Genomic DNA, 48,433 nt, shown 5'->3' with positions numbered 1-48,433 from the left:
AACTCCCTTTGGGAGTGTCCAGAAGTACTTGACCACCACAGATTCACGGCGTCCCCCGCGAACCCAACCCGCCCGGCCAACCACGGCTGTTGCCTTCAGCGGCCACCCACGAGGGGCTGTGCCGTTCGCCGACCTTCGCCGCCGATGCACGCATGAATCTGCGCAAGCGCATTTCTGTAATCGTTCCCACAACGCCGCACAGCAGCATGCCCGCTGACGAAGTTCCATTAAAAGTGGGCGCCAATTCACATTTTGACGCCGCGTTGATCCTGATCAATGGACTTGTCGCAATCGGCCTGCACAATGGCGGCCCGTTCGGCATGGCGCGCCGTCTTTGATGCAGCGCGAGGGGCGTCGGATGGGAAAGCAGTACTGATCCAACAGGTACAAGGAGCGCGGAGCACTGCCACTGGGGAGCGGCAGCCGCGCAGGTACCGACCGGGTCCGGCGGCCGGTTGCGTCTGCGGGGATGGGGACGCAACCGGCAACCTCTGCCTGAATGGGGCAGGTCAATCACGACGTCTTCACATTTCTCGCTGAACGCGAGCAAATCGTTGTGATTCATGGTCTTAGGGGTTTTAATTCATCCATGACCTGCTAACCTGCGGTGATGATTCGACGTTCTCTGGCCTGCATGCTCACCCTCGGCCTGGTCGCCTGTGCGACCCAGCCGACGTCCCCTCCGACTTCGCCCCAGGCCAGCAGTACGCCGCGCCACCCGGCGGCCAAGCCTCAGGGCCCGGCCGAAGCCGCGCCGGAAGCGGCAGCCGCTACGGCTGCGCCGGTCGATCTCACCCCGGTGCCGTTCGAAACCGCGCGCGCCAGGTTCATTGCCGAAACCGCCAAGCGCTACGGCCTGAAGCCCGACGAGATCCGCAACGTGCTCGACCAGGCGCAGGTGCGCCAGCCGATCATCGCCGCCATGTCGCGCCCGGCCGAACGGGTCAAGCCGTGGAACGAATACCGGCCGATGTTCATCAGCAAGGCGCGCATCGATGGCGGCAAGGCGTTCCTTGCCCAGCATCGCGCTGAACTGGACCGCGTACAGCAGCGCACCGGTGTGCCGGCTGAAGTGATCGTGGCGATCATCGGCGTGGAAACCAGCTACGGCAAGAATGCCGGCAGCCATCGCGTGCTCGACGCGCTGTATACGCTGGCCTTCTATTACCCGCGCAGTGGCGACCCGGCCAAGCTGGAACGCGAAGTTCGCCGCGAGCTGTTCTTCCGCGATGAGCTGGCCAAGCTGTTCGAGCTCGGCCGCGAGGAAAAGCTGGACATCACCACGCTCAAGGGCAGCTATGCCGGCGCGATGGGCATGGGCCAGTTCATGCCCTCCAGCTATCTGGATTACGCGGTGGACGGCAACGGCGATGGTCGCCGTGACCTGTTCACCAGCTACGACGACGTGTTCTCGTCCATCGCCAACTACTTCGTGAAGAAGGGCGGTTGGGTGCGCGGCGGCCAGGTTGCCGTGCCGGCCACGCTCGCTGCCGGCCGCGAAGAGTTCAACCCGACCGAGTGGATGCCCACCTGGTCGCTGGCCGATCTGGCCCAGCGTGGTTACCAGCCGAGCGCACCGGTGCAGCCGGGCGCCACCGCTACCCCCATCACGCTTGAAGGCAGCACCGGCAAGCAGTACTGGCTGGGCTTCCAGAACTACTACGCGATCACCCGTTACAACCTCTCGAAGATGTACGCGATGGCCGTGTTCCAGTTGTCGCAGGCCATTGCCGGACAGGAGCTGCCCCCGGCATGAACATCAGATGGCTGGTCCCTGGATTGATCGTCCTCGCGCTGGCCGCCTGCAGCAGCGCGCCGAAAAAGCCGGCGACCGCCGGCCACGGTGGCAAGCCGTCCGGCACGGTGGTGCAGGGCAAGGGCGGGCGTCCGGCGCATTGTCCGGAGGGCTCGCCGTATGCGGCCGCCACCGAGGACCTGTCCACCCGTGGCAACTACACCGCTGGCGGCCTGTACAAGCCCGGCGTGAAAGACACCACGCCCAGTTACGTGCCCAACGTAGCCTGCATTCCCGAGCCGCTGGTCACCAATGAAGACCGCTCGGCGATCGGCAACAAATCGCCCTACGTGGTGCTGGGCAAGCAGTACAAGGTGCTCGACGACACCCGCAACTACGTTGAACGTGGCACCGCTTCGTATTACGGCGCCAAGTTCCACGGCCGCCTGACCTCCAACCGCGAGGTCTACGACATGTACCAGTTCACCGCCGCGCACAAGACCTTGCCGCTGCCCAGCTTCGCCCGCGTGACCAACCTGGACAATGGCGAATCGGTGATCGTGCGCGTCAATGATCGTGGTCCTTTCCACGATGGCCGCGTGGTCGATCTCAGCTATGCCGCCGCTGTGCGCCTGGGCATCACCCAGCGCGGTACCGGCAACGTGGAAGTGCGCGCGGTGCAGCCGGGTGAAACCAACCTGATGGCGCAGAAGCCGTCGCGCCGCGAACGCCGTGCTGCTGAAGCGGCGGCGGCCACTGCTGCCGTCGCCAGCGCACGCCCCGCACCTGCCGCACGCGCGGTTGCCGACAGCGACATCGATCGCCTGGTCAACCGCCTGCCTGCCGATGGGGCGCCGGCGCGTGGCCAGCCGGCCACCACCCAGGCCGCCGTCAGCACGATGCCGGAGGTGGCGGTCAGCAGCCTGCCGCCCAGCGCACCCGCGCCGCGTCCCGCCGCGCCGGTCGTGGCCACCGCCATGCCGCGCAGCCCGGCCCCGGCCAGCCTGTCGCAGAAGGTAGTGGGCGCGGTGATGCTGCAGGTCGCCAGTTTCTCCAGCCGCGACAACGCCAACCGGGCGATGGGCCAGCTCAACGCTGCCGGCATCGTCGGTGCCACCATCAGCGACATTGCTGCCGGTGGTCGTACCCTGTGGCGCCTGCGGGTACCTGCCAGCGACCACGCCAGCGCGGCGGAACTTGCCGGGCGCATCTCGGGTCTGGGCCTTGGCTCGCCACAGATCGTCAAGGACTGATTCCGCCCGGGCCGGTGCTGCCGGCCCTTGCCACCCCGGCCTTACAATGGCCACCTTGTCCCATCCTTCATTTTCCGGCCGTCCCCTGGAGCCTGCTGTCCCATGAATTTCCGTTCCGCCGCCACTGCCCTGGCCGCCACCCTGGTGGTCGGTCTGGCCTCCGCCCAGACGCCGCTGCCGACCCCGGCCACCCCGACGCCTGCCGCCGCCGCTGCCCCCGCTACCGTGGCCACGCCGCCGGCGCCGGCACCCAGCGTGTCCAAGGCCTGGGTGCTGATGGACTACGCCACCGGCCAGGTGCTGGCAGGCGAGAACATCAACGAACAGCTGGCCCCGGCCAGCATCACCAAGGTGATGACGTCCTACGTGATCGCCGCCGAGGTCAAGAACGGCAAGGTCCGTCCCGACGACCAGGTGATGATGAGCGAACGCGCCTGGCGCGAAGGTGGCGCCGGCACCGACGGCAGCTACAGCGGCTTCCCGGTCAACCAGACCGCACGCCTGGAAGACATGGAAAAGGGCATGGCGATCCAGTCCGGCAATGACGCCGCGATCGCCCTGGCCGAGCACGTGGCCGGCAGCGAAGAAGCCTTCGCTTCGCTGATGAACAGCTACGCCGCCAAGATCGGCATGAAGAACTCGCACTTCGTGAACGCCCACGGCCTGACCGCCCCGGGCCATCACAGCAGCGCCTACGACCTGGCCCTGCTGGGCCGCGCGATGGTGCGCGATTACCCGGAAACCTACGCGTACAACAAGATCAAGGAATTCCAGGTCGGCACCATCAAGCAGCCGAACCGCAACCTGCTGTTGTGGCGCGATGGCAGCGTGGACGGCATCAAGACCGGCCACACCTCCGAAGCCGGCTACTGCCTGATGAGCTCGGCCCAGCGCGGTGACCAGCGTCTGGTCGCCGTGGTGCTGGGCGGCGCGTCGGAAAAGCAGCGCGCCGATGACAGCCTTGCCCTGTTGAACTGGGGCTTCCGCTTCTTCGAAACCCACCGCCTGTACGAGCCGGGCAAGGCCGTGGCCGAGCACAAGGTCTGGAAGGGCACCACCGACAAGGTGCAGCTGGGCGTGGCCCAGCCGATGCTGGTCAGCGTGCCGCGCGGTCGCTACAACGACCTGAAGCCGAGCATCGACGTGCCCAAGACCCTGGAAGCGCCGTTCACCGCTGGCCAGCAGATCGGCACCGTCAAGGTCACCCTGGATGGCAAGCTGGTGGCCGAAGCGCCGCTGGTGGCGGTGGCTGCGGTCGAGCAGGCTGGCTTCTTCAAGCGCCTGTGGGACAGCTTCTGGATGTGGTGGGAATCGGAATGATCCGCAGCGTGCTGCGGTGAACGGAAAAGGCCGGCGAATGCCGGCCCTTTCTGTTTCGGGAGCCGGCTCCGCATGAATCCCGCCGGCACTACCAGCCCGATCGCTTACAGCGAGCGGCTGACGGTGAAACTGCCGAACACCGGTGACTGGCGCTGGCCATCGAATTCGCGGGTGCTGTGGTAGCGCGCCATCGCGAACTTCCAGCGGCCGCGCATCACCGCGATGCCATAACCGCCTTGGGCGACCACATGACGCTTGTCCACGCTGTGGCTGTTGCGGAACGTGTTGCCGTCCAGGGTGATGTCGCGGATCACCCACGCCGCATCGGTGGTGGCAAACAGGTGCCACGACCAGCCGGACGGCTTGCCACCCCGGGTCGGCGCGGTGTTCTCGCCTGCCGGGCGCAGCGGGGTGCTACCGAAATCGTCGGGCAGCTTCCAGCCGAAGCGCACTTCGCCACCGAGGTTCGCCTTGGTTTCCAGGTTGCCGATCGAACCGCCGTAGTGGCTGATCGCATCCCAGCCCCAGCCGTCGGCATTGATGCTGGCATCGCCCGGCCAGCGGCGCATGCGCTCGTGGGTCAGCATGAACACCGGTTCGTTGTGCAGCTGGTTGTCCCAGCCCTTGAACTTCTCATCGCCCAGCACGCTGTGCACGGCGTCCTGCACCTGCTTGCCCTGCGCCCACGGCCCGACCACGCCCAGCGACAGCTGGGTGGTCTGCAGGCGATCGCCGCTGCGCGCGTTGAAGCCGAAGCTGACCAGCAGCACGCCGGCATACGGCCGGTCATCCTTGATCAGGTCGCTGCGGGTCGGGTCGGTGGGGGTGAAGATGCCCTGGGCCAGGCTGAAGATCATGTTCTGCTGTTCGAACTTGCCCGGGTGCAGCGCTTCCAGGTGGCTGTTCACCCAGCGCGCCAGACGCGGCAGGCAGGGGTCATCGGTGTAGTCGACCAGGTTGGGCGAGACCAGGGTCAGCTGGGCGCCATTGGTATAGCCCTGGTCCTGGTGGCGGCCGCCGAACAGGTCGTTGTCGACGCGGAAATTGACCTGCGGCGGATGCTCGCGCATCGCGTCCGGGCCGCATTGCTCGGCTGCGTGGACGGAAAGGGGGAGGGCGGTGGCCAGCAGGCCGGACAATCCAAAGGATGCGAGGTAGCGCATGGATGGGATGATCATCGGGAAGGGGGCTTTTGTCTGTCGTTTTATGCAACGACACGTTACTCCCGGCGATGTGATGGAACGAGCGCGCTGGGATCACTTGTCTGTTCCGAAAACAACATTGTCTGATCGACACAATTGGTTACCGCAGGGGCAGCTGCGCGGATGGGCGCGGGGGCCCTGAGACCCGGGTCCGGGCCTGAATGGATGTTCAGCTGCAACGCAGCGGCCCGCCTGCGGTGCCGCCGGGCTTTATGAATACTCTTGGGTTTGTTGCCCTGCGGCCCGATAATGGGCGCATGGAAATCAAGTCCGACAATCCCGAACACGGCTTCCAGTTCCCCGGTCAGTTCGAGCTCAGCGCGATGGGCCCGGCCAACCGCGGCCTGGAGCATGAACTCCCCCGCCTGCTGCTGGCTGCTGGCGTTGACGTGGTGAACGAGCGCATCAGCTGGAAGCATTCGTCCAACGGCAAGTACGTCTCGGTGCGCCTGGTCTTCCGGGCCGAGAACCGCGAACAGTACGACGTGGCCCACCAGGCCCTGCGCGACCACCCGGAAGTGAAGTGGACGGTGTAGCCGTCAGCTGCCCTGCCGAAGTGGCGGCCCCCGAGGCGCGTCCACCGCGCCCGGCGGTGGTCCGTGACCTGGGGCGCCAGCCCTACGAACCGGTCTGGCACGCCATGCAGCGTTTCACCGACCAGCGCGACGACGACACGCTCGACGAGCTGTGGGTGGTCGAGCATGACCCGGTGTTCACCCTGGGCCAGGCCGGCAAGGTCGAACACGTGCTGGCGCCGGGCGAGATCCCGGTCGTCCACGTCGATCGCGGCGGCCAGGTGACCTACCACGGCCCCGGCCAGATCGTGATCTACCCGCTGCTGCGCCTGCCGCGGCTGGGCATCGGCGTGCGCGACTACGTGTGCCGCATCGAACAGGCCATCATCGACACGCTGGCCGAGTGGAACATCGGTGCCGAACGGCTCGACGGCGCCCCGGGCGTCTATGTCGGCGGCGCCAAGATCGCCGCGCTCGGCATCCGCGTTCGCCGCGGCTGCACCTTCCATGGCCTGGCCTTCAACGTGGCCATGGACCTGGATCCTTTCCACCGCATCAACCCCTGTGGTTACGAGGGGTTGCAGGTGACCACGGTGCTAGACTTGGGCGGACCGTCCGGGATGGACGCCGTCAAGCCGGTGCTGCTGGACCACCTGGCCCGCCAGTTCGGCCTGCTGCTGCAGCCCGTGCCTGAACTGCCTGATCTCTCTGCGGCCGCCTGACCGCCCCCGGAAACGCCATGACTGAAACCACTGCCCGCACCATTCCCCTGCAGATCGTGCAGGCCGAGCTTCCGTCCACCGCGCCGTTGCAGGCCGGGGTCAAGCAGATGGGTGGGGACAAGATCAACCGCTCGCCGGTGCAGTTCGCCGACGTGCCGGTGCTGCGCAAGCCCTCCTGGATCCGCGTGCGCATTCCTTCGGGCAATGCCGTGCAGAACCTGAAAGCCAAGCTGCGTGAGAACCGTCTGGTGACCGTGTGCGAAGAGGCCAGCTGCCCGAACATCCACGAATGCTTCGGCCACGGCACCGCCACCTTCATGATCCTGGGCGAGGTCTGCACCCGTCGCTGCTCGTTCTGCGACGTGGCCCACGGCCGGCCGAAGCCGCCCGATGCCAACGAACCGGCCAGCCTCGGCCAGACCGTGGCCGACATGGGCCTGAAGTACGTGGTGGTGACCAGCGTCGACCGTGATGACCTGCGCGATGGTGGTGCCCAGCACTTCGTCGACTGCATCACCGCCATCCGCGAGAAGTCGCCGGGCACCCGCATCGAAGTGCTGACCCCGGACTTCCGCGGCAAGGGCCGCATGGAGCGCGCGCTGGAGATCCTGGCGCAGAACCCGCCGGACGTGTTCAACCACAACATCGAAACCGTCCCGGACCTGTATCGCAACGTGCGCCCGGGCGCCGACTACCAGTGGTCGTTGAACCTGCTGAAGAACTTCAAGGCGCAGCACCCTGACGTGCCGACCAAGTCGGGCATCATGCTGGGCCTGGGCGAAGACTTCGAACAGATCAAGGCCACCATGCGCGACCTGCGTGCGCACAACGTGGACATGATCACCATCGGCCAGTACCTGCAGCCGACCGCGCATCACCACCCGGTGCTGAAGTACTGGACGCCGGAAGACTACAAGACGCTGGAAGTCTACGGTTACGAGCTGGGCTTCAGCCACGTGGCCTCCGGCCCGATGGTGCGCTCGTCGTACCACGCCGACGTGCAGGCCAAGGGCGCCGGCGTCCAGTAAACGCTTGCCGCCGGGCATGGCCCGGCGCTACCGATGGGTGTCACCACCACCATGGTGGGTGTCGCCGCCACCGTGGTGGGTGCGGACCGTTGGTCCGCACGCCTTTGCCTGCATTCACAATTTGCTACACCGGCCCCGCTAGGCTGGTTTTCCACCGAACGTGGGCGGGTGACAAACCCGGCAACTTTCGGCACTGTCGCGGTGTCTGAACACCCTGCAGTCTCCCCCTTGGCAAGGCGCCTTCGAGCACGTCAATGAAATTCAAAGCCCCCGCATTCCTGATGGCCCTGGCGCTGGTCGCGCCGCTGGCGCTCGCGGCCAAGGCCGATTCGCCGGCGTTGCCGGCTGCCGCCACCGCCGATCAGGTGACCACCTCCAAGCTGGTGTACGGCCTGTTGTCCGACAGCCGCTACGCGTACCGCCCGCGTGCGCTTGATGAAGCCACCTCCAAGGATGTGTTCAAGCGCTACCTGGAGACGCTGGACGGCGGCAAGCAGTACTTCACCCAGGCCGACATCACCCGCTTCGCACCGTTCCAGGCCGGCATTGCCAATGCCATCCGCGGCGGCGAACTGGAGCCGGCGTTCCAGGTGTTCGCGGTCTACAAGCAGCGCGTCGGCGAGCGTGTGGCCTATGCGCGCAAGCTGCTCAAGCAGGAACCGGATTTCACCACCGATGAGCGCTTCGAGTACGACCGCAAGGAGGTGCCGTGGGCCGCTTCCAATGCCGAACTCGACGAGCTGTGGCGCAAGTCGGTGAAGAACGACTGGCTGCGCCTGAAGCTGGCCGGCAAGAAGTCCGATGACATCCGCAAGACGCTGGACAAGCGTTACGCCACCCTGGAAAAGTCGGTCAACGAACTGAAGGGCGAAGACACCTTCCAGTTTTTCATGAACGCCTATACCAGCGCGGTTGATCCGCACACCGATTACTTCACCCCGCGTACCGCCGAGAACTTCAACCAGGCGATGTCGCTGTCGCTGGAAGGCATCGGTGCGCAGCTGCAGCGCCAGGACGATGTGGTGGTGATCCGCGAGATCATCGCCGGTGGCCCGGCGGCTGTGGACGGCACGCTGAAGCCGGGTGACCGCATCGTCGGTGTCGGCCAGGGCAAGTCCGGGCTGGTGGAAGATGTGATCGGCTGGCGCATCGATGATGTGGTGGCCAAGATCCGTGGCGCCAAGGACACCGACGTCAAGCTGGAATTCATTCCTGCCGAAGCCGGCGTCGACGGCAAGCACCACACCCTGGTGCTGACCCGGCAGAAGGTGCGCCTGGCCGAACAGGCGGCCAAGGGCGAGACCATGACCATCCCGGCCGCCAATGGCGAGCCGGCGCGCAAGGTCGGCGTGATCAAGCTGCCGACCTTCTACCAGGACTTCGAAGGCCGTCGTCGCAACGCCGCCGACTATGCATCGGCCACCCGCGACGTGGCCAAGCTGCTGGCTGGTTTCAAGACCGACAAGCTGGACGGCGTGGTGCTGGACCTGCGCAACAACGGTGGTGGTTCGCTGGATGAAGCGATCGAGCTGACCGGTCTGTTCATCGAACAGGGTCCGGTGGTGCAGGTGCGCGAATCCGGTGGCCGTGTCACCGTCAACAGCGACCGCAACCAGGGCGTGGCATGGGACGGCCCGCTGGCCGTGCTGATCAACCGTGGTTCGGCGTCGGCGTCGGAGATCTTCGCCGGTGCCATCCAGGACTACGGCCGCGGCCTGGTCATCGGTGAAACCAGCTTCGGCAAGGGCACCGTGCAGAACATCGTCGACCTGGACCGTTGGCCGAGTGGCGAAGCCCAGCGCTTTGGCCAGGTGAAGCTGACCATCGCCCAGTTCTTCCGCATCAGTGGCAGCAGCACCCAGCACAAGGGTGTGGTGCCGGACCTGGCGTTCCCGGCCAGCGTCGATGCCACCGAGTTCGGCGAGAGCACCTACGACAACGCACTGCCGTGGACCCGCATCGCCGCAGTGCCGCATACCCAGTACGGCAACTTCGCGCCGCTGCTGCCGAAGCTGGAAACGCGCCACGACTCGCGTATCGCCACCGACAAGGAGTTCCAGTGGTGGAACGAGGACGTGGAGCAGTTCCGTACCGAAGCCGCGAAGAAGTACGTCTCGCTGAATGAAGCAACCCGTCGTGCCGAGCGCGAGCGCCAGGACACCCAGCGCAAGCAGCGCCAGATCGTGCGCAAGGAACTGGGCCTGGCCCTGGACCCGCTGGCCGATGACAGCAGCGATGATGGCCTGACCGGCAACGAGCGCGACATCGTCAAGGATGCCGCCCGCGAGAAGGCCGCCGAGAAGCGCCCGGACCCGCTGCTGCGTGAATCGGCCTCGATCCTGGCCGACGCAGTGAACCTGCTGGAGGCCGACCGTCCGCTGTCGGCACAGGTGCTGCCGCAGTCCACCGCCGCAGGCCGCTGGGCCGACTGATTGACTGAGGAGGGGGCGGAGGGGTTTAAGTCGTTGGTGCCACAAGCGACTTAAACCCCTCCGTCCCCTTTTTGCATGAACCGGGAGCAACGGTGGCGGCCGGGCCAAGCAGTATCGACCCGGCGCACACGGGCAGGGGGCTACCCTCGGGGCTACCGTCTTTGCAGGAGTACCCATGCGGGCCTCCCTCCTCTCCGCTTCCCTGTTGGCCGCCACCAGTGCCCTGGCATTGACCGCGTGCGGTGGCCGTGCTGCCGACAGCAGTCTGCTGCGGGAGTCCTTCGACTCCGGCGACACCTTCTCGCGCACCGTCGATGGGCGCCCGGCCGACGCCTGCGAGGCGGCACGGCGCACGTTGCTCAGCCAGGGCTATGCCATTGCACGGTCGGACGACGCACAGGTGGAAGGCAACAAGAATTTCCAGCCGCGCGAGGATGACCACGAACAACTGGTGCTGCGTATCTCGTGCGCGCCGCGTGGCAGCCAGGCGCTGGTGTTCGTCAGCGCCGTACAGGACCGCTATGCGCTGAAGAAGAGCCCGACCTCGGCCAGTGTCGGCGTGGGCGCATTGGGCTCGGTGTCGTTGCCATTCGGCAGCAATGACGACTCGCTGGTGAAAGTGGCCAGCAGCACGATCACCGATGCCGAGTTCTATCGGCGCTTCTTCCAGCGCCTGCAGCAGTACCTGCCAGCGGCAACGAAAGCAGAGCCGCAACCGCAACCGGCCGCGTCGCCGCAGCCTGCGGCCGGGCCCGAACCAGTGCCCGCAGCAACGGACCAGGGCTGAACGTGCGCGGCAGGGTGATGGCATGGGCCCTGCTGCTGGGCTGGCCTCTGAGCGCGCTGGCCGCTACGGCCGAGTGCACCCAGGCCCTGCTGCAGCGGCTGGGGTGGCGTTTTGAAACCGCAGCGATCACCGCGCCACAGGTACAGGGTGGGCCGGTGTGCACGCGTGCCTCGCTGGCCGAGGCGCAGGCAGCCGGTGATCTGAGCGTGCGTTGGCCGGGAACGCTGGCCGAGGCCGACCGGCAGGCCCTGTTGCAGCAGTTGTTGGATGACCCGGCCACGGTCTGCGCCTACGCCTTTGAACTGGGCGCGGCCGTGCAGCGTGCCACGCAGGCACTGCAGGACAATGAGAGCTTCCGCTTCACCGGTGTGCAGCTGGGCTGGATCGGCTTTGGCGCACGCGGCGCCCCGGCACAGGGTTGGCAGCGGGTGCGCAGCTTCGGCCGCGGCTATGTACCGGCCGCCAGCAACAGCCGCGCACTGGATGCGTTCTACACCGGGCACGTGCGCGCCGAGTGCGGTGTCGGCCGTCAGGTCGCGCAGCTGGCTACGCAGCGCGAGCTGTACGGCGATGCGGCCTTCGATGCGGAGTTCACTGCGGACGAACTGTCCATCGGCACCTTCCTTGGCCTGCACGACACCGACAGCATCCTGCTGGGCGCGCAGGCCGGCCAGTTCCTGGCCGACGGCAAGGCCGTGCGCACCTCGGCGATGGGGCGGCAGGCATTCGTAGGGCTGCCGGGCTTCATCGAACACGTATTCGACAAAGGCACGCTGGACGACCTCAGCAACCAGGCGGAAAACTTCGTCGTGGTGGAGGTGGGCGAGGGGGCCGCGCGGGCCCTGGCAGAACACGGCGGCCTGGCCTGGTACGACCAGCGCAATCGTGCCCTGTGGCAGTTGGCGCAGGGCATTCCGCGTGTCGGCCAACGCTATTTCGAGCGGCTGCTGTACGAGCGCGATCCGGTCCTGCGTGCGCAGCTGGCCCCGCGCTATCGCGACGTCGTGCAGCAGATGGACCAGTTGCTGGACGATGCGTTCTACCAGCGGTTCGTGATCTACGTGCACCCACGCGGTATACGTCCTGTCGGCTATCACATCATCCGCCTGCTCGACCGCAATCCGCGCACGCCGTTTTCCATCGACCTGGCGTTGCACAATCTGCATACCACGCTCTACCGGCGTTGGCGCGAGGCGCAGCTGCGCCACTGCGCGACGACCGGCCGGCCAGGCAGCCTGACTTCCGACAACAACTGAAGGTGAAACAATGGATATTGCAATGATCGGCCTCGGCCGCATGGGCGCCAACATGGCCCAGCGCCTGCACCGCGGTGGCCACCGCGTGGTCGGCTACGACCCGGGCGAGGGCGCCCGCCAGCGCGCCGCCGAGGCCGGCCTGGAGGTGGTGGATTCGCTGGCCGCCGCAGTGGCCGCGCTGCCGGTGCCGCGCGTGGTGTGGCTGATGGTGCCGGCCGGCGAGACCGTGGACCAGACGCTGGGCCAGTTGACCCCGCACCTGGCCGAAGGAGACGTCGTCATCGACGGTGGCAACTCCAACTACCAGGACTCGATCCGTCGCGCCAAGGCGCTGGCCGAAGATGACCTGGGCTACGTGGACTGTGGCACCAGTGGCGGCGTGTGGGGCCTGCAGGAAGGCTACAGCCTGATGGTGGGTGGCGATGCAGCAGTGGTCGAACAGATCGCACCGCTGCTGCGCACGCTGGCACCGGCCGAGGACCGCGGATGGGCGCGCGTCGGCCCGTCCGGCGCAGGCCACTTCACCAAGATGGTCCACAACGGCATCGAGTACGGAATGATGCAGGCCTACGCCGAAGGCTTCGCGTTGATGGAGCGCAAGCAGGAGATGGAACTGGACCTGGCGCAGGTGGCCGAGGTTTGGCGCCACGGCAGCGTGGTGCGTTCGTGGCTGCTGGACCTGAGCACCGAAGCCCTCAAGCGCAACCCCTCGCTGGATGGCATCGCACCGTACGTGGAGGATTCCGGCGAAGGCCGCTGGACCGTCGCCGAAGCGATTGCGCTGGACGTGCCGGCACCGGTGATCACCCTGTCGCTGCTCGAACGCCTGCGTTCGCGTGAGTCGAACTCGTTCACCGACCGCCTGCTGTCAGCGATGCGCAACGAATTCGGCGGCCACGCCATCAAGAAGTCGTAAGCACCGGTTTGACGTAGATCCACGCATGGCGTGGATCTGCCGTGTCGACCAAGGTCGACACCCACCAACAGCCGCATGAACCTGTCGAAGGCGGGGTGGGTCCGGTTGCGGGGGCGTGAGCCGCATGGATGCGGCGACCGAGCTTACATGGACGTACTTGCAGCGTCCCCCGCAACCGGACCCACCCCGCCATCCCTCAGCAGCCCAGCTTTTGCCGTTGCCGTTGCCGTTGCCGTTGCCGTCGATTCGGCGGGTGCAGGGCGCAGCCCTGCCGATCACCCCACTTGCACCCGCCGCCCTTCGCGCGCGCTGTCCATCCCCGCCTGCAGCAACCGCATCACCTGCAGCGCCTGCTGTGTGCTGACCGTCGGCTCACCCTCGCCCTGCATCGCCGCTGCGAAGTCGGCATACAGGCGCCGGTAGTCACCCGGCAGGTTGTCCACGGTGCTGCGCTGCACGTTGTCCTCCGCATCGCAGTGCAGCAGTTCGCCGTGGTGCGGATCGATGCCCCATCCCGGCGCGCCTGGCGCAACGCCGCGACGCAGCTGCGCCTCCTGCACGTCCAGCCCATGCTTGATCCAACTGGCGGAGGTTCCATGCACGGCGAAACGGGGTGCAGGCGCAGCGACCAGTGAACCGGCATGCACGATCGCGCGATGGCGCGGGTAATGCAGTACCGCGTGGAAATAGTCGACGCCGCTGCCGCCTTCGCGCTGCACGGCAAGGTCCGCATCGATCGCCTGCGGACAGCCGAACAGCACCAGCATCTGGTCCAGCAGGTGCGGCCCCAGGTCGTACCACAGGCCGCTGCCCGGCCCCTCCTGCTCGCGCCAGCGTTCGCGCACCTGCGGGCGGTAGCGGTCGAAATGGGCGTGGCATTCGGCGATGTCACCCAGCATGCCGTCGGCAAGCAGTGCCTGCAGGGTCAGGAAATCCGCATCGAAGCGCCGGTTCTGGAACACGGTGGCAATGCGTCCGGCACTGCGCGCTGCAGCCAGCACCTGCTCGGCTTCGTCCACGTTCACCGCGAACGGTTTGTCCACCATTACGTGCTTGCCGGCAGCCAGCGCGGCGATGGCCAACGGCGCGTGCTGTTCGTTCGGCGTGGCGATGACCACCGCATCCACCGCAGGGTCATCGAAGACCTCCTGCGCGGTAGCGCGTATGTGGACGTCGCTGAAGGTGCGCAGCAGCGTATCGCGCTGCGAACTGACGACGCTGTGCAGGGCCAACCCCGGCGTGTGCTGGATCAGCGGGGCGTGGAAGACGCGGCCGGCCAGGCCGTAGCCGATCAGGGCCAGTTGCAGCTCGGGGCGCATGGGAAGACTCCGCGCGGATCGGGAAGTGCAGGACAGGAACCTCAGGGTAAACGAGATGACTACGCGCCCGAAAGCTGAACGATTCCCGCTGCAGGTGTGCCCATTCACGTGAGCATGACCGCAGCGCCACGCCTGCACTACAAGCAGTTGGCGACACTGGGCCCACCAACCAGTAGGAGAACCACACGATGAGCACCACGACCCGTACGCTGTTGGCTTCCGCCCTCACCCTGGGCCTGGCGCTGTCCTCCTCGGCCGCTTTCGCCCAGGACGCCGCAGCGAAGAGCCCGCCGAAAACCGATCATTCGGCGATGACCCATGCCGACCGCCATGATTCCAACGAGCCGGTCACCGACAGCTGGATCACCACCAAGGTCAAGGCCGATCTGCTCGCCAGCAGCAATGTGCCGGGTACCGAAGTGAAGGTGGAGACGGTCAATGGCGTGGTCAGCCTGAGTGGCACCGTTGCCACCAAGGCCGAGCATGACAAGGCCATCGCCACCGCCAAGGGCATCAAGGGCGTGACCCGCGTTGATGCCGCCGCGCTGAAGGTCAGTGCCGCCAAGAAGCGCTGATCGACACCGCAGGTTGCCAGCAGGGGCGCTCCCACGGGGGCGCCCCTGTTTTTGTAACGTCGGGCCTGCGCGATGCCTGCTGATGGGCGCCCCGCCGAACGACCCATTACCCCAGAGATGTGACCGGCTGCGCTATATTGCCGGTTCCGCCGTGGCTGATCCTGCCCGGATCGCTCTCCCCGGCTGAGCTGACGAGGAACTATGGCGCTGGTTTTCAGTGATGACATCTGGGATCGCTGGCGACTGCCTGCTTTGGCGCTGGCAGCGGCAGCCATCATCGTGGTCCCGTGGTTGACCCTGCGCAAACTGCAGCAGGACAACGAGCTGGCCATGGGCTGGGTGACCCATACCCAGCAGGTGACTGTGGCCCTGCAGCAGCTGCAGACCGACGTGCGTGACATCGAATCGGCTGCGTTGACGCTGTCCAAGGGCGTGGATGCGCCAGGCCTGCGCGAGCGCATGGCCAAGGCCAACGACATCCCCGAGCGCCTGGCCGAACTGGGCCGGATGACCCGCGACAATCCCGAGCAGCTGATCCGCATCGGCCGCATCCAGTCGATGCTGGAAGGCCGTATGGGGGTTGCGCGTGAGCTGGCGAAGTCCGAGCCCAACAGTGACCAGCGCGAGCTGGTGCAGGACCTGAGCACGCGCTATCCGATCCGCGGCCTGGTGGAAGAACTGCAGGCCAGCGAGGAAGCGCTGCTGGCCCAGCGCGCCGCCCAGGCGGAGCGACAGAAGCGGCAGACCAACTTCGTCTCGTGGAGCTCGCTGCTGGTACAGCTGGCGCTGCTCGGCCTGGTGCTGTGGCTGCTGCAACGACAGATTGGCCGCCGCCTGCAGGCTGAACGACAGTCGCAGCGTGCGGCTGCGCGCGCGGCGTCGGTGCTGCAGACCGTGCGCGAACCGATCGTGCTGTTGGATCGCGAGCTGCGCGTGCAGCTGCACAATCCCGCGTTCTCCGAGTTGTACGGGCTGCAGGATGAGCGCGCCGACGGCCTGCTGCTGGAAAACGTAGGCGAGGGCGCATGGCGTGACCCGGTGGTTCGCCAGCGTCTGGCCGACGTATTGCTGCGCGGCCGTGAACTGTGGGATTTCGAACACGAACAACGCACCGTCGACGGCATGTCCCGCTACATGCTGCTCAACGCGCGGCGCATGCCGCTGCCTGACACCGACGATGAAGTGGTGCTGCTGACCGTCAGCGACGTGACCGTGCAGCGTGCGGTGCAGACACGTGTTGAAGAATTGAACCGGCAGCTGGAAGGCAAGGTTGCCCAGGTCTCGGAGGTCAACCGCGAGCTGGAAGCGTTCAGCTACTCGGTGTCGCACGACCTGCGCGCGCCGCTGCGCCATGTTGCCGGTTTCTCGGACAAGCTGTCGCGCCATCTGGGCGAGGCCGCCGACGAGAAGAGCCAGCACTACTTGGGGGTGATCTCCGGTTCAGCGCGGCGCATGGCCACGTTGATCGACGACCTGCTGGTCTATTCGCGCCTGGGCCGCGCAGCGATGCGCCAACAGACCGTGGACATGCAGTCGCTGGTGGCCGATACGCGCGCGATGCTCGACGCGAACGTGCAGAGCGAAGCCGAGAGCAGCGGTCATGCGCATCAGGTGGAGTGGAGCATCGCGCCGCTGCCGATCGTGGTGGGCGACGAGAACATGCTGCGCCAGGTCTGGCTGAACCTGCTGGGCAACGCGGTGAAATACTCGGCCAACCGCGAGCCGGCGAAGGTCCGCGTGGACTACCAGCAGCAGCCTGATGGCGGTCATCAGTTCACGGTCAGCGACAATGGTGCAGGCTTTGACATGGCCTACGCCGGCAAGTTGTTCGGCGTATTCCAGCGCCTGCACAAGGCCAGCGACTATCCGGGCACCGGTATCGGCCTGGCCAGCGTACGCAGGGTGCTGACCCGCCACGGCGGCCGCATCTGGGCCGAAGCCGCACCGGATGCCGGCGCCACCTTCCACTTCTATCTTCCCCCCGTGCTCGACGCGGACAAACAGGGCCCCATCGCATGACGACGCTGCGCACCATCCTCCTTGCCGAAGACAGCCCGGCCGACGCCGAAATGGCGATCGATGCGCTGCAGGAAGCGCGGCTGGCCAATCCCATCGTGCACGTCGAAGACGGCGTGGAAGTGATGGATTACCTGCTGCGCCGTGGCGCCTTCGCCAGCCGCGAAGAAGGCCTGCCAGCGGTCCTGCTGCTGGACATCAAGATGCCGCGCATGGATGGCCTGGAAGTGCTGCGGCAGATCCGCGAACACGACGAGCTGAAGCGGTTGCCGGTGGTGATCCTGTCTTCCTCACGCGAGGAAAGCGACCTGGCCCGCAGCTGGGACATGGGCGTGAACGCATACGTGGTCAAGCCGGTGGACGTGGACCAGTTCTTCGGCGCCGTGCAGACCCTGGGCAAGTTCTGGGCACTGATCAACCAGGCTCCGGAGATCGAGTAGGCCCATGCCCCTGACCGGTCCCGCACTCGGCGCATTGCGCATCCTGCTGGTGGAAGATTCCCCCGAGGATGCCGAGCTGATGTCCGAACAGATGCTCGATGCAGGCCTTGAGGCCACGTTCGAGCGTGTCGAGAGTGCGGACGACCTGCGCCATGCGCTGGCGCGCTTCCAGCCGGACATCGTGCTGTCCGACCTGAGCATGCCTGGCTTCTCCGGCGACGACGCGCTGCGCATCGTGCGCGACGCGTTGCCGGAGGTGCCCTTCATCTTCGTCTCCGGCACCATGGGTGAGGAGAACGCGGTGGCCGCCCTGCAGAAGGGCGCCAACGATTACATCATCAAGCACCAGCCGGCACGCCTGCCGTCGGCCGTGGCGCGCGCGGTGCGTGAGGCACGCAGTGCCATCGAGCGCTCGCGGGTGGAAACCGAGCTGATGCGCGCGCAGCGGCTGGAAAGCCTGTCGTTGCTGGCCGCAGGCCTGAGCCACGATCTGCGCAACATCCTGCAGCCGCTGCTGATCATGCCGGACCTGCTGAAGGCGCGTACCCAGGATCCGCAACTGCACCACCTGGCCGATGTGATCGCCGAGTGCGGTCGCCGTGGCCATGAGATGGCCGAATCGATGCTGTCGTTCGTGCGTGGGTCGCGCAAGGCCAGCGAGCGCATCCACATCGATGACCTGTTCCAGGCCGTGGCGCTGCTGTTGCGCAGCAACGTGCCCGATGGCGTCCGCCTGGACCTTGTGGTCGAGGATGAGGGGCTGGTGGTCGATGCCAACTACACCGAATTGCAGCAGGTGCTGTTGAACCTGGCGCTCAACGCGATCCAGGCGATGCCTGATGGCGGCAACCTGAGTCTGACCGCCAGCCATGGCGGCCAGCGCGATGGCGAGGACTGGCTGCGCATCGCGGTGGTCGATGAAGGCACCGGCATGGATGCGGACACGCTGTCGCATCTGTTCAATCCGTTCTTCACCACCAAGGCCGATGGCACCGGGCTGGGCCTGATTTCCTGCAAGCGCATCGTTGAAGGCGCCGGTGGCAGCATCCACGTCAACAGCCAGCTGGGGCAGGGCACCTGCTTCGAGCTGCGCTTGCCGATGCATGCCAGCGCCGAGGGCGGCGAACCGATCGAACAACTGGTGGCGCTGGGCAGTGGCCAGTCGATCCTGGTGGTCGATGGTGAAGCCACGCGCCTGTCGCTGCTGGGCAATGCGCTGTCCAGCCAGGGCTATCAGCTGCAGCTGGCCTCCGATGGCCCGGCGGCGCTGCGCTGGATGCAGCAGGAGGCGATGCCGGCGCTGGTGATTGCCGATGCCGGCTCCAAGCTGTTGTCGGCCAGCCAGCTGCTGGGCGAGATGGCCACGCTCGGATACCGGGGCCCGGCACTGGTGCTGGAAGATGCTGCCGGGGAAATGCCGGCAGATGTGTTCCCCGCCGGCATCGAGGTGCACCTGCTGCGCAAGCCGCTGCAGATGCAGCAGGTGTTCCGCGCGGTGGCCGACGCGCTGGGCTGACGTCGAGGGAACGCCGTAGAGCCGAGCCCATGCTCGGCTGCTGTCTGCATCGGCTGCCTAAGCCGAGCATGGGCTCGGCTCTACAGGCGTGCAGCGGCGGCGTTTCAGTCCGGGCGATCCGTCGTTTCCCACGGAAACCGTGGCAGGCTTTCCACCGCCTGTTCCAGCCGCCGCGACCAGTTCTGATGGATGTCGGCGTATAGCGCTGAATCGGCGCCCAGCCGCAGCTGCTGGCTGATCCGCAGTTCGCCGGCCCGCAGCAGCGCCATATCCACCGGCAGGCCCACCGACAGGTTGGACCGGATGGTCGAATCGAGCGAAACGATTGCCGTGCGTGCGGCGTCTTCCAGATGCGTGGATGGGGTCAGGATGCGGTCCAGGATCGGCTTGCCGTACTTGGATTCACCGATCTGCAGATAGGGCGTTTCCGGCGAGGCAGCGATGGCGTTGCCCAGCGGGTAGACCATGTACAGGCCAGGCTGTTCGCCGGCAATCTGCCCGCCGAAGATCAGCGTCGCCTGGGTGTTCACCCCGTCATGGCCGTGTTCGGTGTGCTGGTTCTGCACCTGGCTGTCCACCAGCAGGGAGCCGACGTAGGCCGCAGCCTCGAACAGATGGGCCATGTCGCGCAGGTTCGGTGTGCGCCGCTCGTCGGCATCGCGCTTCAGCCGTGACACCAGCAACTGCGTCGTGGCCAGGTTGCCGGCCGCCATCACCACGTAGGCGGCCTGGCCGGGGTATTCGAACACGTGCAGTTTGCGGTGCACGCGGACATCGTCCAACGCGGCATTGGTGCGGGTGTCGGCGGCGAAGACCAGGCCCTCGTCCACCTCGATTCCAACGCAATAGGTCATGTCGGTGCCCTATCATATGCGTCCCGGATTGTAGGCAGGCCGTTGTGACGATGGCATGCCCGCGCTCCACCTGATTGCCGTCACCGGAACCGCATGACCACCGTGCTCCTGAGCCTGGGCAGCAACGTCCACCCCCGCCGCTACCTCCACGCTGCGGTGGCGGCCCTGCGCGAGCGCTTTGGTGCGCTGCAGGTGTCTGCCGCCTACCGTACCGCCGCCGTCGGTTTCGAGGGTCCGGCCTTCCTCAACAATGGCGTTGCCATCGAGACCGAGCTGCCGCTGCAGGAACTGGATGACTGGCTGCATGCGCTGGAAGATGCGCACGGTCGTGATCGCAGCGGTCCGCGTTTCTCCGACCGGACCCTGGATGTCGACGTGGTGTTCTATGGCGACCTGGTGGTGGAAGGCCCCGGCCATCTGCGCATTCCGCGCCCGGAACTGAAACATGCCTTCGTGCTGAAGCCGCTGGCTGATATCGCCCCGGATTTCATCGATCCGGTCAGCGGCCTGGACCTGGCCACGTTGTGGCGCGCACACAAGCAGTATGGCGAAGCGTTCGAGACGGTCGAGCTGGACCCCGACGCGCTGGATTGACCCGACGCAGCCACCCCATGGGTGGCTGAACGATCAACTCACCGTACGCCCACCATCCACACGCAGGGTGTGACCGGTGACGAAGCTGGCCTCGGCCGCCAGCCAGTACACCGCTTCGGCGATTTCCTCGACCGTGCCGATCCGCGCCAGCGGCGTGCGTGCCAGCAGCGCCTCGCGGGCGAAATCGTCCTTGCCCTGTTCCGGCCACAGGATCGCACCGGGCGCCACTGCATTCACCCGCACCTTCGGCGCCAGTTCCAGCGCCAGCGAGCGGGTCGCCATCTCCAGCGCCGCCTTGGCCATCGTGTAGGCGATGTGGTTGGGCATCGGGTCGGTGCCGTGCAGGTCGGTCAGGTTGACGATGCAGCCGTGCTGGCGGCGCAGGTACGGCGCGGCGGCCTGGGCCAGCAGCAGCGGCGCGCGCGCGTTGACCGCGTACAGCTCGTCCATCGCCTCGGCGGTGACCTGGCCGAGCGGGGTGGGGAAGAAGTTGGAGGCGTTGTTGACCAGCGCATCGAGGCGGCCGAAGTGGGTCACCGCCTGCTCGACCAGATCGGCCAGGGCGTCGGCGTCGCGCAGGTCGGCCTGCAACGCCAGCACGCTGCCGGGGCGCTCGTTGTCCAGGTTGAAGGCGGCCTGCTGCAGTTCGGCGCTGGAGGTATGGGCATGCAGCACCACCGACCAGCCACAGGCGTGGAACTGGCGGGCGATGGCCGCGCCGATCCGGCGCGCGCTGCCGGTGATCAGGGCCACGGGGGCGGTGTCACTCATCGAGGGTCCTCCAAGGCTCGGCTATCCTGTGCACCATTGTCACCGCATTCGAAGACGCCATGCAGCCTACCTTCCCCCTGCCCGAAGCCGATGCCCTGGCCCACAGCGATCAACTGGCCGCCGCACTGCGCGCCGAGATCCTCGCACAGGGCGGGGCGATGCCGTTCTCCCGCTTCATGGAGCTGTGCCTGTACACGCCGGGCTGGGGTTACTACAGCGCCGGCGCCAGCAAATTCGGCGGCAGCGGCGATTTCACCACCGCACCCGAGCTGGGCAGCCTGTTCGCCGGCAGCGTAGCCAATGCGCTGGCGCCGGTGTTCGGCCAGCTCGATGCGCAGGCGCGGATGCTGGAACTGGGCGGCGGCACGGGTGCCTTCGCCGAGGCGGTGCTGCTGCGCCTGGCCGAGCTGGACGCACTGCCTGCCCGTTACGCGATTCTCGAACCCAGCGCGGACCTGCGCCAGCGCCAGCAGGAGCGCCTGCAGCAGAACCTGCTGCCTGAGCTGGCCAGCCGGGTGGAGTGGCTTGATCGCCCGTTCGAGGACGACTGGGACGGCGTGGTGTTCGCCAACGAGGTGATCGATGCGCTGCCGACACCGCGCTTCCTGATCAAGGACGGCGAGGTGTACGAGGAAACGGTCGAGCTGGACGGGCAGGGCAACTTCATCCGTGGCGCGCAGCCGGCCGACCTGCTGCTCAACGGCGCGGTGCGCCACCTCGAACGCTACCTGGAAAAGCCCTTTGCCGATGGCTACCGTTCCGAGGTGCTGCCGCAGCTGCCGTACTGGCTGCAGGCGGTGGCCGGTGGCCTGCGCCGCGGCGCGATGCTGTTCGTGGATTACGGCTACAACCGGGGCGAGTTCTACCAGGAAGAGCGCGATGATGGCACCGTACGCGCGTTCTACCGCCACCACGTGCACAACGAGATCCATCGTTGGCCGGGCCTGCAGGACATCACCGCATCGGTCGATTTCACCGCCATGGCCGAGGCCGGCCTGCACGGCGGTTTTGAGTTGGCCGGTTACTGCAGCCAGGCCAGTTTCCTGCTCGGCAACGGCCTGGACCAGGTACTGACCCTGGCCGAGGAGCGCACCGATGAAGTGGGCCGCATCCAGCTGCGTGACCAGGTGAAGAAGCTGACCCTGCCAACGGAGATGGGCGAGCGTTTCCAGGCCATTGGCCTGCAGCGCGACGTTGATTTCGAACCGGCGTTCGAACTGGGCGACCTGAGCTGGCGCCTGTGAGTGCAGCATTGCCGGTGATCAAGCCGCTGCAGCGGCCACGCCTGTGGAGCGCGTTGTGGGTGTTGGCGGTGCTGACGGTGATCGTGGTCTGCCTGATTCCGCCGCCGCCGATCCCGCTGCCGGAAAACAGCGACAAGGGCGAGCATTTCCTGGCCTATTTCATCCTGGCCGGCAGCGCGGTGCAGTTGTTCCGGCGTGGCCGCCCACTGCTGTGGGTGGCGGCTGGCCTGGTGCTGATGGGCGTCGGCATCGAGTTCGCGCAGGGCGCGTTGACCAGCAACCGCATGGCCGATCCGATGGATGCGGTGGCCAACACCATCGGCGTGTTGGTGGGGATGGCCACCGCATTGACCCCGCTGCGCGACATCCTGCTGCGCTGGCGGGGGTAAGGCGTGCCAACCAAGGTTGGCACCTACCAGTAGATCCACGCCACGCGTGGATGAATCTTCCCGGCGCCAACCAAGGTTGGCAGCTACCAGTAGATCCACGCCATGCGTGGATGAATCTTCCCGGCGCCAACCAAGGTTGGCAGCTACCAGTAGATCCACGCCATGCGTGGATGAATCTCCCTGGCGCCAACCAGGGTTGGCAGCTACCGGAGCGTCACCTCATCCAGCACCCACATCGCCGGGCGCGTGTCGCCGGTGAAGTTGATGCACAGATCACCCGTGCCCGAGGTGCCCTTCGGCAGCGCTGCGCGCAGGCTGACGAAGCCATCGGCATCGGTCTGCGCCGGCAGCGGCACCTGTGCCAGCACCTTGCCCGTGCAGTCACCGCGGCGGATCAGCATTTCGCCGTGCGCGCTCCGGGCCTTTTCGAAGCGACGCTTCGGCTCGTCGTGGGCCAGCTGGAAGTAGTACGGAATGCGGCCCGCACGCACTTCCACGCTGCTGATGCCATCGAGCTGTGCCTGCGGCCAACGCCAGCACGGCTGGAAGATGTCGACGGTGAACACCGCACGCGCACCTTCGCGCGGACCATCATCTTCCAGGCGCAGTACCAGGCCCTTCTCGCCCACGCAGCTGCGCAGTTCTTCGCTGTGCCGCGACAGCAGCGACTGCGCGGTGTACGACGTCACCGTCGGCGTAGCGGCCAGCGGCTGGTCCTGGTAGAACGCAGCCGCCTGCACCGTCGCCGGCAGCGAGGACGTCAGCGGCTGCTGGTACAGCGGCGACTGCGCGGTCACCGGCTTTCCGTCTTTGCTGTAGCGCACTTCATAGCCCAGCGGATTGGCCAGCGACACGGTCACCGTGTTCGCCGCGCGGTCATCGGTGTAGGCCACGCCCACTTCAAACGGCGTCTGTGCATACGCCAGTCCCCAGGCCCGATAGCGCTGCAGCTGCGAGGGCAGACGGGCCAGGAAGTCGCGGAAATCACGATGCTCCGGCGTGCTCCAGCCGGTCTCGGCCACGGCGGCCAGTCGCGGGAACAGGTTGTGCTGCAGACGCGCGTAGGTGCGCGTGTGCTCGGTGAACATGTTCGCCTGCAGGCCGAGGATGTGACCGCGCTTGTCGGCTGCCAGTTCGGCCGGCACCGGTTCGTAGTTGTAGAGCTTGGCCAGGTTCACCTGCGTCGGCCGGCCCGGCGGCTCGTTCGGCGAGGCGGTCTGCAGGTAATCCAGGTACAGGTGGCTGACAGGCGACATCACCACATCGTGGCCCGCGCTGGCCGCGGCCAGCCCACCCTCGGTACCGCGCCAGGACATCACCGTGGCCTGCGGCGGCAGGCCGCCTTCAAGGATTTCGTCCCAGCCGATGAGGCGACGGTCGTGTTCTTCCAGGAAGGTTTCCAGGCGCTTGATGATGTGGCTCTGCATGGCCATCTCATCCTTGATGCCGAGCGCGCGCATACGCTGCTGCACCTGCTTTGAGGCCTCCCACTGGTCCTTCACTGCCTCGTCGCCACCTACGTGCACGTACTTGGCAGGGAACAGGGCGATGACTTCTTCCAGCACGTTTTCCAGGAAGGTGACGGTGCCGTCCTCGACGTTGAACAGGTTCGGGAACACGCCCCATTCGCTCAACGGCTTCAGTGGCACGTCGATCGTGCCCAGTTCCGGATAAGCGGCGATCGCCGCCGTGGCGTGGCCGGGGACATCGATCTCCGGAATCACCTGGATGTGCAGCTTGGCGGCGTAGGCGATCACTTCGCGGATCTGATCCTGCGTGTAGAAGCCGCAGTACGGATGCTCCTTGCCGCTGACCGGATCGATGCCGCCGTCACCGGCCGGCAGGCGGCAGCTGCCGACGCCGGTCAGCTTCGGGTAGCGCTTGATCTCCATGCGCCAGCCCTGGTCGTCGGTCAGGTGCCAATGGAACGTGTTGAGCTTGTGCGCGGCCATCGCATCGAGCACGCGCTTGATCTCGTCCAGGCTCTGGAAGTGCCGCGCCGAGTCGAGCATGAAGCCACGCCAGCTGAAACGCGGCGCATCCTGGATCTGCACAGCCGGCAGCACGCCGTTGCTGCCGCCGGTGGCGAGCTGGGCCAAGGTGGTGGCGCCGTAGAACAGGCCGGTCTCGTTGCCGGCCTGCACCAGCACGCCCTGCGCGGTGCTTTCCAGCGTGTAGCCTTCGCCACTGTCGCGGAAGGTCGGCACGATCTGGAAGCGGATGCCGCCGCCCTTGGCGGCGGCCTTGCCGTTGGCCACTGCCAGGCGCGGCCCACCACTGCGTGCCAGCAGGTCGGCGAACTGTGCAGCGACGCGCTGTGCGGCTTCGCCATCGGCCTGCAGCACGGTGCCCGCGCCGACGGTGATGCCCGCACCGTTGCCGCGCTGCACGTTGGCCGGTGCGGGAATCAGCATCAGGCTGCCGGCGCGCAGCTGCGGGCCGGGGCCGGTATCGAGTGCCGGGGCATCGGCGGCCAGTGCCGGCAGCACGGGCAGGGCGGCCAGCAGGCTGCCCAGCAGCAGAAGGCTGCGCATGCTGGCGCGGGTGGGCTTCGTCATCGGAAGGACTCCTTGGATCGGGTGCGATGTTCGCTATACATGAAAAACGCCGGGCCCGGAATGACCCAGGCCCGGCGTGCGTGCACGACTCGGCGATGAAGCTGCCGCTGGATCAGTACTTGAAGCGGAAGTTCAGGTAGTACTGGCGACCGTTGCTGTAGAACGAGGTCGGAATGGCCGCGGTCTGGTAGTACTTGTAGGTCGGGTTGTTGAGGTTCAGGCCATCCAGGCTGATGCTCAGCCAGTCGGTGGCCTTGAAGCTCAGCGACGCCGACAGCGTGCCGAAGTCATCCTGGTAGTACGGGTTGGTGCCCGACAGGCTGATCAGGAACGACGAACGGTGGGTGTAGCTGACCCGTGCACCGAAGCGCTCGTTCTCGAAGTATGCGCCCACGTTGTAGGTGTTCTTCGAGGTGCCCAGCAGGTTGTGCGAACCATCGGACCAGGTGTGCGCGGTCGTGCCGTTGGCGTAGGTGTAGTTGGCGTTGACGCCGAAGTACTCGCCGATCGGCTGCTCGTAGGCCACTTCCACGCCGGTGACCTTGCCGTCGGCATTGATCGGGGTGGAGATCTGGTAGGTCTCAAGCTGGTTGGTCAGTTCGCTGTACAGCTGGCGCGAGACCACGTCGAAGGCGATGTAGTCCTTCAGGTCCATGTGGTAAGCGCCGACCGACAGCAGGCCGCGCGGCATGAAGTACCACTCCAGGTTCGCATCCAGGTTGGTGGACAGGGTCGGCTTGAGGTTCGGATTGCCGCCACCGCCGGTCCGGTTCAGGTCCGAACCGTAGGACGATGCGCCCAGCGCCGAGTAGTCCGGCAGGGTCTGGGTCTGCGAAGCAGCCACGCGCAGCACGAGGTTGTCGTCCAGGTCGAACTTGATGTTGGCGCTGGGCAGCACGCGGTTGCGCTTGTTCTGGAAGGCCACGCTCTCCCACATGCCGAACAGGCTGCTGACATCTGCGTCGGCGGCCTTGCTTACGGCGTTGTAGGTGTTGATGTCCTGCTTGATGTTGACGTAGCGCAGGCCGACGTTGCCGCTCCACCAGTCGCCGCGGAAGTTGGCCTGCACGTAACCGGCGAAGTTCTTTTCCTTCACCTGCCACTCGGCACCGTAGTTGTGGCGACCGGTCGGGCCGTCGTTGCCGGCAAGCCAGGTGGAGTTGTTGGTCACCGCGTCCTTCAGCGCACCCGGGGTGAAGTACCAGATGTTGCGCGGGAAGTTGCCGCCGATATCGCCAGCGAATCCGTTCGGATAGTTGGAGGTGGCACCGTTCTTCAGCGCGCTCCAGATGTCACCCGGGGTTGCACCCTCCGGCGACAGCGCTTCGCGCTTGTGGTCGGCGAAGCGCAGACCGAAGTCGATGGAGCTCAGCACGCCGCCATCGTTGAAGTACTGGTTGAAGTCGAGCGTGGCCCACTTCTCCTTGTCTTCGGCGGTGACCTGCTGGTTGCCCCAGGTGCCGAAGCTGGTGACGCCATTGGGCGAGAGGTCGCCGCCGACGTTCCAGTCGATCGGCGAGCCGCTGCCGTGCGTGGCCCAACTGGCGCCACCGCCGCTGCCCACGGTGACCTCGGCGATGTACTGGCGCGGGGTTTCGCCGGTGCCCTTGGTGCTGCCGGCCTGGAACTTGGCGGTCAGGCTGTCGCTGATCTGCCAGTCGGCATCGAAGGTGACGTAGCTCGACTTGGCCGTCGACTCGCGGTAGATCATGTCGTACACCGCGTAATTGGTGCCCGGCACGCCCGCGTAGGTGGCGTTGGTCAGCACGCCGTCCTTGACCACATAGCCCGGATTCGGCGCCTGCGACTTGGCGAAGCTGTTGCCGAACATCATGAAGTTGCGGTTGTAGTTGTTGGCTTCCAGCTTGGAGCTGAAACCATTCAGGCCCAGGGTGAGGGTGTCGGTCGGCTTGAACTGCAGCGAGACCAGGCCACCCTTGCGCTCACGGGTCTGTTCGAACAGGGTCGAACCCAGCAGGCCGGGAACGTTGACGCCGATCAGGTCCGGGTTGGTCTTGGCGACGGGATCGTCGGCGCCGATCTTGAAGAAGCCACCCGGAATTTCCTGCGCTTCACGGCGCAGTTCGCGCTTCTGGCTGAAGCCCTGCACCATCACGCCGAAGGTGCCTTCGTCGTTCTTGTAGTTGAACAATGCGGAGTACTGCGGGTCGTTCGACTTGGCCTGGTCCGAACGCACCATGCCGATCGAGCCTTCCGCAGTGAACTGCTTGGAGAATTCCAGCGGCTTGCGGGTGATGATGTTGACGGTACCGGTGGTACCACCGTCCTGCAGCTTGGCCTGCGAGGACTTGTTCACTTCCACCGAGCTGACCAGTTCCGACGGCAGCAGCGAGTAGCTGACGCTGCGACCGACGTTGTTGCCCTGGCTGAGCACGAACCAGTCGGCCGAACCGACGGTGTGGCCGTTGATCAGGGTCTGGGTGAGGCTGGGGCTGGTGCCGCGCAGGCTGACACGGTCGGCTTCGTCGAAGCCGCCTTCATCGGCGCTGGACGAGCTGATGTTGACGCCCGGCAGGCGCTGCAGGGTGTCGGCAACGTTGTGCGCCGGCAGCTTGCCCACGTCTTCGGCGGTGACCACTTCCACGCGCGCATTGGCTTCGCGCTTGGTGTCCAGCGACTTTTCCATCGAACCGCGGATACCGGTAACGGTGACGGTGTCCAGATCGGTGGCGGTCGGGGCGGCCTGCTGCGCGTGCGCACTGAAGGCGATGCAGCTGACGATGGCGGCCGAAAGCAAGGTCTTGCGGGTATTCATGATGTCTCTCCTCATCACTCGATTGGATGCCGGCGGCGATATGGGATTGCGGTTGCGATGACGTGCGCGGGGCGGCGGCGATGTCCCGGGCATTGGCGTGCCACGTACTGCGTGCTGCGATTGCGTTGAAGCCGTTTGCAGGTTCAGGCGTCGGCGTGGAGCAGGTACCAGCTGGCAGCGCCGATCACGCCCAGCTGTCCGTGTTCGACCACCTTCACCGGGATGCGTGCCAGCGCCTCGCCCATCGGCCCCTTCTGCAGGTAGCGTTCGACGAAGGTGCTGGTACGCAGGTACTCGCGGATCTGCGGCAGGATTCCACCGGCCAGGTAGACCCCGCCGTGGGCGCCATAGAACAGGGCCATGTCGCCGATGGTGCTGCCGAGCAGGCCGCAGAACACATCCAGCGCCTGCCGTGCCAGCGGATCGCTACCGGCCATTGCCGCAGCGGTGACCGCATCGGGGCTGGCCAGCGCCGGCGCCTGGTCCTGCAGCGCGCAGATCGCGCGGTACAGGTTCATCAGGCCGGGGCCGGAGATCGCATGTTCGATCGACACATGCGCGCGGTCGCGCTGCATGTGGCGGACGATCGCCATTTCCAGTTCGGTGCTGGCGGCCAGGGTCGGCTGGCCAGCTTCGGTGGCCAGCACCACCGGGCCGTTGGCCGTGGGAATCCACAACGCTGCACCCAGGCCGGTGCCGGGGCCGACCACCAGGGTCGGGCCGCGCGGTGCACTGTCCGGGCCACACAGGTGCAGCACGCCACTGGCATCGACCTGCGCGGCTGCATAGGCCACCGCTTCGAAGTCATTGACGATGTGCACCCGCTGCAGGCCGACGTCGGCCTCGATCTGCCGCGCCGACAACGGCCATGGCACGTTGGCGGTGATCACCGTGCCGTCTTCGCGGGCATAGCCGGCGGTGGCGACCACGCAGTGCGACGGGCGCGGGCCTTCGGCCAGGAAGTCGGCGAGGATCGCGCTGAGCCCGGCATGGTCGGCGTTGCGGTACTTGCGGTAATCGAGCACCTGCACCGGATGGGCATCGTCGCCGCTGGCCTGGACCCGGGCGACACGCACATGGGTGCCGCCAACGTCGGCAGCCAGGAACGAGGGCGCGACGCGGGACAGGACATGGGCCGGGGCGGGATGGCTGGCGGTCACGCGGGCTCCTGCAGCAGGTGGGGCCGGCCCCGGGAAGGGCAACGATGAAGCCGGCGATTGGGGCGGAGTCTGTAACCGCGTTGACAACGATGTCAACGAGTTCGTGACACTTTCGTTGCTGCGCCGCAGCGAATGCAGATCGCCGTAAACGTTTACATGGCGTGAGTGCGGCGACCATGGCAGAACCGTTGCAGCAAGGGGCTTCAAGGGCGAAGCGCATTCAGCGGATGGCCGTGCAGCGGGCTTGCGCAGTGCAGCATCCGATGTGGTGGCCCGTGCATGGAAGTTGACAAACGGTCCTCGTCCACCGAAAGAATGTGACAACGTTGTTCCCAGCCACTCTCCGACGCCGTGTTCTGCGGCCGTCGCCGCAGGAGCCTTCCTGATGTCAGCCGTCCCCGCTGCAAGCGCACGCCCGAACGTGGCCTCGTCCATCGCCATCGTCGGCGTGCTGTTTTTCCTGATCGGCTTCTTCACCTGGCTCAACGGCCCGTTGATCACCTTCGTCAAACTCGCCTTCGAGCTCAGCGAGGTCGGCGCCTTCCTGGTGCTGATGGTGTTCTACCTGTCCTACTTCTTCCTGGCCCTGCCGGCGTCGTGGATCCTGCGCCGCACGGGCATGAAGAAGGGGCTGAGCCTGAGCCTGCTGGTGATGGCCGGTGGTGCGGCGTTGTTCGGCGAATTCGCCACCCAGCGCTGGTACCCCGGCGCGCTCGGCGGCCTGTTCGTGATCGGTAGTGGACTTGCCTTGCTGCAGACCGCGATCAACCCGTACATCTCCATCCTCGGCCCGATTGAAACCGCCGCACGGCGCATCGCGATGATGGGCATCTGCAACAAGATCGCCGGCATGCTGGCGCCGGTGCTGATCGGCACGGTGGTGCTGCATGGCATCGGCGATCTGTCGGCCACGGTGGCCGCTGCCGATGAAGCGACCAAGGCGCAGCTGCTGAACGAATTCGCCGCCAAGATCCACGCGCCGTACCTGGCCATGGCCGGCTTGCTGGTGGTGCTGGCGGTGGCGGTACTGTTCTCGCCGCTGCCTGAAATCAAGGCCTCCGAGGCCAATGCCACCCCGGCCGGCGCACCGGGCAAGGCCGAGCGCAGCAGCATCTTCCAGTTCCCGCATCTGTGGCTGGGCGTGCTGTGCCTGTTCGTCTATGTCGGCGTGGAAGTGATGGCCGGTGATGCCATCGGTACCTACGGTCATGGCTTCGACCTGCCGCTGGACCAGACCAAGATGTTCACCTCGCTCACCCTGGGCGCGATGCTGGTGGGCTACGTGGTGGGCCTGCTGCTGATCCCGAAGGTGGTCTCGCAGTCGCGCTACCTGACCGTCTCGGCGGTACTGGGCGTGGTGTTCTGCCTGGGCGCCTTCTTCACCCACGGCTATGTGTCGGTCGCCTTCGTGGCGCTGCTGGGCTTTGCCAACGCGATGATGTGGCCGGCGATCTTCCCGCTGGCGATCCGTGGCCTGGGCCGCTTCACCGAAACCGGTTCGGCGCTGCTGGTGATGGGCATCGCCGGCGGCGCGATCATTCCGCAGCTGTTCGCCGTGCTCAAGCAGCACATCGACTTCCAGCTGGTATTCCTGCTGCTGATGGTGCCGTGCTACCTGTACATCCTGTTCTACTCGGTGGTCGGCCATCGCGTCGGCCTGCCGCAGGACAAGGGCTGATCGGCGATGATGGACGGCAGCCAACCCCAGGAAAAGCCGATGCGCAGAGCGACCATCAAGGACGTTGCCGAAAAGGCCAAGGTCTCGCTGAAGACGGTGTCGCGGGTGATCAACAACGAGCCCTCGGTGATGCAGGCCACCCGTGCGCGGGTGCTGCGTGCCATCGCCGAGCTCGACTACGAACCCGACCCCTCCGCGCGCAACCTGCGCAGCGGCACCACCTTCGTGATCGGGCTGGTGTACGACAACCCGAACCCGTACCACATCATCGGCGTGCAGAACGGCGTGCTCGCCGCCTGCCGCGAAACCGGCTTCGGCCTGCAGATCCATCCGTGCGATTCCAGTTCGCCGCTGCTGGCCGATGAACTGGCCGACTGGGTGCAGCGCTCACGCCTGGCCGGGCTGGTGCTGACCGCACCGATGTCCGAACGTCGCGATCTGATCCAGGCGCTCACTGCGCGGGGCATCAAGCTGGTGCGGATCATCGCGGCCACTGAAGATCCGGCCGATGGCGCCTGCGTGTTCGTCGACGACCGCGAAGCCGCCTACGAAATCACCGAACACCTGATCCAGCTGGGCCACCAGCGCATCGGCTTCCTTTGGGGTGGCACCTCGCACCGGTCGTCGGGCGAGCGCTACGCCGGTTACGAGGCCGCGCTGAAGGACTACGGCATGACCGTGGACAAGCATCTGGTGGTGCAGGGCGACTACACCTTCGATGACGGCTTCCGTGGTGCGCGGCGCCTGCTGGCACTGCGCGAACCGCCCACCGCCATCTTCGGTTCCAACGATGAAATCGCCGCCGGTGTGCTGGCGGCAGCGAAGTCGGCCGGCATGAACGTGCCCTACGACCTGTCCATCGCCGGCTTCGAGGACAGCCCGTTCTCGCGCCAGTCGTGGCCGCCGCTGACCACCGCCAAGCAGGCCACCGAGGACATCGCCCGCCATGCCGCGCGCCTGCTGATCGCGCAGCTGCGCAGTGATGCCTACGACGATGCGCCGGCGCCGCTGCACAACCAGGGCTTCGTGCCGCAGCTGGTGGTGCGCGGCTCGACCGCACCGATGCGGCCTGCCGCCGCCCGTCCCCTTCCTTCCGATCCTTCCTGAGCCTGCCATGTCGCTGTCCGACCCCACCGCCACCCTGATGTTCGCCGAGGCCGCCGAAGCGGCTGACGTCGTTGCCCGTCAGTTCGCCCGCAACCATGCCGTGATGGAAACGCTGGCAGCCAGCCTGCGCGCTGCGCCGCCGCCGTTCGTGGTGACCTGCGCACGTGGCAGCTCCGACCATGCCGCGACCTACGGCAAGTACCTGCTGGAAACCCAGCTGGGCCTGGTCGTTGCCTCGGCCTCGCCGTCGGTGGGTTCGGTCTACGCCGCACCGTTGCAGCTGCGCGGTGCGTTGTTCATCGTCATCTCGCAGTCCGGCAAAAGCCCGGACCTGCTGCGCAACGCCGAGGCGGCCAAGGCCGCTGGCGCGCGCGTTGTGGCGCTGGTCAACGTCGAGGATTCGCCGCTGGCACAGCTTGCCGACACGGTCATCCCGCTGCATGCCGGCGTGGAAAAAAGCGTGGCGGCGACCAAGAGTTACCTCGCCTCGTTGTCCGCGCTGCTGCAGCTGGCCGCGTACTGGAAGCAGGACAGCGCGCTGCGCAATGCCCTGGACCTGCTGCCCGATGCGATGCGCGAGGCCTGGCAGTGCGACTGGAGCGCAGTGACCGAGGGCCTGGTGGAGGCCAACAACCTGTTCGTGCTTGGTCGTGGCCTGGGCCTCGGCGCAGCGCAGGAGGCCGCGCTGAAGTTCAAGGAAACCTGCAGCCTGCACGCCGAGGCCTACAGCTCGGCCGAGGTCAAGCATGGGCCGATGGCGCTGGTCGATCGCGGCTTCCCGGTGCTGGCCTTCGCCCAGCCTGATGAAACCGGTGCCGGCACCCGCGCCGTGGCTGAAGAATTCACCGCGCGTGGCGCCCAGGTGTGGCTGGCTGGTGCCGGCGGCAACCTGCCCGTCGCCGCTGCGCCGCATCCGTTGTGCGCGCCGCTGCTGACCGTGCAGAGCTTCTACCGCGCGATCAATGCGCTGGCGCTGCGCCGCGGCTTCAACCCGGATCTGCCGCCGCATCTGAACAAGGTTACGGAGACGGTGTGATGGCAACCGTGCTGCGCAATGCTCGCATTCTTGCCGGCGATGAGTTCCGCGACGATCTTGCGGTGGTCATCGAAGACGGCCACATCAGCGCGCTGCTGCCCGACGCTGCACCGCAGCTGGGCATGGCTGACGAGCAGGTGGACCTGGGTGGCGGCTGGCTGCTGCCGGGCTTCATCGATGTGCAGGTCAATGGCGGTGGTGGCGCGCTGTTCAACAACACGCCCGACGTGGCGTCGCTGCGCACGATTGCGCGTGCGCATCGCCGCTTCGGCACCACCGCGATGCTGCCGACCCTGATCAGCGATGACCTCGGTGTGATGCGCGAGGCGATCGCTGCGATGCGCGAGGCCATTGCACAGGGCGTGCCGGGCGTGATCGGCATCCACCTGGAAGGCCCGTACATCGCACCGGCGCGCAAAGGCACGCACGATGCCAGCAAGTTCCGCGTGCCGGACGCGGAAGAGATCGAACTGGCGTCTTCGCTGGACAACGGCGTCACCCTGCTGACCCTGGCGCCGGAGCGCGTGCCGCTGGAGACCATCCGCGCGCTGGTCGAACGCGGGGTGATCGTCGCCGCCGGCCACACCGCCGGTACCTATGAAGAGATCCGTGCCGGCCTCGATGCCGGCGTGCGTGGCTTCACCCATCTGTACAACGCGATGTCGCCGTTGCAGGGGCGCGAGCCCGGCGCAGTCGGCGCGGCGCTGGAAGATCGCGACAGCTGGATCGGCATCATCGTCGATGGCGTGCACGTGCATCCGGCCAGCCTGCGCGTGGCGCTGGCGGCCAAGCCGCGCGGCCGCCTGCTGCTGGTGACCGATGCGATGCCGCCGGTCGGTGCCGACGATCCCAGCTACGTGCTGTATGGCGAAACCATCACTGCCATCGATGGCGTAGTGCGCAACGCCGCCGGCTCGCTGGCCGGTTCGGCGCTGGACATGGCCACCGCCGTGCGCAACACCGTGCAGCTGCTGCGCCAGCCGCTGGCTGAAGCAGCGCGCATGGCCTCGACCTATCCGGCGCAGTTCCTCAATGTTGATGACCGCCTGGGTCACATCGCCGAGGGCTACCAGGCCGACCTGGTGCTGCTGGACGATGCACTGCAGGTACGCGGTACGTGGATCGCCGGCCAGTACGAGGTGGCTTGACGATGAGCAGCACGCCGCCACGCCGGTTGGGCTCGATCGACGCCCTGCGCGGCATGACCGTGGCGGCGATGCTGCTGGTCAACAACCCCGGTGACTGGAGTGCGGTGTTTGCACCGCTGCGCCATTCCGAATGGCACGGCTGCACACCGACCGACCTGGTGTTCCCGTTCTTCCTGTTCCTGGTGGGCGTGTCGATGGCCTTCAGCGTCGCACCGCGCGCGCTGGATCCCGCTGCACGGCTGGCACTTGCACGTGGCGTGCTGGAACGCGCACTGCGCATCGCCATTGCCGGCGTGCTGCTGCACCTGCTGGTGTGGTGGGCACTGCATACGCACCACTTCCGCATATGGGGTGTGCTGCAGCGCATCGCGCTGTGCGCGGCAGTGGTGGGCGTGCTGGCGGTGTATGCGCGTCCGCGCGTGCAGGCGGCCGTGCTGGTGGCGTTGCTGGTGGGGTATGCAGCGCTGCTGCTGGGCGTGGGTGACCTTGCGCCCTGGACCAACCCGGCCAGCCGTCTCGACACCACCTTGTTCGCGCCATGGATCTACCAATGGCAGGCCGATACCGGTCTGGGCCATGACCCGGAAGGATTGCTGAGCAGCCTCGGCGCGTTGGCCAGCACGGTGCTGGGCCTGCTGGCCGGCGGCCTGCTGCGCAGTGGCCGCGCCGGTGCATTGGCGGCGCTGGGTGCGATCACCGCCGTGCTCGGCCTGCTGCTGACGACGGTGTTGCCGCTCAACAAGCAGCTGTGGACGCCCAGCTACGTGCTGTGGACCGGGGGCCTGGCCGCGCTGGCGTTGTGGCTGGGTCACGTGCTGATCGACCGCAAGGGATGGCCCGCGCTGGGCCGGCGTTTCGGCGTCAATGCAATCACTGCCTATCTGGGGGCTTCGGTGATGTCGGTGATATTGCTGGCGACCGGCGCCTGGGGATGGGTCTGGCAGCAACTGGCCGTGGTGATGCCGCAGGCGCTGGAGCTGGCCTCGATGTTGCAGGCGTTGGTGTTCGTTGCGCTGTGGTGGGGCGTGGCGTGGTGGCTGGACCGACGTCGCATTTATCTGAAGATCTGAGCGCGGGCAAAGGTAGTAGCGAACGGCTTATCCACGCATGGCGTGGATCTACTGTGCTGGAGGGGTGCGGGGTCATCCCCGCATCGCGTGGATCTGCTGGGCCAGGATTGCAGTAGATCCACGCCATGCGTGGATGGTCTTGGCGGGCCAATGATGGTGAACTTATTCATCGACATGCGGGCCGCGTGAGCACTTCCCGGTTTCACATCGAAAACGTGACCGCTTGCCTGCAATTTCACCTATCGAAACCATTCATGGCAGGGCAGACTGCGTCAGCAGCGCCGTACATAGCATCCGCAGTTCCTGATCCCACGACCCAGGAGTGCCGTATGTCCCATGTCGTCCCGCCCGGGTTCCGCCGGCGTCGTTTGACCGTTTCCCTCCTACAGATCCTGGCGGCGCCGTCGCTGCTCGCACTGGCCGCTCCGGCAGCCTGGGCGGGGTGTGATGCCTCCGCCCCCGTCGCCGGGCAGACCGTCACCTGTAGTGCGGCCGCGCCCAACCCCGATGCAACGCCGGTCACCCTGGGTGCCGGAGCCAGCGGCGTTATCGTGAATGTACAGAGCGGTGCGCAGTTGAGTACCAGCAACGCCAACGCCCTCTACGTCGCCCCTACGGCCGGCGGCACCATCAACAACCAGGGCAGCATCGCCGCCAGCGGCACCGTCGGCAGCGGCACCGCCGGCGGTATCAATGCCGATGCCGTGGTGACGGTCAACAATGCCGCCAGTGGCAGCATTTCCTCGGCACAGGGGTACGCGCTGTATCTGCAGGGGGGCAGCGGCGTGGTCAACGACGGCCAGATCGGTGCAGCCGCTGGCTGGGGCATCGCCTTCAAAGGTGCAGGCGACAGCAGCGTGGTCAACCGCGGCACCATCAGCGGCGGCACCGGCGGCGTGCAGTTCGGTGCCGGCAACGATCGCCTGCAGATGCTGGCCGGCAGCAGCACCGGTGCCGTCCAGCAGGGCGACGGCAACGACGTGCTGCTGCTCAACGGCGGCACGATCGGCAGCCTCGACCAGGGCAGCGGTGATGACCAGCTGACCGTCAACGGCGGCACCATCACCGGACTGGTGACGCAGGGCAGTGGCCGCGATGATTTCGTCATGACCGGCGGCACCATCGGTGCCCTGCAGCAGGGCGACAACATCGATACCTTCCGCATGAGCGGTGGCCGCATCGTCGGCGCGTTCGAAGATGGCGACCAGGCGTGGATGACCGGTGGCCGCATCGGCCGGGTCAACATGAAGCTGGACAAGAATCTGTGGGACATGTCCGGCGGCACCGTCGACGGCAACGTGGTTACCGGCTTCGACACCGACACCATCATCATCTCCGGCACCGCCTATATCGGCGGCAACATCAGCGTCAGCGGCGGCAATGACAGCGTGACCATCACCGATGGCACCGTGCGTGGCCAAGTTCTGTTGAGCACCGGCAACGACACCTTCAACTGGAACGGCGGCGGCATCGTGTACGGCGCCATCGACGCAGGCCCCGATGACGACGTGGCCACGCTGAGCAACCTCAACCAGGGCAACATCGGCGCGGTACCGCTGTTCGACGGCGGCAGCGGCAATGATCGTCTCAGCTTCAGCAACGTCAAAGGCAGCGGCGTCGCGCGTTTCCAGAACTGGGAAGCGATCAGCCTGGCCAGCAGCACCGAGCTCACCTTCGATGGTGATCTGGTGCTCGGTGACAGTGTCAGCGGCACCGGTTCACTCACCCTGGATGACACCAGCACGATCTATGCAGGCAGCGGGACGCATGCAGTGCGTCCATTCAGCGGCAGCGCGTTGGTCAATGTGGTCAACGCCGGGCGCATCGATCTGACCGGCTCCGCGCCGGGCGATGTGTTCACCGTGCGCGGCAACTACCGTGGCGATGGCGGCGGGCTGTACCTGCGTACCGTGCTGGCGGCGGACAACGCCACCAGCGACCGGCTGGTGATCGATGGCGGCACGGCCACCGGCAGCACCGGCATCGGCATCCTCAACGCGGGCGGCAGCGGGGCGGCCACGCTGGTCGACGGCATCCTGGTGGTGCAGGCGCTGAACGGTGCCACCACGGCGCCCGGTGCGTTCTCGTTGTTCGCACCGGTCTCGGCCGGCGCCTACGAGTATTTCCTGTTCAAGGGCGGCGTCAGCGCCGGCACCGGCGAGAACTGGTACCTGCGTTCGACGCTTGGGGTCGGGCCGGCCCCCGCGCCGAACGGTGGCGGCGAAGTGGTTCCACCGCCGCCGCCGACACCGCCGGTCGCACCGCCGCCGCCGATTCCCCCGGCACCACCACCGCCACCGGAAGGTGCCATCGATCCGAACCTGACCGCGGGTGAGACCGCGCCACCGCCGCCGCCGCCGGAACCGCCGCCCGTGGCACCGCCCAGCGACCCACCGGTGCCGGACGTGCCGGTGGCCGGGGGCAGCCTGCCCGGCATCGGTGCGCCGCCGCCCAGCGCGGGAGCAACACCCGCCGCGCCGGACGAGAACGGCCTGGTGCCGCTGTACCGCCTGGAGACCGCGGCCTACGCCGTTGTGCCCCCGCTGCTGCGCGAGACCTCGCTGGCCAGCCTGGGTACCTTCCACGAGCGCCAGGGCGAACAACGCCTGCTGTACAGCCAGGGCGCGTTCCGCACCGCATGGGGGCGGCTGGTGGGGCAGAGCAGCGAGATCCACTGGAAGGGCGATGCACGGCCCGGCTTCGATGGTGACGTGATGGGCGTGCAGGCGGGCCTGGACGTATGGGCCGCTGCCGCCGACAACCATCGCAACCAGATCGGCGTGTTCGTCGGTCGCACCCGCGCCGATGGCAAGGTCACCGGCCTGGCCGTGGGCTGGGACAACGTGCTGGTCGGCCAGAGCCGGTTGGACGACAAGCACGTGGGCCTGTACTGGACGTTGACTGACAACAGTGGCGGCTACATCGACGCAGTGGCGATGCAGAGCCGTTACGACGGCCGCACGCGTTCGTCGCGCGGGCTGGGCATCGACCTCAAGGGCGACGGCATCACGCTGTCGCTGGAAGCGGGCAAACCACTGCTGCAGTTCGGGCAGTCATCGTGGTGGCTGGAGCCGCAACTGCAGGTAATCTGGCAGCGCAGTTCGCTGGATGACCAGCGCGATCTGGTGTCCACCATTTCCTTCGACAACGACAACGCCTGGACCGGCCGCGTCGGCCTGCGCCTGGCGGGTGATTACCAACTGGCTGACAACGGCTGGCAGCCGTACTTCAAGTTGAATTACTGGCACGGTCGCTCGGGCGAGGACCGCATCCTGTTCGACAACGACGCGATCATCAATTCGCAGCGCTCGCGCGCACTGGAAGCCGGTGTCGGCGTGGTCGGGCGCTTCAACCGCACGATCAGCGCATATGCCGTTGCCGACTACACCCGCGAGGTCGGTGGCAGCGACAACGGCAAGCGCCGCATCATCGAAGGCAACATCGGCCTGCGTGCGGATTGGTGACGCCCGCCGCGTTGGCGACTTTGGTGGGTGCCGACCCAGGTCGGCACGAATCCAACGGGCGCCATGCACCGCTCTGGTAGGTGTCGACCTTGGTCGACACGCCTTGGCAGCATTCAATCAATTCCCACACACCTGCATCACAACGGCGATCGACCCAGCAACGTACCTGCGTGATCGGCCAGCAGCTGCACCGCATGCAGCAGCCCTTCCTCCGTCAGCGGCGGGCATTGCGCTTCCCCGTCGTCCAGTTCACGCGCGGCCTGCGTGGCCAGCAACACACCACCCAGCGCCGACAACGCCAGCAGACAGCGCGAGGCGCCGGCCAGATCGCGCGCCCGCGCCGGCGTGATGCGCAGTTCCGTCCACGGCTCGCCGTCGGCGGCGTGGCAGCGCGTGATGTCGCGCAACCGCTTGAAAAAGGCGGGCGTGGGAGCGGCTTCATCCGCTTCGGTTAGCGCGTCTTCCAGTGCCTCGGCAGTGGCGTTGGGCAGCTGCAGGTCGGGCAGGGCATCGCCCAGCAATGTGTGCAGGCGTGGATAGGTGGGGTAGAGCGTGGTCATGGCAGCAACCTCACAAGGCAAGGCCACCTGCGGGATGCAAGGTGGCGGGCGGTGCGGGTTGGCGTGCCGGTGAAGCTTTCCAGAGGAAATGAAGCCGGCGGATCCGGAAGATCCCCTCGCACCGCCCGCCGCAGAACGACGGACGGTGCATTGTTCGGTCCTGCAACGTCGTTGCAAGCCCGCCTCTGAAAAGCTTCGTTCGGGACGCCAATCCCGGCCAACACAGAGCGCGCTGGCATAAGGAATTTCACACGCTGGCCGGCCTGTTGGAATGAGTGAAGTTGCAGATTCCCGGCGGGTGCATGTCGTGCCAGAAACGACGCGTTGCGTGATAGCGCCAGGCCATTGGACACAGTTATCCTTCCCATTCACTACATGACATGGAGTCGTCAATGCTGAAGTACAGGGATGCGCGCGTAGCCATGCTCGGCATGCTTCTGATTCCATCCGCTGCCGGAGCGGCGGAAGCTGCGGTCGAACTGCCTACGCCTGAAGCACGTGACCAGATGTTGCAACTGCTGGAAACGCAGTCGCTGTATCGCGACCGCGTGGACTGGAGCGAGGTGCGCATGCAGCTGGCTGCCGCTGGCAGTGACCGCGTTCTGCAACGCCGTGTGCTGGATGAGGCGGCTGCACGCAGCAGCGGAGGGCATGGGCGATGGATCTCGCCCGGCGAGCAGCACCAACGTTCCCAGCGCGCCCAGCGTTTGAACGGGGGCCAGAGCGCTGCCTTGTCCGCGCCTCGGCAGGACAACCCACGCATCGGCATATTGCAGGTGAGCCCCTTCGTTGAGGATCTGCGAAAGAGCGAGCAGGAGCGCTATACGGCGCGCAAGGCGTACGCGCTGGCGCTGCAGCAGCGCATCGCCACCTTGGATGATGATGCACGGTGCGGTTGGGTGGTGGATGTAAGCAGCAATGGCGGCGGCAATATGTGGCCCATGCTGTTGGGACTGTTGCCGTTGCTGCATGGAACCACGGATCCCGAGGGAGGTGTGATTGGTGGGTTCCGCAGTGCTGGCGGCCTGCAGCCCTGGCGGCAGGGGGAGGGAGCGGTGACGGCCGGCGGCAATGGCTCGCTGCGCTCGCGTCAGGCCACCTACACGTTGCGGGTGTCGCCCGCACCTGTCGCGGTCGTGATGGGTGCAGGCACGGCCAGTTCCGGCGAGGCCGTGGCGCTGGCGTTCCGCGGTCAGCCGGGCAGCCGCAGTTTCGGCCAGCCCAGCGCGGGCCTTTCCACCGGCAACCGCCCGGTTCCTCTGGTAGATGGCTCGATGCTTGTGCTGACAGGGAATGTGATGACCGACCGCAGTGGACAGGGCGATGGCGCCAAGCTGCAGCCCGACCAGATCACGCCTAGTGGCCCTTCCACCCTGCTGGCCGCAGAAGCATGGTTGCTCGCCCAGCCGGCCTGCAAGGACGGCTGAGCCATGCTGCTGATTGGCCAGCACGAACGGGTGCTGATTGTCGGCCCCACCGAAGCACACCACTGCCTGCGCTGCCAGGCTGAAACCGAGTTCGCCCCGCAGCTGCGCTACAAGATGGCGCGCATCGACCTGCTGTTCGGCTTCGTCTACCAGCGCCGCTACGAGCTGGCCTGCACCGGCTGCGAGCATGGCTGGGTGCTGGATACCGAAAGCATGGACCAGCAGCTGGGCGGGGTGCCGATCCCGTGGCGGCATCGCTTCGGCCTGCCGGTGATGCTGCTGGTGGTGGCCGGGCTGGCAGTGGCAGGGTGGATGTGGCGGCAGGGGCACGGTGGTTGAGGACGCGGCCTGCTAAAGTTGCAGCCAGCAACCACGTACCGGAACCGACCATGGACCACGAAACGCCGTTCGAACCCGCCAACGACCTGGAAGTGCGCCTGCTGCAGGCTCAGGATGGAACCCTCACGGCCTCGCAGTTCCTCGACGGCCTGCTGACCGCGCCGGTGTTCGTGCTGTTGGACAAGGCCATCGGTGAAGACGGTGCCTGGGACGAGAGCATTTCGCCGCTGGTGCTGACCAGCGAGGGCGGCGAGCCGATGTTCGCGGTGTTCACTGCGCCCGAGCGCGCGGAAATCTGGCACGAGCAGCTGCCGCAGTTCGCCCATGCCATGCCCATCGCGGTGCATGCGCTGCTGTCGGGCATCGGCGAGGGCGTCGGCCTGGTGCTGAACCCGGGCCTGGACGTGGGCATGGAGATGATCCCCGACGCGGTGGCGCAGCTGAAGGAACGTGCTGCGGCGATCACGCGTGGAATGGCGCACTGAGTTACCGGGGTGGCATTCACCACGGCGGTGGCGAATGTGCCCCGTCGAGCTGCGGGAGCGCTGTCACCGACGTGGCCTGACAGCCGCATGTGTTTCGTCACGCCAAGTGAGTTAAGAGGTCAATTCGCGACTGGACGCTCTGCGCCCAGCAGGCGTTGAGCTATCTGTTGCAGGAGCAGATCAACGGCGGAGGCTTTGGAAACCTTCAGAACGACGGATCGCAGCAGCGTGCCATCAGCGGAAAGAGCAACGCTACCTATGGATATCGAGTGGCTGCATGTAACGAAGCGGGTTGCGGTGGCTTCTCGTCAGTTGCGGTCACGGTGGTGAACATTCCGCCGCCAGTACCAGAACCGCCATTGCTGGTGGAAGCCTGGTACTACTATTCCGAGGGGCATACGACCTACCAGGGCGGGTGGACGGAAGTTGCGGGCGCCACGCGTTATGAATTCAGCGGAACGGCGGGTTGTGTGGCCACGCTTCCCTTCTGCTCAGTCGTTGTGCGTGGCATGCCAAAGATCACTACTTTCCGGGTTGTAGCCTGCAATGCGACCGGCTGTTCCCGGCCATCCAACGGGTTGGTGGTGCAGGACGGCTTTGAGCGATGAACTGCCATGAATGTCAGCCACGGAGGCGACAGTGATGCTATCGGTCATTCTCAGAACATTGCTGGCCTTGACTCTGGTTGCCTGCAGTTCTGCTGCCAGCGCGCAGACGGTCACCTACATCCATACCGATGCGCTCGGCTCGGTGGTGGCCGAATCGGATGCCAATGGCGCCGTGATCAAGCGCCATATCTATGAGCCCTACGGGGCAGTAGTTGGTGGGCAGGTTGCTGATGGTCCTGGGTATACCGGGCATGTGAGCGATTCAGCCACTGGGCTGAGCTACATGCAGCAGCGGTACATGGATCCGGAGCTGGGTGTGTTCCTGTCGGTGGATCCGGTGACGGCGTACGAAAATCCGATTGGTATGTTCAATCGATATAGATATGCCTCGGGGAATCCTTACAGATATACGGATCCTGATGGTCGCTGCGACACATCGTTCTGTCAGTTTTGGGGGGGAGTGGGAAGAGCGATTGGTGATTCTGTTTACAGCGTTGGCCGGAATGCTGGGCCTAGCGTGTACGGCACCATTGACATGTCTAGAACACGAGAACTGAACGGTGGGCCGCTATTTGGCGCGCCAGCAGGCCAAGTGGGCCAGGGCGGATACAAGTTCGGGTCTGCGTTGATGGTTGCGGAAGGAATGCGAGGGACTGGTCAGGCCGCAGGAGGGCTTGCTACGACAGAAGCTCGATTGGTAAACAACTCACTGGTAGTGCGAGGCGGCTCCGGGCAGGGGGCGAACTCTGTAGCTGGAATCGCGAAAGGTACCGGTCCCCACCCTGCGGGACCATTTGGATTCTCCGCAGAGAGTGCAAATGGCGCTTCATTTTGCCAGCTGTGCAGCAACATTACGCACAACCAGGTTGGTGTTACCACAGTTGGGCAAGTGAGGGCCGCGGGAGGTGATGTCATTTCGACCCGTGGGGTATCTCCAACACATGCAACAGTTGTTGGGCTTGAGCCGGAAGCAGCCAGTCGCTTGTTTTCGCCTTCGGTGTCCAATCCTGTTCCAGTTGTCGAAAGACTGCAGAGGCCGTGAATGTCTACGTTGAGAGTATTTGTCGATTTCAATAACAGGGATCCTGAAGGCCTTCTAAGGCTTAACCTTAGAGGTACGTTGGATGACTTGTGGAAAGAGAACGTGATCCTCGAAAAGGGAATGTCCATGATCGGATCAGACGGAGACCTTGTCGCCTCGATTATCGTTGTTGAACCAGGGGTGGAGGGAATATGGCGGGGCAGGATCGTTGATGGCCCTTGGGAAGATGATTCCCATAAGTGATTCAGGGCAATTGGTGCAGGTGGAGTCATTCCTTTGTGAATATTCTCATCCAGCTCCACAATGCGCATAAACGCCGCGAACGCCGTGGGTGCAATCCCCTGTTCCATGCGTGAGACACGACGAAACGCCTTGGCTTTCACTCAGGGCTTTACTTTCAGGGCCCAGGACCTTTCATCTTCGCTGTTGAGTCGTGCAGGCGGCTGACTGCCAGCATCATTGCCTTCCGGTAGTGTCAGCCTGCTGTACCCGGCCATCCAACGGGTTGGTGGTGCAGGACGGCTTTGAGCGATGAACTGCCATGAATGTCAGCCACGGAGGCGACAGTGATGCTATCGGTCATTCTCAGAACATTGCTGGCCTTGACTCTGGTTGCCTGCAGTTCTGCTGCCAGCGCGCAGACGGTCACCTACATCCATACCGATGCGCTCAGCTCGGTGGTGGCCGGTGGCATGGCGGTGGACTATGGGATTCAGAAGTACATGAATCCGGGAAAGCCAATCAACAAGACAGAGCTGGCAATTGCCGGCGTTGCTGGAGTTGTAACTGGTGGCACCGGCGGGCTTGTGATGGGGGGCCTCGCGAGAGGGACGATTTCGATTGGCCAGGTCGTAGCAATTCAAGCGACGGTGGGTGCCGCGACAGGCGTTGCGGGTACGGCTGCACAGGGCGCAATCGAAGGGACACCAGTGACAAGCGCCCAACTGGGTCTATCGGCTGGCGGCGGGAGTGTTGGCAGTTTGGCGGGCAGCGGAATTGGCAAGCTCGCTGGAGATTTTTCGCAGGCGTCTACTCAAGGGGTAGTGAGTAATATGATGAAGGCGCCAGTGAGTTCGCCTGCCGGCATCGGTGCACATATTGCAGAAGCGACAGCGAATGCCGGCGTAATTGGGACAAAGCAAGGGGCGGTACAGGGGGCTTTATCCAATGCGGGCCAACGCGGCGCTGACGCCGCAGTTGGAACTGGACAGAAAATTGCTGGGGACAGGTTGAAGTGATGAGATTTTTTAATCGATCTCTGCTTGTGTACGAGCTTGGGCTTCTAGTCGTCTTCCTACTGGTCGCATTGTTCATAACCCGCTTCAATCCAATGGAAGCGCTCCGACTCGGGGGATGGCTGTTTCTCTTGATGCAACCCATCATGCTGGGTGCCCACGCGGTCGACCACTTCTCGCGCAAGCGCCGTCGCTAGGTCGGTGATTGCTTGGAAGGTGCCGGCCAGCGGCCGGCACTACCAGATGCTTCAGCGGGCGGCGGCGATCGCCCGTACACGCGCCTTGGCCAGCGCCTCGCCAATGGCCGGCCCCTTCAGGTGCGTGGTATCCAGATCACGTGCCTGCACGGACAACGCCGCCTGGTGCAGGCGCTTGAGCGTTTCGCCCTGCGGGTAGTCGCTGTCCTCGAAACCGAGCCGGCCGCGCTTGTCGGCCTCGCAGCACAGCGCGATGCGGGCCACCCGTTCCGGTCGACGCAGTGCATCGCAGCGGCCCAGCAGTTCCAGCACGGTGGCATCGCGCAGCTCGTCGATGCGATGCACGTTCAGATGCTCGCGACAGACGGCCTCGGCCAACTGCTGGTGCTCGGTCGGAATCTTCAGGCGCGCGCACAGTGCTTTCAGCGGCTTGATGCCGCGCTGTTCGTGCATGATGTGGCGCGGCCATTCCTCGGGCGGGGTGAGGCCCTTGCCGAGGTCGTGGGTCAGTGCGGCGAAGGCGACCAGATCATCACCGGGTGCGAGTTTCGCGGCCATGTCGCTGACCATTTCCTGGTGGATGCCGGTATCGACTTCCGGGTGGAATTCCGCGCGTTGCGGCACGCCGTACAGCGCTTCCAGCTCCGGCAATATCGGGCCCAGCGCGTGCGCGTCGTGCAGGGTGCGCAGGAACGCGGACGGGCGTTCGCACACCAGTGCCTTGCGCAGCTCCTGCCACACACGTTCCGGCACCAGCGCGTCGAGCTCGCCGCTGGCGGCAATCTCGCGCATCAACGCCATGGTTTCCGGCGCGACGGTGAAACCGAGCGAGGCGAAGCGGGCCATGAAGCGCGCCGCACGCAGCACGCGCAGCGGGTCTTCGACGAACGCGGGACCGACATGGCGCAGCACGCGCTGCTCGATGTCACGCGCGCCGCCATAGGGGTCGACCAGCGCGCCGCTGTCTTCATCGCAGGCGATGGCGTTGATGGTGAAGTCGCGGCGCTGCAGGTCTTCTTCCAGCGTCACCGCCGGATCGGCATCGACCACGAAGCCGCGGTAGCCACGGCCGGATTTGCGTTCGGTGCGCGCCAGCGCGTATTCCTCGCCGGTCTTCGGGTGCAGGAAGACGGGGAAATCGCGGCCCACGGCGGTAAAGCCCTGCGCTTCCATCTGCGCGGGCGTGGCGCCGACGACGACCCAGTCACGGTCGCCGGCAGGGCGCTGCAGCAGGCGGTCGCGCACGGCGCCGCCGACAAGATAGATCTTCATGTGGGGGATGATGGCACGGTAGCGCCGGGCCATGCCCGGCGGGATACATCGCGGCGTCCGCCGGGCATGGCCCGGCGCTACCGTCTTCGTGCGATCAATCGCCGCCCTGGTCGGCGTCGGCGGCGCAGGTGAAGCTCTTGCGCTTGTCCACCAGGCGGCCCATCAGGCGGTCGCTCAGCGGCAGTGCGTCGCCATTGAGTCGCCAGTCGTAGATCACGCTGAAGGCCAGCACGCGGGCAACGTACTCGCGCGTTTCCTTGTAGCTGATGGTCTCGATCCACAGGTCCGGATCGAAGCCCGGGCGCTGGGTCTGCCATCGCGCGGTCGGCGTCGGGCCCGCGTTGTACGCGGCGATGGTCACGTAGGGCAGGCCCTCGTACTTGTTCATCAACTGCCGCAGGTACGCGGTACCGATGGCGATGTTGGTGTCCGGGTCGTACAGGCTGTCAGCGCCGCCGTAGCCGGTCAGGCCGATGGACCTGGCAACACCAGCACCGGTCGCCGGCAGCACCTGCATCAGGCCCATGGCGTTGGCAGGCGAACGCGCGCGTGGGCTGAACACGCTTTCCGCACGGATCTCAGCGGCCACCCAGGCCGGGTCCAGCGCATTGCGCGCCGACTCGCGACGGATCGTGGCGTCGTGGTGCAGCGGGAAGCGCAGGTCGTACAGGCGCTGCTCCTGCTTCTGCTTGCCGAGCGAGAACACCGCGCGGTCGAACCAGCCGTTGTCCTGCGCCACGCGCACCGCGAGGCGACGCTGGGTGTCATCGAAGCGCGACAGTGCGTTGTTCCATTCGGCCACCGCCCAGCCGGCGCGGTCGATCTGGTACAGCGCCATCGCGCGCTGGATGGCCGGATCGCGGGCCACCACGGCCTGCGCCTGCGCGCTGTCGTTGGGCTTCCACGGGCACAGGGTGTAGGGCTGCTGCAGCTTGTCCGCCGCCAGGAAGCCATGGAAGGTAGGCGCGCGTGCGGCTTCGCGGAACAGCGGCTGCGCCTGCTGTGCCTGGCCGGTCTTTTCCAGCATGCGGCCTTCGAAATAGCGCCAGCGCGAATCGTTGCGCTGGGTCGGGCCCATCTTGCGGATCGCTGCCAACGTCGCCGGCCAATCGCCGCGCGACATCGCTTCGCGTGCGCGCCATTCGTGCAGGCGTTCGTCGTAGGCCGCATCGGGTACGGCATTCAAGCGGCGGGCAGAGTCGGGCAGGTAGGACGCCACCGTCCACAGGGCGATCTGGTAACGCACCTGACCCTGCTGTTCGGCGCTCAGGCCCAACGCCTGCGCGTACTGCGGCAGCTGCTGTTCGGTGGCGTCCGGGTCGGCCTTGGCCAGCTTGGCCAGGCCGTCGGTGGCGATGCGTCGGCTGCGCTCGTTGCGCGGCCAGTTCAGGGCACTGGCATTGGGCTTGTCGACGAAGGCGGCGTAGGTGTTGGCCAGCGCCAGATCGCCCGCCTGCAGGCCGCGTGCGGCCGAGCGCATCACCGCCGGCTGCTGGGCATCGGCAGCGGCATCGATGCGCTCCCAGCGCAGTGCATCGCTCATGCCACCCTGCGCCTGCAGCACGGCAAACACGGCGTCGCAGGCATCGGGCAGCGATTTGCCGTTCTTGCGCCACAGATCCTGCGCTTCACCGATCCACTGCGGGTCCACCTTGCCGGTGGCCTGGCGCGCCGTCAGCTGCGCACAGCGCAGGCCGAGGTTGTCGGTCGGCACCCAGTTGGCCAGCAGCGTCGGCCAGTCCTGCCGGCGCGCTACAGAGGGCAGCCAGGCGCTGCGGAAGCTGTTGGCCACGGCCTGGCCCTGGTAGCGCTTGAGGAAGGCCTGTGCCTGCGCCGTATCCACGGTGTCGATGTTGCGCCGCAGGTTGGCGAACTCCAGCCAGCCATACGCTGGATGGCGGCTGAGCGCGGCGGCCTGGCCGGGATCGAACTGGCCACGTTCGGCGGCCGCGATGGCGGCCTTCAACTGGGCGTTCTGGGCATCGAGGGATTGGGCACTCGCGCAGCCGATCAGCAGCGTGGTGGCCAGCGGGAGCAGGGACAGGGCGGTCGAAGATCGTCGGGTCATGGCGACCAGCATAGCGGGCAGTGGCTGAATTCAGTTTCTCATTGCGTACACGGCAGCAGAGGGCAACGACAGCTGAATGATGAGTTGATCCGCACTGCCGCGAGGGCAGCTGCCCGGCGTAGGTTTGGGCTGGGGCGACCGGCCCTGCTGCAGGGAGCGGCACATGGCATTCAGTAGCGCAGGAAGAAGCGGCCCACTGGCGGACATCAACGTCACGCCACTGGTGGATGTGATGCTGGTGTTGTTGATCATCTTCATCGTGACCGCGCCGATGTTGTCGCGGCCGATCAACGTGCAGTTGCCGCAGGCCACCGATCGC

At 66.1% G+C, this 48,433-nt stretch carries 42 protein-coding genes (1 of these 42 only partly in view); 32 read left to right on the top strand and 10 right to left on the bottom strand.

The genetic code is table 11. The features are described from left to right. The first annotated feature begins 152 nt into the window (after positions 1-152). The 4 genes from HFK18_RS09695 (at position 153) to HFK18_RS09680 (ending at position 4,308) form a co-directional block, all read left to right on the top strand. Positions 153-338: a hypothetical protein gene (locus tag HFK18_RS09695; RefSeq protein WP_180166056.1), complete on the top strand. Its 186-nt coding sequence runs from the start codon at positions 153-155 to the stop codon at positions 336-338. A 272-nt stretch (positions 339-610) separates the two neighbouring features. After that, positions 611-1,756, top strand: a complete 1,146-nt coding sequence (mltB, locus tag HFK18_RS09690) for a lytic murein transglycosylase B (RefSeq protein ID WP_180166055.1) — start codon at positions 611-613, stop codon at positions 1,754-1,756. Continuing rightward, positions 1,753-2,988, top strand: a complete 1,236-nt coding sequence (locus HFK18_RS09685) for a septal ring lytic transglycosylase RlpA family protein (RefSeq protein WP_180166053.1) — start codon at positions 1,753-1,755, stop codon at positions 2,986-2,988. Before mltB ends, HFK18_RS09685 begins: the two co-directional genes overlap by 4 nt. A 102-nt stretch (positions 2,989-3,090) precedes the next feature. Then, a complete protein-coding gene (locus tag HFK18_RS09680; protein WP_180166051.1) occupies positions 3,091-4,308 on the top strand; it encodes a D-alanyl-D-alanine carboxypeptidase family protein in 1,218 nt (405 codons plus the stop codon). A 104-nt stretch (positions 4,309-4,412) separates the two neighbouring features. Here HFK18_RS09680 and HFK18_RS09675 read toward each other — a convergent pair whose 3' ends face one another. Next, on the bottom strand, positions 4,413-5,486 hold the full coding sequence (locus HFK18_RS09675) for a lipid A deacylase LpxR family protein (RefSeq protein WP_180166049.1): 1,074 nt from the start codon (positions 5,484-5,486) through the stop codon (positions 4,413-4,415). Between the two features lie 281 nt (positions 5,487-5,767). Between HFK18_RS09675 and HFK18_RS21815 the strand changes: the two genes are divergently transcribed. From HFK18_RS21815 to gnd, 7 genes are all read left to right on the top strand, one after another. Next, positions 5,768-6,046, top strand: a complete 279-nt coding sequence (locus HFK18_RS21815; protein ID WP_032975372.1) for a YbeD family protein — start codon at positions 5,768-5,770, stop codon at positions 6,044-6,046. A gap of 20 nt (positions 6,047-6,066) precedes the next feature. Beyond that, positions 6,067-6,747: a lipoyl(octanoyl) transferase LipB gene (gene lipB, locus HFK18_RS09665; protein WP_229979891.1), complete on the top strand. Its 681-nt coding sequence runs from the start codon at positions 6,067-6,069 to the stop codon at positions 6,745-6,747. 17 nt (positions 6,748-6,764) lie between these two features. After that, the gene (gene lipA, locus HFK18_RS09660; protein ID WP_180166047.1) at positions 6,765-7,775 is read left to right on the top strand and encodes a lipoyl synthase; all 1,011 of its coding nucleotides are present in this window, start codon (positions 6,765-6,767) and stop codon (positions 7,773-7,775) included. Between the two features lie 254 nt (positions 7,776-8,029). Next, positions 8,030-10,207 (top strand): carboxy terminal-processing peptidase, encoded by a 2,178-nt coding sequence (locus tag HFK18_RS09655; protein WP_099820915.1) that lies wholly within the window; start codon positions 8,030-8,032, stop codon positions 10,205-10,207. Between the two features lie 175 nt (positions 10,208-10,382). Further along, entirely contained in the window at positions 10,383-10,994 is a 612-nt protein-coding gene (locus HFK18_RS09650; protein ID WP_180166045.1) for a DUF2242 domain-containing protein, read from the top strand. 17 nt (positions 10,995-11,011) lie between these two features. Next, complete coding sequence (locus tag HFK18_RS09645) at positions 11,012-12,250, top strand: hypothetical protein (RefSeq protein ID WP_180166044.1); 1,239 nt, start codon at positions 11,012-11,014, stop codon at positions 12,248-12,250. A 10-nt stretch (positions 12,251-12,260) separates the two neighbouring features. Continuing rightward, positions 12,261-13,166, top strand: a complete 906-nt coding sequence (gnd, locus tag HFK18_RS09640) for a phosphogluconate dehydrogenase (NAD(+)-dependent, decarboxylating) (RefSeq protein ID WP_176019582.1) — start codon at positions 12,261-12,263, stop codon at positions 13,164-13,166. 275 nt (positions 13,167-13,441) lie between these two features. Here gnd and HFK18_RS09635 read toward each other — a convergent pair whose 3' ends face one another. After that, on the bottom strand, positions 13,442-14,485 hold the full coding sequence (locus tag HFK18_RS09635) for an oxidoreductase (RefSeq protein WP_180166041.1): 1,044 nt from the start codon (positions 14,483-14,485) through the stop codon (positions 13,442-13,444). 188 nt (positions 14,486-14,673) lie between these two features. Between HFK18_RS09635 and HFK18_RS09630 the strand changes: the two genes are divergently transcribed. The 4 genes from HFK18_RS09630 (at position 14,674) to HFK18_RS09615 (ending at position 19,032) form a co-directional block, all read left to right on the top strand. After that, complete coding sequence (locus HFK18_RS09630) at positions 14,674-15,060, top strand: BON domain-containing protein (RefSeq protein WP_099820920.1); 387 nt, start codon at positions 14,674-14,676, stop codon at positions 15,058-15,060. A 201-nt stretch (positions 15,061-15,261) separates the two neighbouring features. Further along, on the top strand, positions 15,262-17,079 hold the full coding sequence (locus tag HFK18_RS09625; protein WP_180166040.1) for an ATP-binding protein: 1,818 nt from the start codon (positions 15,262-15,264) through the stop codon (positions 17,077-17,079). Beyond that, on the top strand, positions 17,076-17,516 hold the full coding sequence (locus tag HFK18_RS09620; RefSeq protein WP_025878695.1) for a response regulator: 441 nt from the start codon (positions 17,076-17,078) through the stop codon (positions 17,514-17,516). Before HFK18_RS09625 ends, HFK18_RS09620 begins: the two co-directional genes overlap by 4 nt. Before the next feature lie 4 nt (positions 17,517-17,520). Next, positions 17,521-19,032: a hybrid sensor histidine kinase/response regulator gene (locus tag HFK18_RS09615; protein ID WP_180166038.1), complete on the top strand. Its 1,512-nt coding sequence runs from the start codon at positions 17,521-17,523 to the stop codon at positions 19,030-19,032. Positions 19,033-19,136: 104 nt separating this feature from the next. Here HFK18_RS09615 and HFK18_RS09610 read toward each other — a convergent pair whose 3' ends face one another. Beyond that, the gene (locus HFK18_RS09610; protein WP_180166036.1) at positions 19,137-19,886 is read right to left on the bottom strand and encodes a 20S proteasome subunit A/B; all 750 of its coding nucleotides are present in this window, start codon (positions 19,884-19,886) and stop codon (positions 19,137-19,139) included. Between the two features lie 93 nt (positions 19,887-19,979). Between HFK18_RS09610 and folK the strand changes: the two genes are divergently transcribed. Further along, a complete protein-coding gene (gene folK / locus HFK18_RS09605; RefSeq protein WP_180166034.1) occupies positions 19,980-20,480 on the top strand; it encodes a 2-amino-4-hydroxy-6-hydroxymethyldihydropteridine diphosphokinase in 501 nt (166 codons plus the stop codon). A 33-nt stretch (positions 20,481-20,513) separates the two neighbouring features. On the opposite strand, the gene HFK18_RS09600 is transcribed toward folK, so the two are convergent. Continuing rightward, positions 20,514-21,251, bottom strand: coding sequence for a pteridine reductase (locus HFK18_RS09600; protein WP_099820925.1), 738 nt, complete (start codon positions 21,249-21,251; stop codon positions 20,514-20,516). A 59-nt stretch (positions 21,252-21,310) separates the two neighbouring features. Between HFK18_RS09600 and HFK18_RS09595 the strand changes: the two genes are divergently transcribed. Then, complete coding sequence (locus tag HFK18_RS09595; protein WP_180166033.1) at positions 21,311-22,495, top strand: SAM-dependent methyltransferase; 1,185 nt, start codon at positions 21,311-21,313, stop codon at positions 22,493-22,495. After that, complete coding sequence (locus HFK18_RS09590) at positions 22,492-22,884, top strand: VanZ family protein (protein WP_180166031.1); 393 nt, start codon at positions 22,492-22,494, stop codon at positions 22,882-22,884. The genes HFK18_RS09595 and HFK18_RS09590 overlap by 4 nt, the downstream gene beginning before the upstream one ends. Before the next feature lie 203 nt (positions 22,885-23,087). Here the strand turns inward: HFK18_RS09590 and HFK18_RS09585 are convergent, their stop codons facing one another. From HFK18_RS09585 to HFK18_RS09575, 3 genes are all read right to left on the bottom strand, one after another. Then, complete coding sequence (locus HFK18_RS09585; RefSeq protein WP_180166029.1) at positions 23,088-25,442, bottom strand: family 20 glycosylhydrolase; 2,355 nt, start codon at positions 25,440-25,442, stop codon at positions 23,088-23,090. A gap of 112 nt (positions 25,443-25,554) precedes the next feature. Beyond that, the gene (locus HFK18_RS09580) at positions 25,555-28,218 is read right to left on the bottom strand and encodes a TonB-dependent receptor (protein ID WP_180166027.1); all 2,664 of its coding nucleotides are present in this window, start codon (positions 28,216-28,218) and stop codon (positions 25,555-25,557) included. A gap of 143 nt (positions 28,219-28,361) precedes the next feature. Then, a complete protein-coding gene (locus HFK18_RS09575) occupies positions 28,362-29,378 on the bottom strand; it encodes a glucokinase family protein (RefSeq protein WP_099820930.1) in 1,017 nt (338 codons plus the stop codon). A gap of 385 nt (positions 29,379-29,763) precedes the next feature. Here HFK18_RS09575 and HFK18_RS09570 point away from each other — a divergent pair, with 385 nt between their 5' ends. The 6 genes from HFK18_RS09570 to HFK18_RS09545 all read left to right on the top strand — a co-directional run bounded on the left by HFK18_RS09570 (position 29,764) and on the right by HFK18_RS09545 (position 38,881). Further along, complete coding sequence (locus HFK18_RS09570; RefSeq protein ID WP_108266522.1) at positions 29,764-31,056, top strand: sugar MFS transporter; 1,293 nt, start codon at positions 29,764-29,766, stop codon at positions 31,054-31,056. A 39-nt stretch (positions 31,057-31,095) separates the two neighbouring features. Continuing rightward, complete coding sequence (locus HFK18_RS09565) at positions 31,096-32,163, top strand: LacI family DNA-binding transcriptional regulator (protein WP_099821016.1); 1,068 nt, start codon at positions 31,096-31,098, stop codon at positions 32,161-32,163. Positions 32,164-32,170: 7 nt separating this feature from the next. Next, on the top strand, positions 32,171-33,199 hold the full coding sequence (locus HFK18_RS09560) for an SIS domain-containing protein (protein ID WP_180166025.1): 1,029 nt from the start codon (positions 32,171-32,173) through the stop codon (positions 33,197-33,199). Further along, a complete protein-coding gene (gene nagA / locus HFK18_RS09555; RefSeq protein WP_180166023.1) occupies positions 33,199-34,347 on the top strand; it encodes an N-acetylglucosamine-6-phosphate deacetylase in 1,149 nt (382 codons plus the stop codon). Before HFK18_RS09560 ends, nagA begins: the two co-directional genes overlap by 1 nt. A gap of 2 nt (positions 34,348-34,349) precedes the next feature. Further along, positions 34,350-35,417 (top strand): DUF5009 domain-containing protein, encoded by a 1,068-nt coding sequence (locus HFK18_RS09550; RefSeq protein WP_180166021.1) that lies wholly within the window; start codon positions 34,350-34,352, stop codon positions 35,415-35,417. Between the two features lie 329 nt (positions 35,418-35,746). Beyond that, positions 35,747-38,881 (top strand): autotransporter outer membrane beta-barrel domain-containing protein, encoded by a 3,135-nt coding sequence (locus HFK18_RS09545; RefSeq protein WP_180166020.1) that lies wholly within the window; start codon positions 35,747-35,749, stop codon positions 38,879-38,881. A 137-nt stretch (positions 38,882-39,018) separates the two neighbouring features. Here HFK18_RS09545 and HFK18_RS09540 read toward each other — a convergent pair whose 3' ends face one another. Continuing rightward, positions 39,019-39,441: a hypothetical protein gene (locus HFK18_RS09540; RefSeq protein WP_180166019.1), complete on the bottom strand. Its 423-nt coding sequence runs from the start codon at positions 39,439-39,441 to the stop codon at positions 39,019-39,021. A gap of 392 nt (positions 39,442-39,833) precedes the next feature. Here HFK18_RS09540 and HFK18_RS09535 point away from each other — a divergent pair, with 392 nt between their 5' ends. The 7 genes from HFK18_RS09535 (at position 39,834) to HFK18_RS09500 (ending at position 44,580) form a co-directional block, all read left to right on the top strand. Next, entirely contained in the window at positions 39,834-40,868 is a 1,035-nt protein-coding gene (locus HFK18_RS09535; RefSeq protein WP_180166018.1) for a S41 family peptidase, read from the top strand. A 3-nt stretch (positions 40,869-40,871) separates the two neighbouring features. Continuing rightward, on the top strand, positions 40,872-41,207 hold the full coding sequence (locus HFK18_RS09530) for a hypothetical protein (RefSeq protein ID WP_180166017.1): 336 nt from the start codon (positions 40,872-40,874) through the stop codon (positions 41,205-41,207). Between the two features lie 50 nt (positions 41,208-41,257). Continuing rightward, positions 41,258-41,692, top strand: coding sequence for an SseB family protein (locus tag HFK18_RS09525; protein WP_049467432.1), 435 nt, complete (start codon positions 41,258-41,260; stop codon positions 41,690-41,692). Positions 41,693-41,847: 155 nt separating this feature from the next. After that, positions 41,848-42,300, top strand: a complete 453-nt coding sequence (locus HFK18_RS09520) for a hypothetical protein (RefSeq protein WP_180166016.1) — start codon at positions 41,848-41,850, stop codon at positions 42,298-42,300. Between the two features lie 34 nt (positions 42,301-42,334). Beyond that, a complete protein-coding gene (locus HFK18_RS21810; RefSeq protein WP_257216112.1) occupies positions 42,335-43,342 on the top strand; it encodes an RHS repeat-associated core domain-containing protein in 1,008 nt (335 codons plus the stop codon). Further along, a complete protein-coding gene (locus HFK18_RS09505) occupies positions 43,343-43,585 on the top strand; it encodes a hypothetical protein (RefSeq protein WP_180166015.1) in 243 nt (80 codons plus the stop codon). Between the two features lie 326 nt (positions 43,586-43,911). After that, complete coding sequence (locus HFK18_RS09500) at positions 43,912-44,580, top strand: hypothetical protein (protein ID WP_180166014.1); 669 nt, start codon at positions 43,912-43,914, stop codon at positions 44,578-44,580. A 245-nt stretch (positions 44,581-44,825) separates the two neighbouring features. Here the strand turns inward: HFK18_RS09500 and HFK18_RS09495 are convergent, their stop codons facing one another. Together HFK18_RS09495 and HFK18_RS09490 are read right to left on the bottom strand one after the other, a co-directional pair. Next, positions 44,826-46,046 (bottom strand): multifunctional CCA addition/repair protein, encoded by a 1,221-nt coding sequence (locus HFK18_RS09495; protein ID WP_180166012.1) that lies wholly within the window; start codon positions 46,044-46,046, stop codon positions 44,826-44,828. Positions 46,047-46,140: 94 nt separating this feature from the next. Beyond that, a complete protein-coding gene (locus HFK18_RS09490; protein WP_100553550.1) occupies positions 46,141-48,126 on the bottom strand; it encodes a transglycosylase SLT domain-containing protein in 1,986 nt (661 codons plus the stop codon). A 151-nt stretch (positions 48,127-48,277) separates the two neighbouring features. Between HFK18_RS09490 and HFK18_RS09485 the strand changes: the two genes are divergently transcribed. After that, positions 48,278-48,433, top strand: the start of a protein-coding gene (locus HFK18_RS09485; protein WP_180166010.1) for a biopolymer transporter ExbD. 252 nt of this gene lie beyond the right edge of the window; the window shows 156 of its 408 coding nt (coding positions 1-156); its start codon is at positions 48,278-48,280; its stop codon lies beyond the right edge, outside the window.

The organism is Stenotrophomonas sp. SbOxS2, assembly GCF_013416715.1.
GTDB classification, from domain to species: Bacteria; Pseudomonadota; Gammaproteobacteria; order Xanthomonadales; family Xanthomonadaceae; genus Stenotrophomonas; species Stenotrophomonas lactitubi.
Note: the sequence above shows the minus strand (reverse complement) of the source record. Positions and strands in the feature narration are given on the sequence as shown.

Bases quoted from the DNA above. Each gene is read 5' to 3' on its own strand.
- HFK18_RS09695 (WP_180166056.1), top strand. From the start codon at position 153: ATGAATCTGCGCAAGCGCATTTCTGTAATCGTTCCCACAACGCCGCAC.
- mltB (WP_180166055.1), top strand. From the start codon at position 611: ATGATTCGACGTTCTCTGGCCTGCATGCTCACCCTCGGCCTGGTCGCC.
- HFK18_RS09685 (WP_180166053.1), top strand. From the start codon at position 1,753: ATGAACATCAGATGGCTGGTCCCTGGATTGATCGTCCTCGCGCTGGCC.
- HFK18_RS09680 (WP_180166051.1), top strand. From the start codon at position 3,091: ATGAATTTCCGTTCCGCCGCCACTGCCCTGGCCGCCACCCTGGTGGTC.
- HFK18_RS09675 (WP_180166049.1), bottom strand. From the start codon at position 5,486: ATGATCATCCCATCCATGCGCTACCTCGCATCCTTTGGATTGTCCGGC.
- HFK18_RS21815 (WP_032975372.1), top strand. From the start codon at position 5,768: ATGGAAATCAAGTCCGACAATCCCGAACACGGCTTCCAGTTCCCCGGT.
- lipA (WP_180166047.1), top strand. From the start codon at position 6,765: ATGACTGAAACCACTGCCCGCACCATTCCCCTGCAGATCGTGCAGGCC.
- HFK18_RS09655 (WP_099820915.1), top strand. From the start codon at position 8,030: ATGAAATTCAAAGCCCCCGCATTCCTGATGGCCCTGGCGCTGGTCGCG.
- HFK18_RS09650 (WP_180166045.1), top strand. From the start codon at position 10,383: ATGCGGGCCTCCCTCCTCTCCGCTTCCCTGTTGGCCGCCACCAGTGCC.
- HFK18_RS09645 (WP_180166044.1), top strand. From the start codon at position 11,012: ATGGCATGGGCCCTGCTGCTGGGCTGGCCTCTGAGCGCGCTGGCCGCT.
- gnd (WP_176019582.1), top strand. From the start codon at position 12,261: ATGGATATTGCAATGATCGGCCTCGGCCGCATGGGCGCCAACATGGCC.
- HFK18_RS09635 (WP_180166041.1), bottom strand. From the start codon at position 14,485: ATGCGCCCCGAGCTGCAACTGGCCCTGATCGGCTACGGCCTGGCCGGC.
- HFK18_RS09630 (WP_099820920.1), top strand. From the start codon at position 14,674: ATGAGCACCACGACCCGTACGCTGTTGGCTTCCGCCCTCACCCTGGGC.
- HFK18_RS09625 (WP_180166040.1), top strand. From the start codon at position 15,262: ATGGCGCTGGTTTTCAGTGATGACATCTGGGATCGCTGGCGACTGCCT.
- HFK18_RS09620 (WP_025878695.1), top strand. From the start codon at position 17,076: ATGACGACGCTGCGCACCATCCTCCTTGCCGAAGACAGCCCGGCCGAC.
- HFK18_RS09615 (WP_180166038.1), top strand. From the start codon at position 17,521: ATGCCCCTGACCGGTCCCGCACTCGGCGCATTGCGCATCCTGCTGGTG.
- HFK18_RS09610 (WP_180166036.1), bottom strand. From the start codon at position 19,886: ATGACCTATTGCGTTGGAATCGAGGTGGACGAGGGCCTGGTCTTCGCC.
- folK (WP_180166034.1), top strand. From the start codon at position 19,980: ATGACCACCGTGCTCCTGAGCCTGGGCAGCAACGTCCACCCCCGCCGC.
- HFK18_RS09600 (WP_099820925.1), bottom strand. From the start codon at position 21,251: ATGAGTGACACCGCCCCCGTGGCCCTGATCACCGGCAGCGCGCGCCGG.
- HFK18_RS09595 (WP_180166033.1), top strand. From the start codon at position 21,311: ATGCAGCCTACCTTCCCCCTGCCCGAAGCCGATGCCCTGGCCCACAGC.
- HFK18_RS09585 (WP_180166029.1), bottom strand. From the start codon at position 25,442: ATGACGAAGCCCACCCGCGCCAGCATGCGCAGCCTTCTGCTGCTGGGC.
- HFK18_RS09580 (WP_180166027.1), bottom strand. From the start codon at position 28,218: ATGAATACCCGCAAGACCTTGCTTTCGGCCGCCATCGTCAGCTGCATC.
- HFK18_RS09570 (WP_108266522.1), top strand. From the start codon at position 29,764: ATGTCAGCCGTCCCCGCTGCAAGCGCACGCCCGAACGTGGCCTCGTCC.
- HFK18_RS09565 (WP_099821016.1), top strand. From the start codon at position 31,096: ATGCGCAGAGCGACCATCAAGGACGTTGCCGAAAAGGCCAAGGTCTCG.
- HFK18_RS09560 (WP_180166025.1), top strand. From the start codon at position 32,171: ATGTCGCTGTCCGACCCCACCGCCACCCTGATGTTCGCCGAGGCCGCC.
- nagA (WP_180166023.1), top strand. From the start codon at position 33,199: ATGGCAACCGTGCTGCGCAATGCTCGCATTCTTGCCGGCGATGAGTTC.
- HFK18_RS09550 (WP_180166021.1), top strand. From the start codon at position 34,350: ATGAGCAGCACGCCGCCACGCCGGTTGGGCTCGATCGACGCCCTGCGC.
- HFK18_RS09545 (WP_180166020.1), top strand. From the start codon at position 35,747: ATGTCCCATGTCGTCCCGCCCGGGTTCCGCCGGCGTCGTTTGACCGTT.
- HFK18_RS09540 (WP_180166019.1), bottom strand. From the start codon at position 39,441: ATGACCACGCTCTACCCCACCTATCCACGCCTGCACACATTGCTGGGC.
- HFK18_RS09535 (WP_180166018.1), top strand. From the start codon at position 39,834: ATGCTGAAGTACAGGGATGCGCGCGTAGCCATGCTCGGCATGCTTCTG.
- HFK18_RS09530 (WP_180166017.1), top strand. From the start codon at position 40,872: ATGCTGCTGATTGGCCAGCACGAACGGGTGCTGATTGTCGGCCCCACC.
- HFK18_RS09525 (WP_049467432.1), top strand. From the start codon at position 41,258: ATGGACCACGAAACGCCGTTCGAACCCGCCAACGACCTGGAAGTGCGC.
- HFK18_RS21810 (WP_257216112.1), top strand. From the start codon at position 42,335: ATGCTATCGGTCATTCTCAGAACATTGCTGGCCTTGACTCTGGTTGCC.
- HFK18_RS09505 (WP_180166015.1), top strand. From the start codon at position 43,343: ATGTCTACGTTGAGAGTATTTGTCGATTTCAATAACAGGGATCCTGAA.
- HFK18_RS09500 (WP_180166014.1), top strand. From the start codon at position 43,912: ATGCTATCGGTCATTCTCAGAACATTGCTGGCCTTGACTCTGGTTGCC.
- HFK18_RS09495 (WP_180166012.1), bottom strand. From the start codon at position 46,046: ATGAAGATCTATCTTGTCGGCGGCGCCGTGCGCGACCGCCTGCTGCAG.
- HFK18_RS09490 (WP_100553550.1), bottom strand. From the start codon at position 48,126: ATGCTGGTCGCCATGACCCGACGATCTTCGACCGCCCTGTCCCTGCTC.